A 57,671-nucleotide genomic window follows, 5' to 3' on the forward strand; every position below is an offset into this window, starting at 1 on the left:
GCCCTTCGCGCACCGTGTCACGGACGAAATGCGCCAGGTGACCGGGCGGCACGAACTCATGCAGCGAAGGCGGCAAAAGCCAGCCCTGATCGACATCCCAAGAGCGAAACACTTTGGCCATGAGCCAGTGAATCATCCCGAAGCCACCCGGTCCAGAGGATTACTCGGACGGGCTCCTAGGTTGGTCGGGCCGCGATCAGGTCTGCCATGCGCTCGGCCATCATGATCACCGGCAGGTTCAGGTTCGCGCGTGGCGCGGTGGGCATGATCGAGGCATCGACGACGCTGAGGCCGCCCACGCCATGCACCCGCCCCGTGGCGCCGTCCACGACCGCGTCGGGGTCGACCGCAGCGCCCATGCGGCAGGTTCCGCAGCAGTGCCATTGGCCGAAGGCATGTGCCTTGACGTAGGCCTCGAGGATGTCGGGCTCGTTCAGCAGCGATTGCAAGCTGATGCCGCTTGAGACGGCGCGCTGGAAGAACAGCTTTCGCAGCGGCGGCAGAGCATCGATGGCGAGCGCAATCGGCGCGGTGATCAGGTAGTTGCGCACGGTCTGGCGGCCCAGCGACTTGGCAAAGCCGCTATAGCTCGAGGCGCCCGGCATCTCGACGAGATCGGCAAGGGGCCGCGTGGCAAAGAGCCTTGCAATAAGGTGGACGGCCGCGCCCATGCGCTGGAGATCGCGATGGTCGGAGAGATAATTGAAGTCCGCTGTCGGCTCCTTGCGCGGATCCGACGATGCCAGCCGCACCTCGCCGCGCGAATGAGCCTTATTGATCCAGGAGATGATTGTGCCGATCCGCGGTCCCAGCGGATGCCAGGCGGATTTGGCGGCGACCATCAGGAACATGTCGGACGGCCCGCACTCCTCGACGCCGGAACTGTAGCGCATGCCGACATGGATATGGCGGCGCGTCGAGTTGCCGAGCCGCGCCGCTGGCTTGATGTAGCCCGAGAGCGAGATGCCGGGGTGCTCCTGCAGATTGGCGCCCACGCCCTGCAGATTGGCCCGGACCTCGATGCCGAGCGAGCGCAGATGCCCGCCTGGGCCGATGCCGGAGCGCATCAGCAGGGCCGGCGAGTGCATGCTGCCGGAGGACACCACGACCTCGCGGGCCGCCAGCCTTTCCTGGCCCTTGCCCCTTGCGATGTCGACGCCGACGACCTGATTGCCCTCCATCGCCAGAGTGAGCACCTGAGTGTTGGTCATGATCGTGAGATTGGGCCGTCGCCGGGTCGCGGCGTCGAGATAGGCCATGGCGGTCGACACGCGATGCTGCCCGTTGTTTGACAGCGTTATAGCAAAATGCCCGTCGCCGAAGGCACCGTTCTGGTCCTTGATGTCTGGTAAACCCTGCGCTTCCATGGCGGCCTCGGCGGCAATGGAGAAGGCCGGCCAGCGCTCATGCGGGATGCGGTGGATCGGGATCGGCCCGCTCTTGCCGTGCAGCGGTCCCGAATAGTCCAGATCCGTCTCAGCCTTGATGAAATAGGGTAGCACGGCGTCCCAGTCCCAGCCCTCGGCGCCGGCCTGACCCCATTCGTTGTAGTCGTCGGGCGTGCCGCGATTGGCGATCTGGCCGTTGATGCTGGAGCCACCGCCGATCAGCATCGGTTGCTCGTAGCGCTTTGCGGGCGGACGGTTGGCCACATTGTGAAGATGCGGCTGAGTCTGCACCAGCAGGTCCGGCCAGTGGTTCTGCGGGTCGAACGCGGCCTTGCCGGGATAAGTGTCGAGGATCGCCGCACCTTCCTCCCCGGGCTTGAGGTCGCGCCCGGCCTCGATCAGCAGGACCTTTCTCGATAGGTCGGCGGAGAGGCGATTGGCCAGGACGCAGCCGGCCGAACCGCCGCCCACGATGATGATATCCCACATGGTGAGGCTCACGATGCTTGCAGAGGCAGGGAAAGGCGGATCAGGCGGAGAGGCCGAGGGCAGCGAAGGCAGCCGCCCCGGCCTCGGCCACCTGCTGGTCCTGAGCGGTCGAGCCAGAGCTGACGCCGATCGCGCCGACCACCTGTGTCCCGGCTCGCAGCGGCATGCCGCCGGCGAGCGTGGTAAAGCGGCCGCCATGCATGTTCTGGATGCCGAAGCCGGGTTCACCCGGTAGGGTCTTGGGCCCGATCGCCCGGGTCTCGACCAGGGTGCCGGCCGCAGTGAAGGCCTTTGCCAGCGCGATCTCGATCGAGGTGAATTTCGCCCCGTCCATTCGGCGGAAGGCCACCAGGTGGCCAGCGGCATCGACGATCGCGATGTTCTGCGGCACGCCGATCTGCGCCGCTTCCCTGGCTGCGGCAGTGATGACGGCCTCAGCCTCGTCGCAGCCGATATTGGAGATGGTATGCATGTCTCAGCCCTTGACCGAACCCTTGGTCAGGCCGGACACGATGAGGCGGCTGAGCAGGGCGAATGCGATGAGGATGGGGAGAATGGCGAGCGTCGCGGAGGCTGTCAGAGGGCCCCATTCGCGCCCGAAATAGCCGATGAAATTGTAGATCGCCGGCTGGATCGGCCGCAGGTCCGGCGTGTCGATCATCACCGAGCCGGCTACGAATTCGTTCCAGCAGGCGACGAAGGTCAGCACCCCGGCCGCGCCCAGTGCGGGCCGCGTCAGGGGCAGCATCACGCGCGTCAGGATCTGGAAATGCGTGGCGCCGTCTATGATCGCGGCCTCATCGAGTTCGCGCGGGATGGCTTCCAGCGAGCCCTTGATGATCCAAATCGCCATCGGCAGCTGGTAGGCGGTGTAGATCACCGGCAGCGTGAACCAGGAATTGGTCAGGCCCAGCCGGGTGAAATACAGATAGTTCGGGATCAGCAGCGCGGCCGCGCCGAGCGACAGCGGAATGCTGGCGACGACGAGCATGAACAGCGCCCGGCGCAGTGGGAAATCGAAGCGGTCGAAGGCATAGGCGGCAGGCAGCGCGAGCAGCAGCACGCTCGCCACCGTGACCACGCAATAGAACACGCTCACACGCATATTGCCGAGAAAGCCGCTGTCGACGACGCGCTGGTAGTTCTCGGCCGTCGGTATAAAATCAAACAGCACCGGAGGCGTCCTGAACAGGTCCGGTTGCGACTTGAGCGAGGTGAGCACGCCCCAGAACAGGGGCAGCAAATTGAGGCCGGCCAGCACCAGGAAGAGGGCGGCGATGACGAAGCCGAGCGGGCCGGGCAGGATCGCGCGGGCTCCGACCGGCTGGGCATTCTGCGCTGGGACGGGCCTGGGATGAGCGGCGGAAGAGGCAGCGCTCATCACGTCTTCCACTTCGCGAGCCTGACATAGGCCAGGACGAGCAGGATATTGCCAGCAAACATCACCAGGGCGAGCGCCGTGGCCGAGCCGAGGTCAAAATTCACGAAGGCGCGGTCGAACACCTCGATCGGCAGGATTCGTGTCGCATCGCCCGGTCCGCCGCCGGTCAGGACGAGCGGTGTCTCGACGGTATTGAGGTTGGACAGGGTCAGCACGATCGTGACCAGCAACAGCGGAGTCTTCAAGAGCGGCAGCACGATCAGCCAGAAGATCTGCCAAGGATTGGCGCCATCGATCTTGGCGGCTTCCTCGTAATCGTCGGGAATGCCCTTGAGCCCCGCGAGCAGGATGATCAAGGCATAGCCAACCCGCTTCCACACCGAGACGCCAATCAGCAAGGCCATGGCGCTGCCGGGGCTGTTGAGGAGCTGCACGTCAGGGATGCCCGCCATCCGGATCAGCGATCCCACCAGCCCGATATCGCTGACGAAGACCCAGCGGAACAGCAGCGTCGCCACCACCGTCGAGATGATCCAGGGCAGGATGACGATCATCTGGACGACGAAGCCGAGCCGCTGGCCGAGTCGGTTGATCCAGACGGCGAGAGCAAGCGCGATGACCAGTGTCAGCGCGACGGCGGCGCAGGTGAACAGCGCGCTGCGCTCGAACGTGGCGGCGAGCACTGGATCGTCGAGCAGCCGTGCATAGTTTTCCAGGCCCGCGAAATCCGTCGGCGCGCCATACTGGATGCGGAACAGGCTGAACCAGAAGCCGTAGAGGACCGGCGAGAACAGCACCAGCATGAGCAGGGCCGTCGCAGGCAGCACGTAATTGACGCCGGCGAGGCGCGAATACATCGTCATCGAGAGCGATCCCTGATCGAAGGCGGAGCCGGATTCGACTCCGCCTGGCTCACGTCAGCGATTGTTCTGACGGTTGAAGCGGGTTTCTGCCTCTTCGAGGGCCGCCTTGACGGCGACGCCTTCGACGATGATGCGTTGCGTCGCCTTGTTCAGCGCCTGCCGGTAGCCGCCGACATTGAACTCAATCGGAGTGAGCCAGCCATATTTGCTCGCCCCCTCGGCGGCGACGCGGATATAGCCGTTGCCCGGCTGGTCGACGAAGGGGGCGACCGCCTTCGCCGTTGATGCCATCAGGGGCGACTGCCCGCCGATGGTGACCCAGATCTTCTCGGCTTCCGCGCCCAACAGGTAGTCTACGAACTTGCCGGCCTCCTCCTTCTGCGTGCCCTTTGACCAGACGCCGACGGCCCAACCGGCCATGACAGCCGGCGAATGGGCGGACTTGCCGTTGCCCGGCCAAAGCATCAGGCCGACATTCTCCTTGCCGAGCTTGGCCTGCAACGTCGAGACGCGCACGCTCGGGCCCTGGATCATGGCGACGCGGTCGGAGGAGAACTGTTCGAAGAGGTCGTCGACCGTCCAGGTCGCCGATTGGGGCGGCGAGACATTGTATTTCTTGACCAGGTCGGTCGCGAAGGTCATGGCGGCGACGCCCGCGGGGCTGGCGAAATTGGCTTTTCCGTCCGGCTTGAACAGCGTCTCGCCCTCTCCGAGAAGATAGGGGATCATCATGTGCGGGTCGGCCTGCTGCTCGCTGAAGCCCTGGGCATAGCCATAGCGCGTCACCTGGCCTCCGGCGTTCTTCACCGTCAGCTTCTCGGCGGCGGCGCGGAAGTCATCCCAGGTCTTGATCGAAGCCGGGTCAATGCCGGCAGCCTTCATCAGATCCGCGCGGTAGACGATCGAGATGTAGTTCGGCGAGGCGAACAAGGCATATTGTTTGTCGCCCTTCTTGGTCAGGTCCCAATAGGCGCTGGCATGGTCCTTGACCTGTTCTGCCGGCCATTTTTTGATGAACAGCTCGTTGAGGTCGGCCAGCGATCCGGAGCCGATCGCGTCGCCAAGGAAATCGGTCACCACCCAACTGATGTCGGGCGCGTTGCCGGCGCGATGGGCCGCCAGGAACTTCGGTGTCATCTGATCCCAGACCTGCGTCTCCACGACGATCTTCGTGCCGGGATTGGCGGCCTCGTAATTCTTGATGATCTGCGCCAGGGCCACCTCGCGCGGCGTCGTCCCTGTGGCGCTCAGGAACGTCCACATGCGGATCGTCTTGGTCTGCGCCAAGACCGGGGCCTGTGGAACAAGCGCGCCTGCAGCCACGAAACCGAGCGCCGCCAGGCCATTTAGAACGTGACGTCTCTTCATGTTCATTTCCTCCCCATGAAAAAGCGGCCGATTAGGTTCGGCTCTGTGCGAGTTCTTCGATCAGATTGCGGGCCTTGAGATCAGCCAGCGCGTCCTTGAGCGAGCGGCCCAGATGGGCGCGCACCGCCTTCGCGTAGTCGTTGGGATTGCGGTCGCGCAGCGCTTTGATGATGGCGCGGTGCTCGACGGCTTCCGAGGCATGGCGCGTGCGCCAGGATTCGATGCCGCGCTGGATCCAGGCGTTCAGCACCTGCATCTGGATTCCGCGATAGGTCGAGAGCAGCAGGTCGTTGCCGCTGAACTCGACGATCTTGTGATGGAAGCTCGCGTTCTGCTCATGTCGATTCTTGTGCGAGATCTCCTGCGGATCGACTTCGAGGCGGCGCTGGACCTCCTCGATCGCGTCGACAGCCGTGATGTCGAGGCTGCCTTCGTTCAGGCGTCCGATCATCAGTTCGCCGGCCATCAGCTCGATTGCGAGCCGCACCTGCCAGAGGTCGAGAACCTGCTTCGCGTCGGGGTCGCGGATATGATAGCCGCGCCGCTGGATGACCTCGATGAAGCCCTCCGCCGCCAGTCGCATCAGGGCCTCGCGCACCGGAGTCAGGCTGACGTTGAAATGCTCGGCGAGCTTTTCCGGATAGAGCCGCGTGCCCCGCTCGAAGTAGCCGAAGACGATCATGTCGAGCAGCGTGCGCCGCAAGGTCTCGGCGAGCGTCTCGCCGGGCTTGCCGACGAGTTCGCCCATGTCGCCGGGGCTACGCACTGATATGGATGACATCGCCCCGCTCCGCGTTGGTCTCGAGGCCGTTCACGACGTAACGGGCAAGGCGTGCTAGATCCGGCTCGCCCCCGTGACCCGGGAAATCCTGAGCGACGAGTTGCCCGGCTTCCGTGACGAGTGGGCGCACCGCCATGTTGTCGCGCAGCGGGTTCAGCAGCCGGTTTGCCTCATAGCCATGGACGGCGGGCGCCGCCCGGCAGGTATGCACTGCCGCCGAGACGGCGACGCAGCTGCCGACGCCATGCGGTGCCATCAGGATGCCGGAGCGCGCACAGAGCGCGCCGATCGCCATCAGACCCGACACGCCACCCGCGCGTGAAATATTTGGCTGCAGGAAATCGACCGCATCGGCAGCGACCAGTTTGGCGTGAGCGGCGAGCGTAAAATCGTTCTCGCCCGCTGCTACCGGCACGGGCGAAGCCCTGCGCACCTCGGCGAGGGCCTGGGGATCATCAGGCGGCACCGGCTCCTCGAACCAGCCGATATTGTAGGGAGCGAGCGCCTTGGCGACCGCGATCGCCGTAGGCACGTCATAGGCGCAATTCGCATCGAGATAGAGCGCCTTGTCAGACCCCATTTCGCCGCGCACGGCAGCGATATGATCGATATCGATCGCGAGGCCGCGGCCGACCTTGAGCTTGATGGCGGTGTAGCCCTGATCGAGATAGGCCCGCGCGGCGCGCGCCGACTTGTCGGGATGATCCTGGAAGCCGACGGGGCTGACATAGGTCGCGACCGGGCCCGGCGAGCCGCCCAGCAGCGTCGCGAGCGGCAGGCCGGCGGCCCGCGCCTTGAGATCCCACAAGGCGATGTCGACGCCGCTCAGAGCTTCGATGGCGGGTCCGCGCGTGCTGCCCATCGCCGTGAAATAGCGCTCGAGGTCCCCGAGCATCTCGTTGGGATCGCCGATCTCGGCGCCGATCAGCACCGGCGCGATGACACCGTTGATGATCGCAGTCGCCGCGCCGGCATGGGGCAGGCCAAAAGCCTCGCCATAGCCGATGGCGCCGTCATTGCTCTCGACGATGACCAGCGTCGAAACCTGGCCGGTGCGGGGAATCCGCCGAAAGTGAGCGGCCGGAGCGAGCAGTTCTGCGGGCACCTTCTCGATGCCGCCGAACACATCCGCGAACCGTGCTTCGAGCTGGATCGCCTTGAGTCGAGAAATCTTCAACGTCGCGCCTCCGATATTATAAATTATAATTTATTTTTTTTGGCGCGCCGTCAAGATGGAGTGGCCGACAAGATCGTCGCCTGCGACATGAAACTTGGCCAGGGAGCGTGCCCTCTCGTTTAGTGAGCGGCCGAGCGTAGCGTCCATACGCTTCGCGCCTGGGCACTCCGGCCGATGAAGCGCATTTCGTTGGCGCGGATGAAAAGGGCTGATTTGGAGAGTGACTGGCACTCACGTCTTTTCGACAATCCGGGGAAGCAAGTCCTAAGCGCTCGCGGCATCACGGCCGCTGGGCTGGCGCCCTGCTCGATGCGCCGGATGACGGAATCATTCCAGCGGCGCCTAAGAGAGCATTGCCGACGCAGGGCAGCGGCAAGAGCTAGCCCATGGCCTTCTCCGCCGAAGGTGCGCCGCGCCTCTGCGCATGTCTGGCAACAGGCGATGAGCGGCGGCTTCGCGAGGGCGGCTTAAAATCCAGCCCCAACCGCGGCCACCCGACACGATACGAACTGGAGAGCTCTGCCAACCGGCCTTCGCCGCCTCGATCAAACGCCTGTTGCCGAGCGTCCGGCAATCAGCTATCCACCATCCACGGATTGCGCCCGTAGCTCAGCTGGATAGAGCGTTGCCCTCCGAAGGCAAAGGTCACACGTTCGAATCGTGTCGGGCGCGCCATTTTAAGATAGCCTTTGTTTTCAAGGGCTTATGCTTTGGAATCCCCTCCTCAGAGACCATCAGAATCCCTGTCTGTCGCAGCATTTGTCACAGCTGTCACAGGGTGCTTATGGCTACGATCCGCAAGAGAGGTTCCAGTTGGCAAGCTCAGGTTAGGCGCGAGGGCAGCCCTCCCGTCTCCAAGAGTTTCACCACGAAGGCTGCTGCGTCCGCATGGGCGAGAGGCCTTGAGGCTCAGATAGACACAGCCCACCTATCACCTTCGATCCGTGATCTCCGCACGATAATCGTTGCGCACCTCCTTGAGCGATATGACGAGGAGGTCAGCCCTTCCAAGCGTGGTGCTCGCTACGAGAGGGCGCGTATCAAGTTCATGCTCACGCACAAGGTCGCTGAGGAGCGCCTAGGAGGAGTCTCAGGGGCTTCCGTGGCCCGCACAGTGCAAGCCTGCCACCGTGCGCCGCGAGCTTGTCATTCTGCGGCATGTGTTCGAGTTCGCCATCAAGGAGTGGAGCATTCCGCTCCCTAGCAATCCCGTGCGAGCCATCGAGATACCCAAGGACTCTGCGGCCAGAGACAGAAGGCTTCATGAGGGCGAACTGGCCAAGCTGTTCGGCGCGAGAGGCCCAAGGACCGCATGGTATCTAAAGCCCTTCATCGTCCTCGCCATCGAGACAGGCATGACGCGCGGAGAGCTTGTGTCTCTCCAGGGGGCTCATGTGGACCTCATGAAGCACACATTGGTGTAGCCATGATGCTCTTCATCACAGCGTCGGACTGGTCCGGCTTCATGAGAACGGTGACGATATAGTGAAAGATGAAGGAGCTAGCGAACGACACGCCGCAGATCAAGATAGACTTGCCTATCTTCTGAAGGAGGCCGTCAGGACGGCTGCAATGAACGAATAGACCGGATGCTCAAGTCTCAGCAGATACGCGAGCGCAAAGGCGAGCGTGCCTGCGAGGACGACTCGCAGGGCGAGCAGAATTCCGGCGAGCTCCGTTTGATGTTTCACGTCGCCTGAAACGCCTCATCTGGTCGGCAGACTAGCCGGTAGCACGTCGACACGCCACGAGACCGCGGCCGATCGAGCCGATTGCACCCCCGGAACCGTCACCACAATCGAGGCGCGACCGTACCTGCCGTTTGACGGCTCGTTCCAAGCCAGGGTTTGACTGACCTGCAGGCTTTGACGTCCAGATACAGCAAGGCGTACGGTGATGATCGATGGCCGAGACATGATCGCGGCGCCATACCGTGTCCACATCCGCCGCGCCAACCAGGCTTTACCAGTCGAGTAGCCGGGAGGCCGTCACAGTCCGGCTTGATGCGGTGCCCGTCCCATGGCTCCACTGGACGCGCAGCACAGCGGAGAACCTGAATAGGGTGCCATGACAATTTGAGGGCTCAGCAATGAAGGATGCGATCGGAGACGACGGTGAACGGCATCCCGTTCAGCCGGGTGGACAGGGCGACGATGCGTGCTTTGCTCTTTCCGGAGAGCTGCTTCCCGCGGAGAAGCGCCCAAACCTGTGCATCGTCAGCCCCCACCATATCGAGCCGGCTTGAATGTCCGCGGCCATCAATACGTTCCTGGTTGTGCTCGCAGCCATCTTTCCCGTGGTCAATCCGCCGGGGTCAGCACTTGTTTTCCTGGGATTGACACGCGGCGCAGTGCCCGACACCCGGCGCATCCTCGCGCGGCGTATCGCGGTGAATTCGCTCTTCGTCCTGATGGGAGCGTTCCTTTTGGGCGCGCTCATCCTGCAGTTTTACGGAATTTCGATCCCCATCCTGCGCGTGGCGGGCGGGCTGATCGTAGCGGTATCCGGATGGAAGTTGCTCAACGAAGGCAGCCAGAAGGATTTCGACGCGCATGCGGACGATGTGTCGCGCGCCAACCTCCTGACGCAGGCCTTCTATCCGCTGACCCTGCCACTGACCACCGGTCCTGGCACGATCGCTGTCACGATCAGTATCGGCCTTTCACGCGCAACGTTCACGGCGTCCTCTGGCGCGGTCGTTTTCGTTCTCGCCAGCCTCCTTGCCATCGCCGTAATCGCCCTCAGCATCTGGCTCTGCTTTACCTATGCCGTTCGCGTGCAAAAGCTTCTCGGGCAAGGCGGCACCGAAATTGCGGTTCGCCTTTCGGCGTTCATTCTGTTCTGCCTGGGCGTACAGATCCTGTGGTCAGGAGCGAGCGAATTGCTGAGCTCTCTCCTGCATGGACCGGTCGGCGCAGCCTCAGCCATGGCGACCTGATTCCAGGAGATGCCTGAGGCGAACGAACGGCATCTCCTCGCGCGCCGGTAGCAAACCGTACCGGCGATGAATGGCACTTCCCTGTCACGAGCCTGAGGACCATCACTGGAAGCAGGGGGCCGGAGCGCAGTGTTCTCCCACGCGACCTCGGCGTTCAAGCTCCACGACCGCCGTTCTGACGTGAGATCGCCAACTTGCCGGCCCCGTGTTTTTCTCGGATACTATTATCGCATGAAATGAGTTGAAAGATCGCGCGATGAGAGCTGCTCTGGTTGTTTCCAGCCTTATTCTATTGACCAGTATTGCAGGCTGCACGCCGCGCGAGGAATTTGCCTCACCCGCCGTTGTATCCACCGCAGCGCCCCGTGCCTCGGCCGAGCGCAGCTATCTCGACGTGGGCCCCGCTCCCGGCCGAGGCGGCCCGGCCTATCTCCAGGCGAACACGGCAAGCGGACCACGGCAAACGGACTTCTTTGGCAACGACGTGCTGCCCCGCGCACCATAGGTGCCTTGGTAATTTCAAACCCGGCCCGAGCCTTTGGCAAGGGCAGGTGCCTGGCCCGGCGACATCGATTGCCCGGCCTGATCGCCAGCGTGTGCCGGCGGCCCAAAGTAGCCCCCAATGCCGGATGCGCGCGTCGAGACGCCGATGGGGAGGGCACAGCGGACGGTTGGCTCGGCGTTCCCTGACGAATGCGCGGACGGCATCGGGGCCTCGATCCTGCTGGCCGCTACTGGACGGCTGCAGCAGTGGCCCCCTCTCCGCGGAACACGGCCTCGATGACATCGCCCGGCTCGACCTCGGTGTCCTCGGTGGAGGGCAAGCGCTGCCATTGCTGGCCAGCCTTACGGACGATGACGACCTCCGAGCGAAGGTCGTTGCCTGCAGCTGGCATGGAGCTCACATTGCCGAGGGGGCGGAGCTTTTCGCTGATCGCCTGAATTCTCACGCTGAGATCCGCCAGGCGTAGATTGGAGTCCCTCAACTCGCGCAACAGGGTGATCCGCCGCTGGTTGGCGACGCGCTCGAGTTGGCGACCATATTCTTCGACCTGAAGCCGCGTCCGCATCAACTGAGCGGTGGTTTCCAGGCGGCGCGATGACGATAGGAGCAGCGCACGCCGGCTCTCGCTGATACGCTGGCTGACCAGGGCGCCGCTTCCAAACAGCTTATTGACCCGCTCAAGCTCCTGGGAATCGGCCTGCACTCCCTTTTCCTCTTCCTGCTCGCGCTGGATCAGCACCGTGACCTGTTCGCCTGCCTCCTTTACGGCGCGCTCCAGAAAACTCCGCTCGTCGCGGAAATCGGCCAGCGAGATCTTGAGCGATTCCGCCTCGCTCTGGGCAACGCCCGAGGCCACGATCGTGGGCAGGGGCGAACTCCTCGGCGGGCGCAGATCAAAGGTCTCCTGATCATCCAATTCAGCGCGGACGCGCAGCGCGTGGAAATACTCCTTCAGATACTCGGTCCAGAGCGAGTCGTGATCGCGCCTCATATCAACAGGATCCGGGCCGAGCTGCCCGGCACGAGAGCGAAGAAGGCTGTATCCGCCGGCAACGGTAATGGCTTGCCGGACCGTCATGGTCGGCCGATAGGCCTGCTGGCCGGGGGTGAGCACGTCGCCGGCGACATAGATCGGCCGGTATTCGGCGACCCAGGTGGTCACGTCGCCCGGCCTGACGACCTGGACCTGTTCGCGGCCATCTGGAGCGCGAAATCGGAAGACCTTGGTCGGCATCAGGGCCTCCATCCGGCTCTGGAACTCCGCCGGGGTGAGGCCTGCGACGACGACCGACCCGACAGCCGGCAATGCGATCGTGCCGTCGAGCTGGACCGTCGCGCGCTGACGCTGATCCGGCAGGCCGGCCAGGGCCATTTCGATGGTATCGCCCGGAGCGAGCCGGTACGGAGCGCCGGCATGGGCTCCGCCACCCAGGCAGGCTGCCAGCAGGACACCTGATGCGAGCCTGCCGAGGCTGGAACGCTTGACTGCAAACAGGGTCATTTCACTGGCCTCTCGCGTGCTGTCCGGCAGGGGCGACCTCGTCGGGCCAATCCAGGCGCGAGACGAAATCGAAGACGGGGCCGCCTGCCTGCCCCCAGTTGCTCGACCAGATGATCTGCGACCCATCGGGTGACGGCGAAGCGTGGGTCTCGCTCCAGTAGTCATGGGGCGCGTTTCTGGTCTGTGCGATCCGCCGGAACTCGCCGCTGCCGTCGATCTTGAGTGCCAGGATTTCCTGCGCGAACGGCGCCCACCCCCCGTGGCGACCGACCTCGTCCGGCATTCCGGAATAGCTTAGGAAAACCCAACCGGGCCGTCGCATCGCCAGGGAAGCGTGCTGAGCCTCGCCATAGCGGGTCAAGGCGGTGACGACACCATCATCGAGACGCCGCTTGATAACCCGGAACTGGTCGGGAGGCGCCTTGCTGATGCCGACATAGACCTCGCGGCCGTCCGCATCCACCGTCATGTCACCATGACCGGGCCGGTGGTTTTCGGTCCAGCTCTGCACCAGTGCCCCTTCGAGCGTGAAAATGAAGGTCTGGTTGGTCTCGTCCGGCAAGCTCTGGAGGCAATAGACATGCACGCCCAAGGGAGAGATGGAGCAGGCATTGCTCTGGCCTGGGAGCTTGGCGAGCGCGATGTCGGGAAACTTCGTCCGGGTCGTCAGGTCGTAGGCGAAGGCAACCAGTGCCCCACTCTCCGAAAGTGCCCGCACGACGATACGGCGACCGTCCCAGGACGGGTTTCCCTTGTAGGGGCCGAATTGAAGGTTGCGATGATGGTCTGCGGTGTAGACCACGCGCTCGAGATTGGTCCGCGGCGCCCAGAACGAAACAGTCTGCCCCCCAACGCAGATCATCAGCTCCGGATTGCGTGGGTGCCATTCGCATTCGCCGCTCCGGGTGCGCCGGAAGAGCGGCGCATAGCTGCGACCATCAAGAAAGCACAAGCCGTTGCAGCCATTGACGATGACGAGGAGGCTCTGATCCGCGTTCCAGGCCTGGGCGCTCGAATAACGATGGCTGCAGTGGCCGGGGCCGCACACGATGCCCGAGCCCAGTGGCCCCGGCCGGGTCACCCGCGTGAATGCCACGCCGAAGGCCGGGTCCGATGCAGGCTGCAGATATCCGGGCAGCGGCATGTCCACCGGCGCGACCAGCTGCGCGGCAGAGAGGTCGTCGGCTGCGGCCGCGGGCCAGAATGCCGGCACGAGCGCGGCGGCCAGGAACGCCCCAAGCCATGATCTCGGAAGAACCGACCTCATGTGATGAAGTCCTTCTGGCGGCGAACCTGCCCCGCCGCCACGCGGGTGAGCCACCACGCGATCGTCCGTTCCAGGCCCTCGCGCAGACTCGTGCGCGGTCGCCAGCCGGTTTCGCGCTCGAAGCGGGAGCAGTCGGCCAGCAGTGCCCGCACCTCGGAATTGACCGGCCGCATCCGCGTCTCGTCGCGCAGAACCGGCTTTTGGCACGCGCTCAGTTCGCGGATCAGTTCGATCAGGTCCGCAACGGTCACCGCCCGCTGACTGCCCGCGTTATAAGCGTGTCCGTAATCGACCGCGACCGCGCTGCCTGCGGCCATGAACGCCGCGACGGTGTCCTCGACGAAGGTCAGGTCCCTGATCGGCGTGGTGTCGCCCACCATGATGGCCGTGCAGGCCGGATCGAGCGCCTGGCGAATGATGGTGGGGATGATTGCCCGCTCGCTTTGACGCGGTCCAAACGTGTTGAACGGCCTGAGTGTCACGACCGGAAGCCCGAACGACCGCGCAAAGGCCTCGGCCATCATATCGGCGCCGATCTTGGACGCCGAATAGGGCGACTGGCCCTGGAGTGGATGGGTTTCGCTGATCGGCATCGTCAGCGCCGTGCCATAGACCTCGCTGGTCGAGGTGTGGACGATCCTCTCCGTGCCATGCTGGCGCGCCGCTTCGAGCACGTTCAGCGTCCCCAACACGTTGGTCTCCACATAGGACTGGGCAGCCAAGTAGGAATGGGGAATGGCGATCAGAGCGGCGAGGTGGAAAACGATCTCCTGGCCCTGCACGATTCGCCCGATGAACGCGGCGTCGCGAACGTCCCCCCGCACGAGATTCAGCTGATTGCGGGTGGCCTCTGGAACATCGTCGAGCCAGCCATGGCTGTCGAAGGAGTTGTAGAGGGCAAGGGCCGTGACCTTGGCGCCGTCGCGCACCAGCGCCTCGGTCAGATGGGACCCGATGAAACCATCGGCTCCGGTCACCAGCACGCGCATGCCGCTGTAGCTCATTGAGCTGCTCCCTCGGACTTGGTTGCTTCACGGGTTTCGGCAACACCTGGCCGGCCTGTCCGCTGAGCGGGCACGGCCTGCGACGGGACCCAGCCGAAGACGGCCAGAACGCCCCTCATGAGCCACCCAATGTCGCCGACGACGCTGTGATGGGGGAAATAGGCGAGATCGAGCCGYGCCTTGGTCGGAAACAGCACATCCCGATAGAAGCGCGTCGGGTCCATGTCCGGCGGGTAGAGACTGCCCTCGTTGCGGAACAGGATCTGACTAGGCCCCAACAGACCTGGCTTGTGCTCCAGAACCTGTTCGAAGCCATTCTGGAAGCAATCGGCAAAGGCCAGCGACTCGGGACGCGGCCCGATAATGGCCATGTCGCCCCTCAGGACGTTCCAAAGTTGCGGAAGCTCATCGAGTTTGGTCGCGGCCAGAACGCGGCCGACCGGTGTCATCCGCCCATCCTTGGCCATGGTCAGGGGACATCCCTCGGTGCCGCAGGTGGCTGCGAACTTACGGAACTTGTACATGCGAAAGGGCTGCCCGCCCTTTCCCAGGCGGGCCTGGGAAAACAGGATCGGCCGACCGCCCTCCAGCCAGATGGCGCAGGCAATGACCAGCATGGGCAAGGCCAGGACCAGGGCGGCTGCAGATGCGACGATGATGTCGAAGGCGCGACTCGCAACCGCGTTCATATCGACGCCCGCCGCAGAATGCCCGACACGGATCTGACGGGGCATCATGCGACGGCCTTGACGACGGTTTCGGCCTGCACGGCACGCGCCAATGTGTCCACGACCAGTTCGACCGTTTCGGCTTCCATCCGCGGGTGGAGCGGCAAGGTCAGCTCGCGCAGCGCGAAGTCTTCGGTCCGCGGCAGTTGCACACCGGGGCAGAGCTCACGGTAAAGCGTCATGAGATGGACCGGAGGGTAGTGTATCGTCGTCTGAATGCCGTTCTCCCGCAGGTGATCGATGACCTCCTGCCGCACCACACCGGCCGGCAAGACAACCGGCATGATGTGGAACGTGGATAGCCGCGGCTGCTGGAAAGGTACCGTAACGGACGGGCAGCGTTCGGCGATGAGCTGCCGGTAATCGGCCACCAGGCGGCTCCTGACCTCGTTCCAGCCCGGCAGCTTCCGCAGCTGGACAAGACCGATGGCGGCCCGCATCTCGTCCATGCGGTAGTTGAAGCCAAGCATGGTGACATCATAGGTCGGCGTGCGCGCGTTCAGGCGCTGGCGCGTTCCGCTGGTCATGCCGTGCCCCCGCGCCTGCCGGATCGTCTCGAGCAGGGCGGAATCGCGGGCGATGATCGCGCCGCCCTCGGCGGTGGTCATGTTCTTGTTGCCGTAGAAGCTGAACGCGGCAGCTTCGCCGAAGGTCCCGACCTGCCTCAACCCGGGCGCATGTGCAGCATCCTCGATCACCAGCAGCCCTTTCCGGCGAGCGAAGTCCCGCCAGGCCTCGCGATCGGCGAGATAGCCGGCGAAATGAACGAGAATGACGGCCTTGGTCCGCGCGGTGCAGCGGGCCTCGGCGTCGGCCAGCGACATCAGCGGAACATCCGCCGACTCGATATCGACGAAGATGGGCGTCGCGCCGACATAGACCACGCAATTGGCGGTGGCGACGAAGGTCAGGGCGGGAACCAGGACCTCGTCGCCTGGCCCCAGTCCCAGGGCATGCAGAATGAGGTGGAGGGCCGCCGTACAGGAATTGACCGCGACGGAATCCTCGACGCCATGGACTTCGGCGAAGGCCTGCTCGAAAGCTCTGACCCGGTCCCCCATGGTCAGCCAGCCACTGTCGATGACCTCTGCAAGGGCAGTCTTCTCTTCGGGGCCCAGGATGGGCTCGGCAACCAGCAACATGGAAGGCTCCATCACGCGTGGCGGACAAGTCGCCGGCGCCGAGCGGCGCCGGCCAGACCGGCGTCGTCAGGCCGCGACAGGGTGCTCGATCACAACCGACTGCTCGTCCCAGGCGACGTCCTGCGCCTTGTGGAAGTCGTCGACGCGACCGATGTCGAGCCACACACCCTCGTGCTTGAAGACGTGCACGGGCGTGCCAGTTTCCAGCATCTGGAACATCAGGTCGTCGAACCCGAAGGGCACTCCCGACGGAATGAACTCGAACACTGAGGGATCCATGCAGTACAGGCCCATGCTCACCAGATGCGGCAGCGCCGGCTTTTCCCGGAAGGTCTTGACCTCGCCATCAACCTCGTCGATCACGCCGAAATCCATCTTGATCGTGCGAGTGGTCGTCGCGATGGTCACCGGGCCCGGATGGTGCCGATGGAAGCTGGCAAACTGGCTGAGGCTGATATCGGTAAGCACGTCGCCGTTGAGCACGAGGAACGTGCTGTCGAGCTGGTCCCGCAGCAGCGAAAGTGGGCCGATCGTACCGAGCGGCTCGACTTCCTGGGTATAGGTGATCTTCATGTTCCACTGCGCGCCGTCTCCGCAGAAACTGCGAATGAGATGGCCGAGATATCCGGTCGTGACGAAAACCTCCTGGATTCCGTTCCGGCGGAGCCATTTGAGCAGCAGCTCCAGGACCGGCCTCGATCCGATCGGCATTAGCGGCTTCGGCAGGACCGAAGTATAGGGGCGCAGACGGGTGCCCTTGCCGCCGCATTGGATCACAGCCTTCATCCGAGCCTCCTATAAGTGGTCTGCGGCCACGTGCCGCTCCGGCTTGCTACGTGTGGCGCCGGGCATGACAGCGGTGGAGCGGTGTCGGAGTGCCTGACACGTCACGGCACAAGGCACCGGTTGGATCACCACGCACATAGTTCACCCGGTCATCTGGGAGAGGATGCTATGAGCGCCGTAACCCACTGTCTTCGTTCGTTTGCATGATGGAGGCGGGGCATGCCGCCATCGGCTCTTCTGCCTCCGGGCCCGGCGTCGCGTATTTCCCGCGATAGCCTTCACTCCCGGCCGGCGCGCCCCCCCGATCCCGCCTCTCCTGGAGAAGCCGGCTGGCCGGGTCCGGTGCAGGGTCCAGACGGCCCCTTCGACGAGAGGATTCCCGATGCCGCGTGTCTCTGGTCCCTCTTCAGCGACCAGGCTGCGCGACACGGGCTGCGGGAGCCCGCTGACCGCGGCCTGCACAGCGGCTGCCCTCGCCCTGCACAATCCACCTGGCGCTGAGTGATATCCTGGCTCTCACGGGCGACAGCCCCTGCCGCAGGGCCGATGATCGCGGTCGCCTCCGCCGTTGGCGGCAACTCGAGTCACCCCAGCCAATGCCTGCCCCCCGCCCCGACGCCGGATCAAAAGAATCGGCCGGTGAAATGGATTCCGGCTCTCGGGAAAGCTGGGTCATCGGACCGGAAACGGGGTCCGGTCCGATGCTCTAATGGGAGAGCGCCGCATAGCCGCGTGCTGCGGGCTCCTCCGCAACGGCTCGCGATGGGCGCATCCTGGCGAGAACTGCGGCGCTGATCCGATCGATCGACAGATTGCGGCTCGGGGCATCAATGCTGCTGACTCGGATCATGGGGAGCCCGCGCGCACCGACCAGGCCGGAGATCAGGTCGACATGGTCCACGTGGTCCAGGCTGCCTTGCAGGTCGATCTCGAGGTAGCGCTGAAGCGGGCCGATCCTCTGTCGACGATCCCGAAGGCGCGCCTCCAGGAGGGGGCGTGGCGCTTCGAAGCGGATGAGCAGGTCCGGCTTCGGCACGCAGTCGAGCGCGCGTCCGACAGGGTCGCGCTCGACTATGCCGCTGAGCAGAACGAGCGAGGCCACCGCCTGGACCATGCCCTGATCGAAGATCGTGATCGCATCCGAGGATTGCGCCGCAGTCCATTCGCGATGGAGCAGTGCCAGGTGCCAATGCAGGCGAACGCCCCATAGCCGATCCTTCGGTGGCAGTATCCTGAAGAGATCCGCGACGCCGCCGGCCGAACCGGCGGAGTTGAGCAACCGGGCGCTGGCCAGGCATTTGAGGATAATGCGTCTCAGCGGGTGAGCCCTCACGCCGATCAGGGGGGTCACGACATAGCCGAGACCGCGCAGATGGGCGGTCAGGGCGGACGCCATCGTCGTCTTTCCCGCCCCGGACGGCCCGAACATCTCGAGGATCATTACAAGCCTCTTCCTCTTGCCTTGACGCTCAGAGCCGCGTCCTGACCTCGGAAAATTAGGCCGAACAGAGAGATGTTGATCTCCATGTCCAGAAAACCGCCATGGGAGTCTGGTCTATCCAAATCGAAGAGGCCTTATATCCACTCCCTAAACAATATCCCATCGCTCTCTATCGTCTTTCGGATATTGGATTCCGCCACTACTTTGATTTCTCTCTCGAGACGTTTCATGTAAATGGAATGGAACTCTATATATGCCGCGTATAATTCTCTATGAGCTCCTGTATTTATCATATCGAATAGTATTTCGTATTCCGCACCTTCGACATCGAGCTTGAGAACGACGACGTCATACAGCATTTTCTTTGCCATGATGAGGTTCGACAGCGAGAATGTCTCTACGACGTCAGAATCTGCATCCCCCGCGGCATACAGGCTGCTATTGTGCTCGGGAACGATCGATCGCCCTTCATAGGTAGGTTGGCGTCGATCCGACGGAGGCCCAAACAACTTGGTGAAGCCCTCCCGGACGCTCGCCGCCTTACCGATGATCTCGATATTCGCACTCGAACTCGCCTGGAGCGCCTGAAGATATGGCAGACAACTCTTGTTGGGCTCTATCATGATGAAATCAAAATATTCTTCGGTATAGTACCGACTGAATACGCTATATCCCTGCCCAACGTTTGATCCGCAATCGATGAAAAGCCCTCGCCCGCAAGAGCTGCTCTTTATCTTGGCGATAGCGCGCTTGGCGTCCGCTGACACGGCGATCCGCACGCGCATTGATCGAACTGGCGCGCTCAGCGATAGAGCGGACAACTCCAGAAAGCGGAGTGCACCCTCGTCCTGCAAGACGTCGGCTGACTGCTGAAGCTTGGCCGAGAGTCTGGCACTGAGACGTCCGGCTGCCCCCATTGCGGCGTTAGTCATTCCTACCTCCATGACCGCAATACGCCTTGAGCGATGTGCGGCCTCACCTGCCACGCGCCCGGCCCATTCCTATCCAAGCATCCCAACCACCCTGATCGACGGAACGTCGCTCCATGCGTCTCGTCGAGCCCCGGCGCCAATCGACTTCTGCCTGTGGCCCGAGCACATCATGGCTGCACAGTCTCGCGAAGCAGCGGGTCAGGCCGTCAGAGGACACTATGGAGACGCCTTGTGAGCGTCATCGTCCATTCGAAGGATACTGCGGACGCCCCCCGCGAAGGACCGTCAGAAATGCCATCGGATCGCTGGCGAGATCACGCCTTCGCCAGCTATCCGCCTGGAACGCCATCGCCCCCGTCAGACCACTCCGGCGTCGGAGCAAGACAGGCAACAGGCTGGCGCGCGCGTGAAAGCCTGCGGTTGCGACAGACGTCCCTGTTTGCCGCATCAGACCGGCGCATCCGCAAGGGCGTAGCGGACGGTTTCTCACCTGTCCTTGCGATGTGAGGAGAAGCGATGCAGAGCTTCCGTTCGCCGAGCTGCCCGCATCGCCGCAATGTCTTGGCTCCGCCACAGCAACCGATGTCACCAGCCCAAGTCAAATCACCAATCCGCCTCGCCGAACGTGCTACTTCGAAACCCGATATCGCTTCGACCACGCTCGGCGCAGGACGAGACCAGCCGCCAGCCCGATCATGCTGCCGACAATACTGCACGCCGCATCGACGACTCGTGGCGTGCGGCCCGGAATCCAAAATTGGGCCAGTTCGAACCCGACGGCGCCAATGATCAGCAAGGCGGCAGACAAGGGGGCGCCCTTGCGCCCGTAGACCACCGCGAAAATTCCGCCCGTGATCGCATAGGCGAACACGTGCTCCAGCTCGGGTGGCGCCCGGGTTCTGAACTCGATGCTTCCGGGCAGGATCGAGGCAATGCCGACGAGGGAGAAGGCGCACCAGGCGACAGCCCGCCAGTGCTTCCAGCGGACAAGCCTGTCGATACCGGCGCTGCGTTGCTCCGGGTCGAGGCGGCGCGCCGAAGCAAGCCCGCTCCTCACGGCAGGACCGCGACACGGGCAAGCAGCGTGACCAGCTCCGCCTGGCGCCTGGTCTGCGTCTTGGCGAAGACCGAGGCCAGCTGGGAGCGAATGGTGGTTCGGCTGAGACGCCGACTGCGGGCGACATCCGCCGGCACATCGCCGCGCGCCATTTGAATCGCCAGGCGCGTCTCGGCCATGGTCAGGCCAAACATGCGCTGAAGCATGAAGGGATTGGGCTCCAGATGAGCATCAAGATCGAGAAGCATCACTACGCTGGTGCCGTCCGGCATGTCGTCCGCGACCTGATTGAGAACGAGAGGCGCATCGTCCTTGTCCGAAATGACGATCCAGGTCAGCGGGCCGAGTGACGGGCGGTTCGGCGCGCGCGCGATCAATCGCTTGAAGGCGCTCGTCAGTTGGTCGAGGCCTTGAACCGAGCCCGCCTCACGGCCAAGGATCAGCCGGGCCGTGGCGTTGGCTTCGACGATCTTCCGGCGGTCCTCGAGGACAAGATAGCCGCAGCCGATGCGGTCGAGCATGCTCAGAGCCACGGTGCCGCGATAATTGCTTGGGGGCGCTACGCCCGCCCCGCCCTCTTCCTGGTCGAGAACTGGGGACGCGCAAAGAGGCCCGACGAGGCCGGCATTCAAGGGCATCGCATGACGGACGGACGCACCCAGGGGCGCCGGCGCTTCGACAGATCCGCTGACCAAAGACATATCGGCACTCTCCTCGATGTTCCGCATTCCGGACCAGAGACCATCCGCTTAACCTCGCCCCGCAAACCATGTCGGTTGAGATGACGCAGCTACTCACAGCGCACGTAAACTTAATCGCTGCAAGATATCGCGCACAAGGAGCGGAAGTTACTACATATTATACTCAAATTACCTTTGATTATATCGTCAGTATGGAAAATTATCTTATATATTCATACGCTCCGGATACATTACTATAGAACAATATCGGAACCATGAGGGAACAATATCAGAAAACCCCCGAGCGAAAACGCATTCAAAGGAGCCAGTCTGCCTACACCCAAAGGTTAAGGTCCCGCCCCCCCGAAAGGCCATACCGGCCGGCCTGCATACACCGGCCGCTGTCCCCGGCAAGGAAGGGCTACCCAAATTGGACGAACGGGCCGCGGCGGGGCAGCAGGCGGGCTCATGCCAGCGTGACACGGAATGCTCACGGTCCCCCGTGGGTAGAAGTAATCGTCGCCATGCGCGCATGGAGATAGAGCCCCTGGAAGTGGCCGCCCTCGACAGACTCGAGCCCCGGGGGCTCGCCCTCCATTCGGACAGGCTCGCTCCGAGGCCGTTTCGAGATCAAACACGGCGGCTGCACGCACAAATTCGTGACGACCTGAAGATGCGTCGGGAGACTACATGTTCTCTCCGGTCCCTGCACAGTTGGCCGGCTGTCTGGTTTTCGCGCCACGGCCGCTACCGCGACGCCTCTTCCGGCGGCCCCGCCCCAATGCTGGCATCCTACGCCTGCCAGCACGTGAATCCGCTGTCAGCCGGGCCGAGCCGGCCTCTTCCACGCAAACCATAGCGTGAGGCAGAAGCTGTCGGCTTCAAGGCGAACACCCTGCCGCCTCTGAAGCGATGAGGCCGGCGATCGCCGGATTCTTCCCCCGACCATGCGGAAACGCACCGATGCCGGCGCCCTACGCCATTTACGTCCGGTTCCGATCCGTCATCCAAATGAATGAGGACAGTGCAGAGCCTGCTCCATACCGTGATTTCCTACCGGATACGGTCCTGTGGGGCAGGAACGCGCCGGAAAAGGTCATCAGGCCGAGCGCTTGCACTCAGGGGTCAGGCCCCCCGCAGTCCCAGCTCCTGGCAGGAGGAGTCAAAATGGTTCCGCATGTGCTTTGCGTGGGAGGGGAGGACCATTCGCTGCGCATCCCGTTCCTCGCAGCCTTGCAGGACCGCGGCTTTCGGATAACGGCAGCCTCGACCACAGACGGGGCCGCCTTCTTGCAAGCCGGCCTGGCTCATCGGCGTTATCAATTCGACCGGTTCGACAGTCGCGGCGCCGATCTCGCTGCCATCCGCCAGCTCGCGAAGATGATCGCGGATATCGGCCCAGACATTGTCCAAAGCTTCGATACGAAGCCCAATCTGCTGGCACCCCTCGCGGTCCGGGGCAAGGTCGCCGTGGTGCGAACCATCAATGGGATGGGTTGGGTATTCTCGTCCGAGACGGCCCGCGCGCTCGCCCTCCGGTCGGTCTACTGCGCCTTGCAATGGCTCGCCTCCCGCTGGACCGCGGCTACGGTTTTCCAGAACCGCGACGACAAGGCCTATTTCGAGAGTCACAGGCTGGTTCGGGGGGACCGCGCTCATCTGATCCGCGGATCGGGCATCGACATTGCCGCCTTCGATCGATCGCACGCCCGTGGCCCCGTCACTGCGGCGCTAAGGGAACAGCTCGGCCTCGGGACGGACGAGATCGTCATCACGGTCAGCAGGCTGACGCAACAGAAGGGAATTCCGACGCTACTGGAGGCTGCTTCGCTGGTCAGGAAGGTGCGCCCGGGTGTGCGCTTCCTGCTCGTCGGTCCACGAGAAAGTGAAGGGCCCTTCGCAGTCGCTCAGGACGAGATCGACCGGCAGGCGCCCCATGTGATGGCGCTGGGCGCGAGGAAAGACGTGCCGGCCCTGCTCGGCCTTGCAGATCTGTTCGTCCTGCCGACGGAATATCGGGAGGGGATCCCGCGCGTGCTGCTGGAGGCCGGCCTTGCGGGCTTGCCGATCGTCACGACCGACATGCCCGGCTGCAGCGATGTGGTCACGCATCACTGGAACGGCCTCCTCGTGCCACCGCGCGACCCGGGCGCTCTCGCCAGCAGCATCCTCGAGCTCCTCGAAGACCGGCGCAGAGCGCTTGAAATGGGTGGTCGATCCGTAGCGCTGGTTCGACGCGAATTCGGGCTCTCGACGATCGTCGGACATTACACGGAGCTTTATCGGCAGGTTCTGTCGGAACAGGGTGGTACGGACAAGGCTGCGGGCAGGTCGCGATCGCCGATTCTGGAGGGCGCCGGCGCGCTCCGCGGTGTCGGAGAAGGGGAATGATCCGAAATGCGCTCCTCGGAGCGGGGCTCGTGCTGTCTTCCGCATCGCAGCTCCGCCTGCCCGGCCTGCCGATCGGCCTAGGCGAGCTCTGCCTTGCGCTCTGGATCGCCCTGTCGGCGACCCGATTTCTGGCCGGGTACCCGATGGCGGCCAGTTCAGCCTTGACCCGACTGAGCGCATTCTGGGCCGTGTTCGCGCTCACCTTGAGCATAGGCGCGTGCATCGGACTTCTCTTCGATCCGCTGACCGACGTCGGCGCCATGGTGCATGACTCCACCGCCTATCTGCTCATGGCCTGTGTGACGATATTGTCCATGGCCGAACCAGACAGTGACAACCGCCTGCGGCAGACCGCCTGGTTCGTCATCGTCTTCGGCAATATCGGCCTCGCGCTGCAGATTGCCATCGGCTGGGGGCTGCTCCCTCAGGGTTCGCTCGATCCATGGTACTGGGACCGCTTTCGCGGCTGGTCCGAGAACCCCAACCAGGCTGCGCTCTATTGCGCCGTGTTTGGTCCGCTCGCGCTCCATCTGGCGATGAGCGCGGAGACGGGCTTCGGCCGCGTCTCCGGCTTTGCTTTGGCGGTCCTGCCCGTGGTCTTCGGGCGATTGACGAAGAGCGACGCCTTCTTGGGCGCCACGGTCATCTCGAGCACGTTCCTGATCGGGTTGCGGCTGCGGACCTGGCTGGCCATGCCAGGATACAGCATGCGTTACATCGCAGCCGTCCTCTTCATCCTGGCGGCCCCGCCCACCACGATCGCGCTGTTGCCCTACGGCATCGCCGCTGCCGATGAGGCGGAGGATTTCGCCAAAAGCCTGGCCAAGGACAAAGGCGGGGACGGGACCGTAGCCACAGCCAATCTGCGGTTTCTGCTTTGGCAGCAAGCACTGCTGAAAGGGTTGGGGTCGGCCTCCCTGGGCCTCGGTCCGGGGCCGCATTCCGAACGCCCCACGGGTCCTAACCCGCAGAACCTGCCCGGCCCGTTCGAGGCGCACAGCACGCCCCTGGACCTGTACACCCAAGGAGGCGTGCTTGGCCTCGCCACTCTGGCGTGGCTCGTCGGCAGTACCCTCTTGCTCACGCTGCACGCCCGGTTCGATGCCCTCTCGGCACTGATCTGCTCTGTGGCGGTGTTCAGCATCAGCCACTTCATTCTTCGCCACCCGATCTTCTGGTTCGCCCTCGCCCTGTGCTTGGCCGAGGGCTGCACGCGAAGGCCGACGGTGTCCGCTCACTACGGGAGATGACAGGATGTGCGGGATTGCGGGTATCATTCTGCCCCCCGACGCTGCGGACCCCGGGTTACTGGGTGCGATCAAGCCGATGACGGCTTCCATTCGCCATCGTGGGCCGGACAGCGACGGGTTTTGGAGTGACCGTGAGGCAGGCGTCGCACTGGGTCATCGACGCCTCGCAATCGTCGACCTGACCGAGGGCGGTCACCAGCCGATGCTTTCCCACAGCGGACGGCTGGTCATGACCTTCAACGGCGAGGTCTACAATTTCCATACCCTGCGCCGCGAACTCGAAGATCTCGGGCATAGCTTCCGTGGTGGCAGCGACACCGAGGTGATGCTCGGCGCGATCGAAAGCTGGGGTCTGGAGAGGGCGCTCCAGCGCTTCACCGGCATGTTCGCACTCGGCCTCTGGGACCGAAGGGCGCGTGTTCTCCATCTGGTCCGAGATCGGATGGGGAAGAAGCCACTCTACATCGCGCGCATCGGACGTGCCCTTGTGTTTGCCTCCGAGCTGAAGGCAATTCGCACCTTTCCGGGCTTTCAAGCCCGGATCGATCGAGAGGCTGTGGCCGCCATGCTGGCGCGCGGCACGATGCCGGATCGGTGCTGCATCTGGCACGATGTGTTCAAGCTGCCCCCTGGAGCCATGCTGTCGGTGAGCGCCGACGAGATCGCCCACGCTCCCGACACAGCAACTCTCAAGTCGAGGATCCACCAATGGTGGTCCCTGGCTGCCGTGGCCGAAGAGGGGCGGAAGAATCCGTTCGTTTCCAACGATGTCGCACTGGTCGCGGAGCTTGACGAACTGCTTCGTCTCGCCGTGCGCGAGCGGATGGTCGCCGACGTTCCGCTCGGCGCATTCCTCTCCGGAGGAATCGACAGCTCGACCGTCGTCGCGCTGATGCAGGCCCAGTCCGACAGGCCGGTGCGCACGTTCACGATTGCATTTCGCGAACGAGGCTATGACGAGTCGGTCGAGGCCGGGCGTATCGCCCGGCACCTCGGGACAGATCATACGGAGCTGCATCTGACGCCAGCGGAGGCTCGCGAGGTCATCCCCGAATTGCCACGCATCTGGGACGAGCCATTCGCCGACTGGTCGCAAATCCCGACCCTGCTCGTCTCCCGTCTCGCTCGCACTGATGTGACCGTGGCTCTGTCGGGCGATGGTGGCGATGAATGCTTTGCCGGCTACTCCAGGCATTTTCTTGCGGTGCGGCTGGCTTCCCTGCTTGGCCTGCCCCCCATTCTCCGCCGCACCGCTGCAGATTTCCTGGTTCACCTGGCGAATGGCGCCAGCGAGGAATTCGTCAATCGGCTGCCGGTGCCGGACCGGCTGAGGCGTTCGCTGCGCGGCGACCGCCTGAGGCGTCTTTCCGATCTCTTCGCCGCGAACGGAGACCAGGAAATCTACCGGCGGCTGACACGTGTCTCGGAGCTAACCCTGGCGCGCGACGCCGAAGCTGCCGAGCCCGATGCTCCCGTCCTCGACGATCTGGTGTCGCAACTGATCTTTCGGGACATGACTGGATATCTGACGAGCGACATTCTGGTGAAGCTCGACCGGGCAAGCATGGCGACGAGCCTGGAAGCCCGCTGTCCGCTTTTGGATCATCGCGTTGTCGAATTCGCCTGGCGCCTGCCGACAGCGGTCAAGGTCCGCCACGGCCAGGGCAAGTGGATCTTGCGACAGGTTCTTGCGCGCTACTTGCCCCGGCACCTGTTCGAACGCCCCAAGCAGGGCTTCGACGTGCCTGTCGGTGCCTGGCTGAAGGGGCCGCTACGGGCCTGGGCGGCCGACCTGCTGACCGAATCGCGGCTGCGGCGCCACGATCTTCTCGACGTGGCGGCGGTCCAGGCGTGCTGGGCGGAGCATCTGAGCGGCCGCCGCGACCATTCGCTTGCGCTTTGGGCTGTGCTGATGCTCCAGGCCTGGCTCGACGAGGGCGCAGGTCCGCCGGCCACCACACCGGTCGGTGAATTCGACCTCGCATTGCAGGGGAGCTGACGATGGAAGCGTTGACCGGCAAGGGCCAGCGGTTCATCGCGACGGCACGACCTTCGGATCTGCCGCCACTCGAACCGACGACGCGGATAACCAGACCGATCATTGGATCGGCGCCAGGGCCGCTGCCATTCCAGCGGATCGTCCACGCGCTGTCGAGGCGGCGGGGTTTGATCCTTGCAATGATGCTCCTCGGCGGCGGAGGGGTCGCGATCGTTGGCCTGATCATGTCGCCCACCTATACGGCAACGACGCAAATCGTGGTCGATCGAGCCTCGGAAGGGTCGAGTGGCACATCCCAGGCCTCCCAAGCCATCGACGATGCGGCGATCGACACGCACTTGGCCGTGCTTTCGTCCGATGCGCATCTGCGACGGGTCGCTTCCGCGCTCCTTCTTGCCCATGAGGAAGTGGTGGCGGCAGGGAAGCAACCGGACTCCTGGCTGCACCGTGTCCAGGATGGGCTCGGTGCCGCTTGGTCGTTTCTCACGCAGCCGTTTCGGCGTAGCGCTGACAGCCACTCCCCTGACAGTAACGAAAGCGCGCTGGCCCAGCAGTTGAAGCGCTCCGTAAAGATCGGCCAAGAGCGACGTTCGAGAGTCTTGTCAGTTGTTGCAACGGATTCCGATCCGGGACGTGCAGCCGAGATCGCGAACACCGTCGCGAATGTCTACATCGAGGATATTGCGCAACGAAAGCGCACCGACGCGGAGCAGCTTGTGGTCTGGCTCGCCAAGCGCGTTCCCGAAATGAGGCTGGAGGTGGCGCGTGCCGAAGAGGAGCTGCAGGCCTACCGCTTGCTCCATGGCGCAGCGGTCGATGGCACCCCTGATGTAACCGGCCAGCAGATCGCACAGCTGGCCCGGCAATTGGCCCTGGCCAAGTCCGATTTCGCCGCGACGCAACAACGGCTGAACCGGTTCAACGACTTGCGCCAGCGCGGCGCACCCACCTCCGCCCTTGCGGATGCACTGGGATCAGCGAGCCTGGCCGAGTTCGCCCATAACGAAGCAGCACCAGCGACAGTCGGTCAGGAGCCTCAGCCGGAGCCGCGCCGGAAAGCGGACCGTGCGACAGAGCAGGCGATCGATCAGGCGTTCAGCCAGGTAGAGACCGACGGTCGCATTCTCCAGGCTCAGGCCAGATCAATCGAGGAGCGGCTGCAGTCCCTGAAGGCGGCGGCGACCGAAACCGCGGCCAGCATGTCCGGTTTGCGGGCTCTCGAGCGTCAGGCGGCCGCAGTGGCCCAGCTCTATGATGCCCTTCTGAGCCGTCAGCAGCAGGCAAACGAACAGGTCCAGCTCATTCAGCCGGACGTCCGGGTCATGGCGTCGGCGTGGCCGCCGGAAAGGCCAAGTTCGATTCACCCGGCCTTCCTCATTCCGCCTGGCGTGATGGTCTTCGGCATCATGGGCGTGCTGCTTGCGCTCGGCATCGACAGACTTGATCACACTCTTCGCAGCACGGATGAAGCCGCCGAAGCTCTGGCCGTTCCTTGCCTCGGGCAGGTCCCGCGGGTCACGCTCCGGCACGCAAAGCGGATCGAGGATCTGCTGCGGCAGCAGCCTCAATCAGTCTATGCGCGGTCAATCCGCTCATTGCTGATCTCCGTGTTGCCAAGGGGCTCCGGCAGCTTCGCGTCGAAGATCATCCTTGTCAGCTCCGCCCTTCCGGGCGAAGGCAAGACCACGGTCGCGCGGAGCCTTGTCCTCTCGGCGGCGCGCCTTCGACTGCGCGTGCTCCTGATCGACCTCGGCGAGCCAAGCGGGCTCCCTGAACGGGACATCGTGACGATGGCGCGCGCGGCCGCCCCCGGCGTCGATCTCGTCGACGTCCTGAGCCGCGGCCGACCGATCGCCGATGCGGTGGAGCACCTTCCTGAGCTTGGGGTCGACTACATTCCGCCGCCTCGACTCGATGGCAACCTGCTTCATTTCCTCGCAAACCCGCAAGTTCCGCACTGGCTTGATCAGTTCCGCGAGACCTACGACTTCATCGTGATCGATGGGCCCGCAGCGGTCGATCGGCTGGAAGCGAGTTTTCTGGCGGGCTGGGCCGACCAGATACTGCTCGTGGTGCGCTGGGCACAGACCGGCCGGGAAATGGCGCAGAGTGCGCTACGGCTGGTCGGCGGCGCTCCGGGGCCCGACGCCGATGGCGCTCCCCGAGTGGCGTCGGTGCTGACCTGGGTCGATACCGAGCACGATGCCGGCTTCCATTTCAAAGACATCCGCAGCTTCATGAGCTGGCGTCGGTCATGATCGATTACAGTCACAACGCTGGGTATTGATCTGATGTTGACAGGTTACGCCACCGCCACCCGGCTGGCCCGCAGCGATAATGCGCCGACAGCGACCGCTCTATCTGAGCCCGCGGCCGCGCCCTCAAGCGGCGAAACCGGTTCGAAGGGCAGCAGTGACCTCGCTCACCGGCTCTCATCCGGGAGCGTTTGGGCTCTGGTCGTCTATGTCGGCGGCGCAGGGCTTACGAGCGTTGCTCAGTTCGAGATCGCCCGGCTGGTCGGCCTTTCCAGCTATGGCACATATTCCTACGCCTTTGCCTGGGTCAGCCTCCTGGCCTACAGCGCGACCCTCGGCTTCAATGTTGCCCTGCTTCGGTTCGTGCCGGCCTATGGTGCGAAGGGGGAGTGGTCTCTGGCGCGTGGTGTGATTCAGTTTGCCGTGGGCTGGACCCTCGTGGCAGCCATCGTTCTCGCCGGAATCGGCACCGGAATCGTGGCCGTTTCCTCCGCTCGCCCGCACTCGGAGCTCAGCATCAGCCTGCTGATCGGAATGGCCACAGTCCCGCTGGTCACGATGTATCTGATCGGTGCGACGCTGCTACGCGCTTTCGGCGGAATCGTTTCGGCTCTTTTGCCGGAACGCATCGTCCGTGACGGCCTCTTGCTCGTGCTTGTCGTCCTGGCCGCCACCGCAGCTTCATGGCGGCTGGACGCAGCGGTCGTCATGGCTGCACTGTTGATCAGCTCGGCGGTCACGGTGGGCGTTGTCTGCGTGATCATGCGCCAGCTCTGGCCCCTTGCTCTGCGAGGCGTGAGCTCGGCCTACGCTCCGCGCTATTGGTTGACCGCCGTCTTTCCCATCATGATCATGACGGCCGTCGACACCCTGATGAACCGCACGGGGGTGATGCTGCTCGGCTGGACCGGCAACATCCGGGATGCTGGTACGTTTGCGGTCGGTTTCAATGTGGCGATGCTGCTCCTGTTGCCGCGCGTCGCCGTGAGCACCGTATTTGCCCCCACGATCGCGGACCTTCACGCGCGCGGGGACCGGCTGGGCCTGCAGGCGCTGTTCGCGCGCGCCAGCGTGTTGTCCTTCGTCGGGGCGGTCATGCTGGCTGTGCCGCTTCTGGTGGTGCTCGAGCCGGGGCTACGATGGTTTGGCAAGGATTTCGTCGCCGCAGTTCATGTTGCTCAGATCCTGATGATCGGTCAGGTCTTTGCCGCGGCGGCCGGCCCGCATCAGAACCTCCTGACCATGACCGGTCATGAGCGCGCCGCCGCGGTCATCATGGTTGCGAGCGCCGCCGCGAACGTCGCAGCCTGCGCCATAGGAATCGCGCTCTACGGCGCAATCGGCGCGGCAGTGGCCACCACGGCGACCATGGTGCTCTGGAATGTCGCGACCGGCATTTGTGTCTATAGGCGTCTCGATCTCATTCCAGGGCTCGCCGTTGCAATGCGCGCGAGGCGAAACAAGCCGGTACACCCGCTGAAGCTGACCCACGAATAGCAGGCGCACCGTGGTGGCGCGTGAGAGACAGCGCCAGAAACCTCCGAGCTGGCGCGCGCGATACACCCCCAATGATCCAGCCGGATCTCCTTCGCAAGCGACACCCGATCGAGTCCGCCCGTATCAATCATCAGAAATCCATGCCGCCCGGCATCGCCTGCGGCGCTTCCTTCTTCGGCTGCTCGGCAATGATCGCCTCGGTCATGATCAGCAGCGAGGCGATCGACGCCGCATCCTGAAGGGCGGTCCGCACCACCTTGGCCGGATCGATCACCCCATTCGCCACAAGATCCTGATACTCCCCTGTCGCGGCATTGTAGCCCTGGTTGTAGTCATCCTTCTCGATCAGCTTGCCGACGATGACCGCACCGTCGGCGCCGGCGTTTTCGACGATCTGTCGGGCCGGAGCCTGCAGCGCGCGGCGCACGATCTCGACGCCGGTTCTCTGGTCGGCATTGGCGGGCTTGACGGCGGCAAGGGCCTTCATCGCCCTCAGCAGCGCCACGCCGCCCCCCGGCAGGATGCCTTCCTCGACCGCCGCGCGGGTCGCGTGCATGGCATCGTCGACACGATCCTTCTTCTCCTTGACCTCGATCTCGGTCGCGCCGCCGACGCGGATGACCGCAACGCCACCGGCGAGCTTGGCCAGACGCTCCTGGAGCTTCTCACGATCGTAGTCCGAGCTGGTCTCCTCGATCTGCGCCTTGATCTGTGCCACGCGAGCGCCGATCTCCTTCTTCCTGCCGGCACCGTCAACGATTGTGGTGCTTTCCTTCTCGATCATGACTTTCTTGGCGCTGCCGAGCATTTGGAGCGTGACGGTCTCGAGCTTGATGCCGAGATCATCGGAAATGGCGGTTCCGCCAGTGAGGATCGCAATATCCTCCAGCATGGCCTTGCGGCGATCGCCGAAGCCCGGAGCCTTGACGGCCGCGACCTTGAGGCCACCCCGCAGCTTGTTGACCACGAGCGTGGCGAGAGCCTCCCCTTCCACGTCCTCGGCGATGATCAGCAGCGGCCTGCCGGTTTGCACCACCGCCTCGAGCAGCGGCAACATGGCCTGGAGCGAGGAGAGTTTCTTCTCGTGGATCAGGATATAGGTGTCTTCGAGCTCGGCCCGCATCTTCTCCGCATCTGTGATGAAATAGGGTGAAATATAGCCACGATCGAACCGCATGCCCTCGACCACATCGAGCTCGATCTCGAGCGATTTTGCCTCCTCGACCGTGATGACACCCTCGTTGCCGACCTTCTTCATCGCCGCGGCGATCATCGCCCCGATCTTGGTGTCGCCATTGGCCGAGATGGTGCCGATCTGAGCGATCTCGCTATTGGCCGTGACCGTCTTGGCCCTCTTCTTGAAATCTGCCACCGCAGCCTCGACCGCCATGTCGATGCCGCGCTTCAGATCCATCGGGTTCATGCCAGCGGCGACGGCCTTGGCTCCCTCACGGACGATGGCGTGGGCCAATACAGTTGCCGTCGTGGTGCCGTCGCCGGCGGCGTCATGCTGCTTTGAAGCGACCTCGCGCACCATCCTTGCGCCCATGTTCTCGAACTTGTCGGCAAGTTCGATCTCCCTGGCGACGGCGACGCCATCCTTGGTGATGCGGGGCGCACCGAATGACTTCTCGATCACGACGTTGCGCCCCTTGGGACCAAGCGTGACCTTGACGGCGTTGGCCAGGATTTCGACACCGCGCAGCATCCTCTCGCGGGCATCGGACGAGAACTTCAACTCCTTGGCGGCCATGATCCGGGTCCTCCTCCAGGGGATTTCAACGGTCAGCAGCAGATATGGTCAGGCGGGTTCCTCTCGATCGGGCTGATTATATCGCTCTCCGCGGGGATCAGCAGCACTTCTCGCTCGAACGCGATGCGGGGCGCATCGTGAGAGCGAGCTCGCGAAGCAGCAACGGGTTACGCCGCCCTGCGAGCGGCCGCCTGCCGTGCAATGATCCATGCGCCGCGGATCAATTCGCAGGGTCGCGCTCGGCGATGGTTCGTGGGCCGGGGTCTGGCTCGAACTTGCGACCGCCCGCCGCCGCCTCGACCCTCTGCTGGGTGGACCTGGATACAAGGCGAGACTTCCCGAGGGCAGTAAAATCGCTGGCACTGTGGTTTTGACTGGCGCGCCCCTCAAAGACCAGAACGTCCGAACGCGTAACGACGATATCGCCGCGGCGCAGGGTCGGGTCGTCCAGGTACCAATAGTGATCGGTGGCCGGATCGAGCTTTACGACTGGAGGCGTCGGCCTGGATACGACGGCTTTCCGCTGATGCGAACGACGCGTCGGCCGAACGGTCACATCGAGCGGTTCAGGCCCAGTCGGGTAAACCTGCGGAGGCGGTCTCCCGAACACGGCTCGGGCCAGTTCATCGAAGAACCCGGCAGAGTGAGCGGGTGTCACAAGAACAAAGGTGCTCAGGCCAATGCTGAGCAGCCCGCCAATTCGAGTGCTGTTCATGGGGCAAATCCTCGCGACCCGTCTTGCTGGCTAACGCCGCCGACGGCCGGCGGTTCCAACGCGGTGTGGCCCGAAGTCGTCCAAAGCGCAGGCGGGCCGACGGCCACAGCGGCCCGCAGCGACATGATGGGCGGTATCCGGGGGCCCAAGCTTCACGCGGCCGGCGGGATTCTCCTACACCCCTGATGACCGGGAAAAGTGGATTTGCGCGGATAGGATGTAGAATGACGAATGCCCCCATTGCCGTCGTCAATGGCCATTGACCTCAGCTCCGGGATTGCGAGCATCACAAAGCAGGATTTCTTGCTGCGACGCAGCTTGACAGGCGCATTGCTGACGTCGGAGCTTGCCTCCGCACGAAACGGGAAGGCTCTGATTATGCGTCTGTTCGCCGCGTCGCTTGCTACCGAGACGAATACGTTTTCGCCTATCCCGACATCCCGCGCGAATTTCGAGGCATCGGCCTATTTTCCCGCAGGTCAGCATCCCGACCGGGCGACGCATTGCACCGCGCCACTTTACGTGGCGCGCCAGCGGGCAGAGCGAGACGGTTTCACGCTGATCGAAGGTTCCTGCTTCTGGGCCGAGCCCTCGGGAACCTGTGCCCAGGCCGATTACGAGGAGATGCGGGACGAGATCCTCGGCCAACTCAACGCCGCAATGCCGGTCGACGGCGTCCTGCTCGGGCTGCACGGGGCCATGGTCGCGCATGGCTATGACGATTGCGAGGGCGACATTCTAGAACATGTCCGCGCCATCGTCGGCCCGAAGGTGCCGATCGGTGTCGAGCTCGATCCGCATTGCCACCTGACCGAAAAGCGCGTGCGGCTGGCGGACGCCATCATCCTCTACAAGGAATACCCGCATATCGACTTCGTCGAGCGGGCCGAGGAATTGGTCGACATCATCCTTGCGACGATCCGTGGCACGATCAAGCCGGTGATGTCGCTCTATGACTGCCGGATGATCGAGCTGGTGCCGACCACGCGTGAGCCCGGGCGCTCCTTCGTCGACCGGATGAGCGCACTCGAGGGCAAGGACGCCGTGCTTTCGGTCTCGCTCGCTCACGGTTTCCAGCAAGGCGACGTGCCGGAGATCGGCACGCGGGTCCTGGTCGTCACCGACAATGCCAAGGCCGCCGGAGATGCGCTCGCCGCGCGGCTCGGCGAGGAGTTCCGCTCCCTGAAGGGGCAATTCGCTCCGCCGGTGGTCCCGCTCGACGAAGCGCTTGACCGGGCTCTCGGCAGTTCTGCCAACGGCCCGAGCGTGATTGCAGATTCGACCGACAATGCCGGAGGGGGTGCGGCGTCCGACAATACCAACATCATCCACCGCCTGCGCGAACGGGGTATTCGCGATGCGGCGATCGGTCCGGTCTGGGACCCTGTCGCCGTCGAATTCTGCCTGACCGCCGGTGTCGGCGCCACCATCCCGCTGCGCTTCGGCGGCAAGGCCGCCTCGACCTCGGGCAAGCCGGTCGACGGCGACGTCACCGTGCTCGGAGCCATCCGCAACGGCACCCAGAGCTTCGGCACAGCCAAGGTCCCGATCGGCAATGCCGTCGGCATCCGCATCGACGGCATCGACGTCGCGCTCTTATCGCATCGCACGCAGGCGCTGGGGCTCGAGATTTTTACCAGCGTCGGCATCGACCCGACGCAGAAGCGCATCGTCAGCGTCAAGTCGACCAACCATTTCCATGCCGCCTATGGGCCGATCGCCAGTGCGGTGATCTACACCGACGGCGGCGGCCCTTCGCATCTCGACGTGCGCAAATACCCCTATCGCAAGATCGCCCGGCCGCTCTGGCCTCACGACCCGCTGCCGCCCGGCCGCATCGTCGTCTGAGCCTGGCCACGTGGATGGAGACTTGACCGTGATTTGATCACCGAGGGTGGCCAGACGAAGCGAATGCTCGCGGTCATTCAGCATCTCTTGGAGGGAGAGAGACATGACGACCACACGCCGCAGATTCGTCCAGGGCAGTCTCGCCGCTGGAGCACTGACCGCCGCGCCCGCCCGCCTGAGGGCCCAGACCACCCCACCCGTCTCACGCACCGTCCGCGCCGTGCTGCATGGCGATCTTCGCGTCTTCGACCCGGTCTGGACGACCGCGAACATGACCTCCTACCATGCTGCCATGGTCTACGACACGCTGTTCGGGGTCGACGACAAATTCGACGCCAAGCCGCAGATGGTCTCGAAATGGAGCCTTTCGGACGATCGCAAGACCTATAATTTCGAACTCCGTGACGGATTGCGCTTCACCGACGGCACGCCGGTGACGGCGCGCGACTGCGTCGCCTCGATCCGGCGCTGGGGCGCGCGCGACGGCGGCGGCCAGCACATGATGGCTCGCCTCGCCGATACGCCGATCAAGGACGACAAGACCTTCCAGATCGTGATGAAGGAACCCTACAGCCTGGCTGTCGATTGGCTCGCCAAGGCGGCGACCAATGCCTGCTACATCATGCGCGAGAAGGAAGCGCAGACCGACCCGATGCAGCAGATCCAGACGATCATCGGCTCAGGCCCGTTCGTCATGAACCAGGACGCCGTCGTCCAGGGCCAGCGCTACGTCTACGACAAGAACCCGAACTATGTGCCGCGTTCGGAGCCGGCCGTCTTCACCTCCGGCGGCAAGGTCGTGAATGTCGACCGCGTCGTCTACGAGAACATCGCGGACGAGGCGACGGCGATCGCTGCCATCCGCGCCGGCGAGATCGACATGATCGAGTACCCGAATGTCGATCTGCTGTCCTCGCTGGAGGGCGAGAAAGAGATCAAGCTCGAGGTCCTGAACAAACAGGGCCAGCTCGGCTGGGCTCGCGTCAACTGGCTCCACCCGCCGTTCAACAACGTCAAGGCCCGCCAGGCGATGCTCTACCTGATTCACCCGACCGAGGTGATGAAGGCGACCTTCGGCGACGAGAAATACTTCAAGGGCTGCTCTTCGCTGTTCGGCATGGGCACGCCGATGGAGAATGACGCCAATATCGACTGGTTCAAGGGCGGCCAGAACATCGAGAAGGCCAAGCAGCTCGTCAAGGAATCCGGCTATGACGGCCGCCCCGTCGTCGTGCTGCACGCTACCAACATCGCCTATATGAACAATGCCGCGAACCTGATCGCGCAGTGGATGCGCCAGGCTGGCTTCAACGTGTCGCTGCAGGCCTCGGACTGGGGCGCGGTCATCACGCGGCGTGCCGTCAAGAGCCCCCCGGACCAGGGCGGCTGGAACGTCTTCTTCACCTCGGGTTCGGTCAATGCCTTCGGCAATCCCGTGGCGCTCAGCGGCCATGCCGCCAATGGCGAGAAGGGCTGGTTCGGCTGGCCGACCGACGAGAAGCACGAAGCCTTCCGCGACAAATGGGCGGCCGCCTCGAATGATGCCGAACGCCGGCAGATCGCGCGCGACATGCAGCAGAACGCGTGGGATTTCGTGCCGCACATGTATTACGGGCAATGGTTCCAGCCCGCGGCCCTGCGCAATCTCACCGGGCTGATCGGCATGCCGGAGCTGATCCCGTTCTGGAATGTCAAGAAGGGGTAGCCGCCTCCGCCGGCCGGGCTCCGCCCCGGCCGGCGTCGGACCATTCCGGCGGGCTGGTGGACGGCGCAGCCGGCGCGCGGCGCGACCGGCCTGCTTAGGCTGAAGGAGGACGATCGACCCCATGCTCAGTTACATCGCCCAACGGCTGGCCCAAACCCTGCTGGTGATGACGCTCGTCGGTATCTTCGTCTTCCTGTTGCTGCATTTCTCGGCCGGCGATCCAGCCGCGATCATCGCCGGCGATTACGCGACGCCCCAGCAGATCGTCGCCATCCGTCAGCGGCTCGGGCTCGACGATCCGCTGCTGGTACAATTCTGGCGTTGGGCCGCACGCGTGCTGAGCGGAGATCTCGGGGTTTCGATCTTTTCGAACACGCCAGTCAGCAGGCTGATCCTCCAACGACTGGAGCCGACGCTTTCGCTCGCGCTGCTGACCATGCTCTTCGCCGTCAGCATCGCGGTCAGCCTCGGTGTGATCGCGGCCTGGAGGGTCGGAAGCCTGGTTGACCGTGCCCTGATGGGCTTCTCCGTGCTCGGATTCTCAATGCCGGCCTTCGTCGTGGGCTACGGCCTGATCTACATCTTCGCTATCGAGCTGCGCTGGCTTCCCGTCCAGGGCTACAAGCCGCTCGCCGATGGCGTGGGGCCGTGGCTGCTCCACCTAATCCTGCCGACCGTCACGCTCGGCCTCGCCTATATCGCGCTGATCGCGCGCATGACGCGCGCTTCGATGCTGGAGGTGCTCGAGGAAGACTATATCCGGACGGCAAAGGCCAAAGGTGTCACGACGAAGACGATGCTGATGAAGCATGCGCTCAAGAACGCCGGCGTACCGATCATCACGGTGATCGGCATAGGCGTCGCGCTTCTCATCGGCGGCGTCGTCATCACGGAGACTGTGTTCAACATACCCGGCATCGGACGGCTCGTTGTCGATGCCATCTCGAAGCGCGACTATCCGATCATCCAGGGCGTGATCCTGCTGTTCTCCGGCATCTATGTCCTGGTCAATCTGCTCGTCGATCTCTCCTATTCGCTGATCGATCCCCGGATCCGGTACTGAGAGAGCGAAGCGATGAGCGTGATCACGGCCCATACCGCCCCTTCCACCCTCAGCCCTGCGCCGCGCAGTCTCGGCGCCCGGTTCAGGCGCTTCGCCCGGCGCAACCCGACGATGCTGCTGGGCGGCGCCATCCTGATCTTCTTCGTCGCGATCGCGATCTTCGCGCCACTGCTCGCCGGCGACCCGATGCTGAAGGCGCCAACACGCCGGCTGCTGCCGCCATCCGCGCAGTTCTGGTTCGGCACCGACCATCTCGGCCAGGATGTCTTCGCCCGCACCGTCTACGGAGCACGCGTCTCACTGATCGTCGGCCTCACCGTCGCGACGATCTCGATCAGCGCCGGGCTTCTTATCGGCCTGATGGCCGGCTATTACCGCTGGATCGAGACCCCGGTCATGCGCCTGATGGACGGGCTGATGGCGATTCCAGCGATCCTGCTTGCGATCGCGCTGGTCGCCCTCAACCAGGGCAGCATCGGAATCGTCATTGCCGCCATCGCCATTCCGGAACTGCCTCGCGTGGTCAGGCTCGTGCGCTCGATCGTGCTCAGTGTCCGCGAGCTGCCTTTCGTTGAGGCGGTGATCGCCTGTGGGGCGCGGACGCCGCGGATTCTGGTGCTTCACATCATGCCGAGCACCATCGCGCCCCTGATCGTGCAGGCGACCTATATCTGCGCATCGGCAATCCTGGTGGAAGCGTCGCTGTCATTCCTCGGCGCCGGCGTGCCGCCGGAAACGCCGAGCTGGGGCAACATGATCGCCTCCAGCAGACTCTACCTGGCGCGCGCGCCCTGGACGATCTTTTGTCCGGCGATCGCGCTGGCGCTGGTGGTGCTCGCGGTCAACCTGCTCGGCGACGGGCTGCGCGACAAGCTCGATCCGCGAATTTCGAGGAGGATGTGACAGCCAGGCGCATGGCTGTCCCGCCCTGGCGCGGCTGCCTTTTTCCAACCCGCCGCTATGGTGGGCCGCAGCGCCACTGCGCCGGTCTCGGTGAGGAACAATCGACATGAACAAGCCCTGGTCATTGGCTGAGCGGAGCCGGGCTCCGCTTTCGATCCTGCCGACCCCCTTCGAGGAACTGCCCCGGCTGTCGCGGGAACTCGGGCGCCATGGCCCCGCTCCCTCGATCTGGATCAAGCGGGACGACTGCACGGGCCTTGCCGGCGGCGGCAACAAGGCGCGCAAGCTCGAATATCTCGTCGGCGAAGCGCTGCAGCAGGGGGCCGATACGCTGGTCACGCTCGGGGCCATCCAGTCCAATCATGCGCGGCAGACGGCTGCGGCCGCCGCCAGGAACGGCCTCGGCTGCGTTCTGCTCCTGACCGACAAGATCAGCGGACGCAGCGCGAGCTACCGGGCCAACGGCAATATCCTGCTCGACCGATTGCTCGGCGCCGATATTCGCATCCTGACCGCCGAGCAGGACGCCATGGAGGCGCTCGAACAGAACCTGGCTGCGCTGCGTGCGCAGGGCCGACGGCCCTATTTCATCCCGATCGGCGGCTCCAATGCACTGGGCGGCCTCGCCTATCATGATGCGCTGGTCGAACTCGCCGGGCAGGCCAAGGCCGCAGGCCGACAGATCGACCATATCGTGCTGGCGACCGGCAGCGGTGGCACTCATGCCGGCATCGTTGCAGGTGTGCAGACGTTGGGCCTCGCTTGCGCCGTCCACGGCATCAGCGTCTCGCGGCAGGCCGAAGAGGCCCGCGGTATCGTCGCCGGCCTTGCGCGCGACACGCTCGCGCTTGCTGGGAGCCAGAGCGTCGCCGATGTCTCGATCACGATCGACGCAACGCAGATCGGGCCCGGCTACGGCCAGCCGACGACGGCGATGCTCGAAGCCGTGACCAGTGTCGCGCGCCTCGAGGGCATCCTTCTGGATCCCGTCTATACCGGCAAGGCTATGGCCGGGCTGTTTTCGCTGGTGCGGCGTGGCGCGTTCAGGCCCGACGAGACAGTGGTGTTCTGGCACACCGGCGGCCATCAGGGACTGTTCGCCTACGAAGAGCTGTTTCAGGGATAACCGACGACACGCGCGAGGAGGCGTGCCCCGTCACGCCTCCCGGGGTTTCGCCACCGTGGGAGCGCTGGCCGGCACAGTCTGCTGAGCGCGCTGGCTCAGCCAGACGCTGCCGAGGACGATCGCCATGCCGGCGATCTGGGCAGGGCTGAGCGATTGGCCGAGCACCGACCAGCCGAGCATGACAGCCGTCACCGGGCTGAGAAAGCCGAGCGGCGAGACCGTCGAGGGACCCAGCCGGGCAATGCCGCGAAACCAGAGGATATAGGTCAGGGCAGCGCCCATCAGCCCGAGATAGGCAAGGCCGAGGATGTTCGTGCCGGTCAGCGTCGGCGGTGCGGGTTCGAGCCAGAGGACCACTGGCAGCAGCAGGGCTCCTCCCGCGGTCAGCTGCCAGGCGGTGAAGGTCAGTGGCGAGACCGGCGGCTGCCAGCGCCGGCTCAGGACCGTGCCCGCCGCCATCGACAGCGCACTGGCGAGACCAGCGGCGATGCCGAGCGGATCGAGCGCAGCCTGCGGCGTCAGAATCAGCAGCGCGACACCTGCCATGCCGGCGATGGCCGCGACGATGGCGAGCGGGCGGATGGCGAAACCGAGCAGCAGACGCGCGAGGAGCAGGACGACGAGCGGCTGGATCGCCCCTACGGTCGCCGCGACACCGCCCGGCAGCCGATAGGCTGCGATGAACAGCATCCACCAGAACAGCGAGAAATTGAGCGCGCCGAGGAGGAGAACCCGTCCCCACCAGATTCCCTGCGGCAATTGCCGGACGGCGAGCAGCAGCAGGAGGCCAGCCGGGAGCGCACGCAGCATCGACACGGTCAGTGGGTAGCCCTGCGGCAGGAACTCCGTCGTCACCAGATAGGTGCTGCCCCAGATAGCTGGGGCGATCGCGGTCAGCAGCAAGTCGGCATTGCGGGCCATGATGGCGGTCTCGCTCATTATCTTGACGTCAAGATAATGACAAATATCTTGACGTCAAGATATTTGGTCGCAACGATGGCGGCATGGACCATGTMGACGGAATTCTCGCGCAGTGGAACCGGGAAAGACCGGACCTCGATGTCACGCCGATGGGGTTGTTCGGCCGCATGAAGCGGCTCTCGCAGCATCTCGGCCGTGAGATGGAGAAGACCTTCACCGAGCATGGCCTCAACAGCGCAAGTTTCGACGTGCTGGCGACACTGCGGCGCTCCGGCCCTCCCTATAGACTGTCGCCGGGAGATCTGCTGGCGACGATGATGATCACCTCGGGCACGCTGACGAACCGCATCGACCAGCTCGAGAAGACGGGCCTCGTCGAGCGCACCCATAACCCCGAAGATCGCCGCAGTTTCATCATTTCACTGACCGAGCGTGGATTTGCGACAATCGAGGCTGCTGTCACAGCACATGTCGCAACCCAGGCGCAGCTGAGTTCCATTCTCTCCGCGGATGAGAACGCGGCCCTCAACGCACTGCTGGGCAAGTACCTGGCGGGTTTCGAAGGCAGCCGGTGAGGCCTTGCGTCGGGGGGCTGCCTCCGCAGTAAACTCGGCTTGTGGGCCAGGAATGAGCACAGCGCGCCCCCCGCAGGCAAGAATGGCGCTTGCCGCTCCACGCAAGTTGATAATTCTCTGGCCATACGAAGCCGGCATCAGGTCTGGTTCAGCCGGCGCTCAGGGGATAGCGGAATGTTTCTCACCAACTCCGACATGGTCGAGCTTGTCGCCTGGCGGCAGCAGTTGCACCGCTCTCCCGAGATATCGGGCGAGGAGCAGGAGACGGCGAAGGCAGTGGTTGCCTTCCTTGCCCCGAGCGAGCCGGACCGTATCGTGACCGGGCTCGGCGGCCACGGCGTCGCGGCTATTTATGAAGGGCGCGAGCCGGGGCCGACAGTGATGGTTCGCTGCGAACTCGACGCCCTGCCGATCGAGGAAATCTCCGAGAGCCCCCATCGCTCCCAGGTGCCGGGCAAATCCCATGCCTGCGGCCATGACGGGCACATGACCATGGTCGCTGCGCTCTCACGCGGGCTCGGCCGCCAACGGCCGCAGCGCGGCCGCGCGGTGCTGCTGTTCCAGCCGGCAGAGGAGAACGGCGCAGGTGCCGCCGCCGTCATCGCCGATCCGAAATTCGCAGAAATCGCGCCGGATTACGCATTCTCGCTGCACAATAAACCCGGCCTGCCATTGGGCTACATCACCCTCTCCGAAGGTCCGGCAAACTGCGCCTCGCGCGGACTGCAGATCGTGCTGACTGGCAAGACCTCGCATGCCTCCATGCCGGAACACGGCATCTCCCCGGTTGCGGCGGTAGCCCGGCTGATGCCGGCATTGACGGCGCTCGGCCCCGGCGGTCCACTCGACGCGGCCTATGCGCTCGTCACCGTGACCCACGCTGCAATCGGCGAAGCTGCCTTTGGCATCGCACCCGGCCGGGCCGAAATTTGGGCGACGCTGCGCACGCTGAACGATGCGCAAATGGGCGCGCTTTGCACACGGGCCGAAGCGCTGGTGCGCGAAGCGGCTGAAGCATCGGGTCTTGGCATCGAGCTGAGCTATCACGACGTCTTCCATCACTGCGAAAACGATGCCGAGGCGGTGGCGCTCCTGCGCAAGGCCTTCGATGACGAGAAGCTGCGGCACGGTGAGGGCTCGCCCTCGCGCGGCTCCGAGGATTTCGGCCTGTTCGGCCGCCAGGCGAAATCGGCGATGTTCATCCTAGGCTCGGGCAAAAACTCGCCGCAGCTGCACAACCCGGATTTCGATTTTCCCGATGCCCTGATCGAGCCCGGTTCGCGCGCCTTCATGCGCACGCTGCGCAATTTGCTCGGCTAGATCCTCGGACCCGATATCGTATCCGATCCGAGGATCCAGCCTCTGCATTTGCATCGGCTTTCCCGAAAACCGCAATCCACTTTTCGGGCCGATGCCTTAGCCCATTGCACCTGACCAAGTGGGCGATGTTCTTGTTGCCAAACCGCAAAGACGCCCTGATCGGCTGCATGATGCCGATCAGGGATTTGCCAAGCATGAGAGGCCGTATTCCATGACCACGCATCAGCCGAATATCCTGGCATCGATCGATCCGGCCAAGCTCGACAGGCTCGCCGAAGTCGCCGTCAAGGTCGGCCTGAATCTCGAGGCCGGGCAGGATCTGTTCCTGACCGCGCCGGTCGCCGCCCTGCCACTGGTCCGGCGGATCGCCGAGCACGCCTACAAGGCCGGTGCCGGGCTCGTGACGCCGATGCTGGCGGATGAGGAGGTAACGCTCTCACGCTATCGCCATGCCCCGGATGCAAGCTTCGACCGGGCGCCGGGCTGGCTCTATGAAGGCGTCGGCAAAGCCTTTGCCGCCAACACCGCGCGCCTCGCCATCGTTGGCGATAACCCGATGCTGCTCTCAGGGCAGGATCCAGCCAAGGTCGCGCGCGCCAACAAGGCCAATTCGATCGCCTATCAGCCCGCTCTCGAGAAAATCGCCGGCTTCGAGATCAACTGGAATATCCTGGCCTATCCGACCGCGTCCTGGGCCCGCCAGGTCTTCCCGGACGAGGCAGAGGACATCGCTGTCGCCAAGCTGGCCGAGGCGATATTCGCTGCCTCACGGGTTGACCGTGCCGACCCCATTTCGGCCTGGGCTGCGCATAATGCGACGCTCCGCAGCCGGACGCAGTGGCTGAACGGGCAGAACTTCCATTCGCTGCACTTTTCCGGGCCGGGCACGAACCTGACGATCGGGCTTGCCGACGGCCATGAGTGGCAGGGCGGCGCCTCGACTGCCAAAAACGGCGTGACCTGCAATGCCAACATCCCGACCGAAGAGGTCTTCACCACGCCGCATGCAAGGCGGGTCTCCGGCCATGTCGTCAGTACCAAGCCGCTCTCGCATCAGGGCACGCTAATCGATGGCATCTCGGTGCGCTTTGAAGAAGGGCGTATCGTCGAGGCCAGGGCCACGCGTGGTGAGGAGGTGCTGAACAAGGTTCTCGACACCGATGAGGGTGCGCGTCGCCTCGGCGAAGTGGCGTTGGTGCCGCATTCCTCGCCGATCTCGCAGAGTGGCGTCCTGTTCTACAATACGCTCTTCGACGAGAACGCCTCCTGCCATATCGCGCTCGGCCAGTGCTATTCGAAATGTTTCGTCGATGGCGCCAGGCTCACGCCCGAGCAGATCGCGGCGCAAGGCGGCAACAAGAGCTTCATCCATATCGACTGGATGATCGGCTCGAACCAGGTCGATATCGACGGTGTGCATGCCGATGGCAGCCGCGTCGCAGTCTTCCGCCAGGGCGAATGGGCCTGAGCAGCCTCGCACAGGCCACGTCTCTCCGCTGATACGAAAAGGCCACCGGGCGAACCCGGTGGCCTCTTCATTTGACGTGTATCGTGCCCCTAGGCGGCAGGCTTAGAACTCTTCCCAGCCCGCATCGGACGCGCGGCCGTTGACGACCTTCTTGGCCGGCATGACGGGGCGCTTCGGCGCAGCCTTGGTCTGTGCGAAGGCCGCCTCGGCAAGCTGGCGCAGGCGCTCGGGCTCAGGGCCTCCTGCATCGATCGCCTCGACATCGGAGGCGCGCAACGCGGGCGGCGCGTAGGACGCTGCCCTGGTCGCAAGGCGCGCGGGGCGGGGCGCCATCTGGGTGACGGCAGCGGCCGCGATCGGGGCGGCCATCGGCCGTCCCTGCTCCGGCCCAGTCCGGAAGGCCGCAACGAGGTCGTTGAGCTGGCCGATCCGCGACGTCAGCGACGCAGCGGAGGCAGCACTCTGCTCGGCCAAAGCCGCGTTCTGCTGGGTCATTTCGTCGAGATGCGCGACAGCCTGGCTCATCTCGTCGATGCCATTGGCCTGTTCGCCGGACGCGGTCGAGATCTCGGCGATGGTGGCAGCGACCTTCTGCGACGCATCGAGGATTTCGGTCAGGGCCGCACCGGCCTGACGCACGAGTTCGACGCCCTCGGTGACCTCTGCATTCGAGGAGGAGATCAGCCCCGAGATGTCCTTGGCGGCGGCGCCTGAGCGCTGCGCCAGGGTACGCACTTCCGACGCAACGACCGCAAACCCCTTGCCGGCATCTCCGGCTCGCGCCGCCTCGACCGCCGCGTTGAGCGCGAGCAGATTGGTCTGGAAGGCAATATCGTCGATCACGCGGATAATGTCGGAGATCTTCTTCGAAGCGCTTTCGATGCGCGCCATGGCCTCGACGGCCCTGCCGGCAATCTCGCCGCCCGACTGCGCAGCTCGCATCGCGTCCTCGGCGATCGTCGCGGCCTGTTTCGAAGACTGGGCCGAAGCCTTGACCGAAGCAGCAAGCTCCTCGGTCGTCGCGGCGGTCTCCTCGAGCGAAGACGCCTGCTCCTCGGTGCGCTTCGACAGGTCGTCGGCGCCCGTGTTGATCTCGCGGGACGCCAGACCGACATCGCCGGCGGTCACCTGGATTGTGCGCACGGTCGAGGACAGGCGATCGACGGTCTCGTTGATCGCGCCCTTCAGATCGGCGAAGCGACCGCGATAAGTGGTATCGACTCGGTTCGTCAGGTCACCGGAGGCAACAGCCTGCAACACCTTCGCGAACTCGGTCGTGGCAGAATCAACCACCGCGTTGATCTCGTTGATGCCGCTGATCAGCTTCTGCATTTGTTCGTCAGCGCCATCGATGGCGAGCCGCGCCGAGAAGTCACCGGACGCAGCAGCCGCAACGACCTCGCCGACATCCGACACGACCGAGGCCATCGACTCGGCCTGACGCAGGCGACGCTCCGCACTTGCGCGCTCCTCCGCCTGCAGTGCGGCGACTTGCTCGGTGCTTTCACGCAACACCGAGACGGCGCGGGCCATGGTGCCGATCTCGTCCTGACGGGCGACATGCGGCACATCGACCTTGGTATCGCCGGCGGTCAGGCGCTCCATGACAGCACTGAGGGCGAGGATCGGCGAGGTGACCGAGCGCTGCGCGAAGATCAATGCCGCACCGAGCGCACCCACCAGGGTCACGAGCAGCACCAGCGGCAGAACCAGCCTGGCCTGCTTCGTGAAGGCTGCCGCCTCGTCGCCGAGCACGTTTCCGGCATCCTCGTTGCGCTTACCGAATGCGACCAGGAGATCGTTCACGGCCTTCCGGTTCGCCCGGTTCAGATCGGTATTGCCCTGCGCATTGGCCGCAGCGGCCGAAACCTGCCGCCCGATACGAACGGTTTCAGTCCGATAGGTGATAAAATCCGCGACCGCCTTCTCGATCTGAGAAACACGTTCCTGTTCGCTCGCCGGGGAAAGCGCCTTCAGCCGTTCGACGAGCTGCCGCATCTGCGGGAAGCGATCTTCCATCCCCTTGCCGTATTGCTCGATCTCCTGCGCGTTCTTGGCCATGTAGATGCCGCGCGACTCCATCACGACACCCGTTACGTGCCCGTTGAGCCGCTCCGTCAGCAAGGCGATGTCGCCCTGGTTGCTTGCGCGTTCGTTCAGACTATCCGCCTTCGAGAGTGCATAGAAACTCAGCACTGCCGAAATGAGCGCGGCCGCTGCAACAATGAGCAGCATGGTCAGGATCTTGATACGGATGGACTTCATCGAACTGCGCCCCGACGCATTATATTTTTTGTTATCAACGCGACACGCTCGCGCGTGGTTGCGGCCAAGAAGAAGGAGCCCTTGCAGGCAAGGGCTGGCGGACAGGCTGCACGGCAGAGCCGTGCATTTCCCATCAAATCACCAAAATCTGTAAAGAACGCTTTAAGCAGAGTGCGCGGGATCATTTCCCGGGGAGCATTTCGGCGCGACTGCGGCCTCATCGACTAGTCCAGCGCGGGGCCTGGATACTTCAGCATCCTTGCAAGTAGTTCAACAATGATTGAACTGCGTAGAGCGAGCGCGGCCACGGATTTCGGGCAGGACGCTGTTCCCGTCACATTCCGCTTCGGCGTTAACGTCTTACTGACCCTGCGGAACGAAACTGACGGCACGATTCGCCGTCAGTTAGAGTTCCCAATGGGCCAGATCCTCCAGTTCCGCTTACCCGTACAGCCGCTCACCATGCCGGAACCGCTGGACATCGACCTTCTGACGGCCGTCGACGTCGCGCTGCGCGACCTTGCCGAGATCACCCAGTACATCACCCTCCCCTCGGCACGGGACCAGGCGGAAGCCTGCCGCTTGATGCTGCAGGATGCCTATGACGCGGCGACGGCCACCGGCTGAAACGCCGGCGGGGGGCTCTCTCAGGCCCGAACCTCGAAGACCATGTTGAACGGGGTCTCGGTCGCACGTCGGAAATGCGAGAATCCGGCATCGAGCACAACCTTGCGAAGGCGCATCTCGCCGGCCTGGGCGCCAAGCCCGAGGCCCACCTCCTGAGACAGGGAGGCCGGCGTGCAGATCAACGTCGAGGCGCCATAATAGATCCGGCCTACCGGGTTGAGATTGTCCTTCAGGCTATCATGCGCAAAGGGCTCGACGATCATCCAGGTGCCGTTCGGGCCCAAGGTCTCCTTGACGTGCCTGCCTGCACCGACGGGATCGCCCATGTCGTGCAGGCAGTCGAACATGGCGACGAGATCCCAGGACCGACCTGGAAAGTCCTTCGCGCTGGCCTGTGCGAAGAACACGCGTTCGGCGACACCGGCTTCCTCCGCCGCGACGCGCGCGCGTTCTATCGAGGGCCCGTGATAGTCGAAGCCCGTAAAGGTGGACTTGGGATAGGCCAAGGCCATCAGAATGGTCGAAGCGCCATGGCCGCAGCCGACATCGGCAACGACGGCGCCCTCCTCCAGGCGCTCCTGCACGCCGTCCAGTGCCGGGAGCCAGTCTGCCACAAGGTGGCTGTTGTACCCGGGCCGGAAGAAGCGCTCGGTGCCGCGAAACAGGCAGTTGCTGTGCTCATGCCAGCCTAAGCCCTTGCCGGTCCGGAACGCTTCCGCAACCTTGGGTTCATCGATCCACATCGACTGGACGATTTCGAAGGCGCCCGCGAAAAAGGCGGGACTGTCGTCCTCGGCGAAGACCATCGCCTGTTCCGCGGTCAGGCTGAAGCGGTCTTCGCCCTCGTCATAGGCCACATAGCCGGCGGCCGCCTGCGCTGACAGCCACTCCCGCAAATAGCGTTCCTTCAAGCCGGTCCTTTGCGCGAGCATCTGCGGGCTGACGGGCTCTCCATCCGCCATCGCCTTGAAGAGCCCAAGTCTGTCCCCGAGCACAACAAGCGCGCCCGAAACGGAGGCGCCGACATCGCCCACGAGATTGCCGATCAGGGCGTCAAGTTTTTGCATATCGGGTTCACGCATCACGTCCTCCCGGTCGAGCGAACTCATCCGGCATCGACGGACGAGTCCCGTTCCAAGTTGGGTTGAGCAGAAGAAGGCCCGAGAGCGCAGATTCTGCGCTATCCGTGGCAATTTCAGGACTGGCCCAGCCTTCGAACTGCGCCGGCGCCCGGCTCGAACCCGATCTGGAACAGTGAGTTGCCCCACCGAGAAACCTGCGATGGAGCCATGCCGCACGGCAACAAATCCGCCTGCACCGACAAGCAAAGGCGCGAGGCCAGGCGCACGAATGAGAGCGGCGGCGGCAACAAGACCTGTTCGGGCCGGAGCATACCGATTGCGAGCGGCCGCACCAAAGGCCGGACCCCGAACGCTCGGCCCCGGCCAGGAGGACGGCCGAGACCCGCAGGAAGAAGGCGTCCCGAACTCCTGGCCGTCATCGCCAAGAGGCCGCGACGCAATCCAGCACCGGGGGCGCTGGATTGCCGAGCGCGCTTAGCCGCCGATATTGAAGGCTGCCAGCGCCGCCATGTTAACGATGTCGGAATCCTTGGCGCCGAGCGGCACGATCTGCACCGGCTTGTCGAGACCGACGATCAGCGGACCGATCACGGTCGAGCCTCCGAGTTCCTGCAGCATCTTGGTCGAGATCGACGCCGAGTGGAACGCCGGCATGACAAGCACATTGGCCGGCGCGGTCAGGCGACAGAACGGGTACTGGCTCATCACGTCGCGATTGAGCGCGACATCGGCCGCCATCTCGCCGTCATATTCGAAATCGACGCGCTKCCCATCGAGGATCTTGACCGCCTCGCGCACCTTCTCGGAGCGCTCGCCCGCCGGATGGCCGAAGGTCGAAAAAGCGAGCATTGCAACCTTCGGCTCATAGCCGAGACGCCGCGCCACACCTGCTGCCTCGATGGCGATTTCAGACAGTTCCCGCGCCGAAGGCATCTCCGTGATCGCCGTGTCGGCGACAAGCACCGTGCGGCCGCGAGAGATCACGACGGAGACGCCGATCAGCCGGTGCCCCGGCTTGTCGTCGATGACACGCCGGACCTCCTCCAGGGCGATCGAGTAGTTGCGGGTGACGCCCGTCACCATCGCGTCGGCATCGCCGAGCGCCACCATCGCAGCAGCGAAATGGTTGCGATCCTGGTTGATCAGGCGCTGGCAGTCGCGGAACAGGTAGCCATGCCGCTGCAGGCGCTCATAGACATACTGGGCATAGGCGGTGTTTCGATGCGAGAGCCGCGCGTTCTGGATCTCGATGCCCTTGGCTTCAAGGTCGACACCGAGGAAGGTCGCGGTTTCGCTGATCCGGTCCTCGCGGCCGACCAGAATGGCGTGGCCCAGTCCTTGATTGACGAAGGAGGTCGCGGCGCGAATGACCTGCTCCTCCTCGCCCTCGGCGAAGACGACGCGCTTGGGGTAGCGGCGAACCCGCTCAAAGATGCGGTTCAGCGTGCCCGCGACCGGATCGCGCCGCGCCGAGAGCTGCGCCTTGTAGGCGCCGGTATCGACAATCGGTTTGCCGGCAACGCCTGTTTCCATCGCGGCCTTGGCGACAGCCATCGGCACGACATGGATCAGACGCGGATCGAACGGGACCGGGATGATATAGTCCTTGCCGTAGCGCGGGCGCGCACCCTGGTAGGCGGCTGCCACCTCGTCCGGCACATCCTCGCGTGCGAGCGAGGCAAGAGCCTCGGCAGCGGCGATCTTCATCTCCATGTTGATCGTGGTGGCGCGGACATCGAGYGCGCCACGGAAGATGAAGGGAAAGCCGAGGACGTTGTTGACCTGGTTCGGATAATCCGAGCGACCCGTCGCCATGATGGCGTCGTCACGCACTGCTGCGACCTCTTCCGGCGTGATCTCCGGGTCGGGATTGGCCATGGCGAAGATGATCGGGTTCGGAGCCATGGAGCGAACCATGTCCGACGTCACCGCACCCTTCTGGCTGAGGCCGAAGAAGGCGTCGGCGCCCTCCATCGCCTGGGCGAGCGTGCGCCGGTCGGTGATGGCTGCATGCGCCGACTTCCACTGGTTCATGCCCTCCGTGCGGCCCTGATAGATCACGCCCTTGGTGTCGCAGAGGATGACGTTGTCGGGCTTGAAGCCCATCGCCTTGAGCAACTCGGTGCAGGCGATGGCGGCAGCGCCCGCGCCATTGACGACGAGCCTGGTCGTCTTGACGTCKCGGCCAGTCAGATCGAGCGCATTGATCAGGCCGGCGGCGGCGATGATCGCAGTGCCGTGCTGGTCGTCATGAAAGACCGGAATATCCATCAATTCGCGCAGGCGCTCTTCGATGATGAAGCATTCCGGCGCCTTGATGTCCTCGAGATTGATGCCGCCGAAAGACGGTCCGAGATAGCGCACCGCATTGATGAAGGCGTCGGCGTCTTCGGTGTCGACCTCGAGATCGATCGAGTCGACATCGGCGAAGCGCTTGAACAGCACCGCCTTGCCTTCCATCACCGGCTTGGAGGCAAGCGCGCCAAGATTGCCGAGACCGAGGATCGCCGTTCCGTTGGTGATCACCGCCACGAGATTCGAACGGGTGGTGTAGTCATAGGCCCGCGACGGATCTTCCGCGATCGCCAGCACCGGCACCGCAACGCCCGGCGAATAGGCCAGCGAGAGGTCTCGCTGGGTCGCCATCGGCTTGGTCGGCACGATCTCGAGCTTGCCCGGCCGCCCCTGCGAGTGGAACAGCAACGCCTCCTGATCGGTGAAGGTCGGGCGGGCGCGTTTGGTCGGCGGGCTATCGTTCATGCGACTGTTCTTTTTGTGAGCGTTTCCTGAAGGGTACCGACATTAGGTCAGCCGGCAGCCGCTCCACAAGGCGCGATTGCGGATCAGGGCTGATGACGATGACGCAAGAATGAAGGGCGGTCGCCGACTTCAGAGCCTGCCCCGAACGCTGCGGACGAAATCACCGACATAGCGATCGAGCGCAACCGTCTGCTCGCTGACCTGGCGCGCAGCCTCCACCACCTGAATGGCGCTCTCGCCGGTCATCCGGGCCTCGCCGCCGACGCTGCCGACACTCTCACTGACCGCATTGGTGCTGCCGGCGACAAGCACCGCGTCCGAGGCGATGCCGGAGACGATCCCGGCCTGCCGACCGACGACCTCGGCAATGGCGCTGGAGGTCTGCTCGATCGCGCTCATCGTGCCTTCGATCCGCGCGATCGCATCTGAAGCGGTGGAGGCGGCAGAGCGGATATCCTGCAGCGTGTCGGCGATGTCGCGCGTCGCCTTCTGCGTCTGCTCCGCAAGGTTCTTCACCTCCCCGGCAACGACGGCAAACCCGCGCCCTGCCGCCCCGGCACGCGCCGCCTCGATCGTGGCATTGAGCGCGAGCAGATTGGTMCGGGAGGCGATGTCCTCGATGAAGGCGAGCACGGAGCTGACCTTGTCGGCAGCCTCGGTGAGACCGGAAACATCGCGGCGCGTGGAGCGGACATAGCTTGCCGCCTCGCGCGCGGTGTCGTCGGCGTGCAAGGTCTGGCGCGTCAGCTCGCGGATCGAGGCATCGATCTCCTCGGCGGCGACCGCGACGCTGCCGACGCGCTGGGAGGCATTCTCGGCCTGGTGCGTCACATCGACGGCGCGCAGTGCCGTGCTATTGGCGTTCTCAGCCATCTGGCTCGCAGCCTGGTGCATATCGCGCACCGAAGCGCCAACCTGCCGCAAGGCCTGCCCCACGGTGACCTCGAGGTCACCGGCAAGTTCGGTCAAGGCTGCCTTGCGTTGTTCCTCCAGGGTCTGCTGGCGCGCTTCCAGAGTCTTCTCGTCGGTAATGTCGAGCAGGATGCCGTCCCAGACCACAGAGCCATCCGCCATCTTGCGCCGCGTCGATTCGCTGCGCAGCCAGACGATCGATCCGCCCGCGCCGCGGTAGCGCGCCTCAAAACGCCAGAGCGTGGCGGCCCCTTCCGGCGCCGCCCGCAGCTGCTCGAACCGCTCCCGGTCCTCGGGCAGCATCCTGCCGAGCCAGATCTCCGGGTCGCGCTCGACCTCTTCCCTGGCAATGCCAAGCGACTTGTCTATGGAGAAGGAGGCGAACCGATAGCTCGTCCCACCCGCGGGATGAAGGATGCGTTGATAGAGCGTGCCCGGCGCCCGCTGGATCAATGTCCGTAGCCTGTAGGAATTCTCGCGCCGCTCACGATCATTATTGATGACGAGGCCAACGAGCATCGTGCCCGCAGCACTGACGGCAATCATGGCCGGCACGGCCTCGCGGAGAAACCGCTCGGCGACAACCCAGCTCGGCATGAAGACCGCCGAGGCGAGCAGGCAACCGGCCCCGACCAGGCTCAGCGCCGCAAGATCGCGGAACGCCAGCGGGCGCCTGCGCCGACCCAGCCAGGCGGCGTAGGCGACACCGGCAAGGGCGTGCAGCACGATTCCCGCAACCCCGGTCGGCATACCGGCCCCGCCATTGGCGTAACGCATGGCGGCAAGCGAAACAGCAGTGACAGCGGCGGCCAGGGGCCCTCCAACCGGCCCGGCCAGAATGGCGAAGACATTGCGGGAATCAATGGCGATGCCGGGCTGGAGCACAAAGGGATGCGCCATGCTGAGTAGGCCGCCGATCGAAAACAGGACTCCGACACAGCATTGGCGCAGCCAGGGCCGCCCCTCGATCAACGGGGCCGCAATGGTCAGGATCAACGCCGCAAGCAGCAGGAACGAAAGGCTTTCGACGAGACTGATCAGAAGCAGCATGAACGGGCCTTGGGCCGGAATGATGAAATGACCGTGCTTTCAATTGTTGAAAGTCTCGCTAACGGATGGCGGCGCGCGTGGTTTTTGATAGCGTCCGCCAGCCATGCGCCGCGACATTCCAGAATCCCCGAGCCTTACCGAAGCAGCGAGTTCAGTCCCGAAGGCTGCGGCCGCGGTCGACGCCGGCCGCGTCACGCCGATGATGGCGCAATATGTCGAGATCAAAGCGGCCAATCCCGATTGCCTGCTGTTCTACCGGATGGGCGATTTCTACGAGCTGTTCTTCCGGGACGCCGAGATCGCCTCGCGCACGCTCGGCATCGTGCTGACCAAGCGCGGCAAGCATCTCGGTGAGGACATCCCGATGTGCGGTGTGCCGGTCGACCGCGCCGATGACTATCTCCAGCGCCTGATCGCCGCCGGACACCGTGTCGCCGTCTGCGAGCAGACCGAAGACCCCGCTGAAGCCAAGAAGCGCGGCGGCAAATCCGTGGTCCAGCGTGACGTCGTGCGACTGGTGACGCCCGGCACCATCACCGAAGAGCGATTGCTGGAACCCGGCCGCGCCAGCCTTCTGGTCGCGGTTGCACGCCGCAAGCTCAGCGATTCGAGCGCGCTCTACGGCCTCGCGTCGGTCGACATCTCGACAGGACGTTTCTCGGTCATGGAGGCCCCGCCGGAGCGGCTCGCCGTCGAGTTCGCCCGGCTTGAGCCGCGCGAGATCGTTTGCCCGGAGGCGATCCACGACGACCCCGAGCTGAAGGAATTCTGGCGCGAACTCACAGTGCCGGTGACCCCACTGGCTCGCGAGGGCCTCGATGCGGCTTCGGCCGAGCGCCGACTCAAGGAGTTCTTCGGCGTAGCCACTCTGGATGCCTTCGGCGCCTTCAGCCGCGCCGAGATTGCAGCCGCAGGCGCAGCGCTGGCCTATGTCGAGCGGACCCAGTTCGGCGCGCGCCCACCCCTGTCGCCACCCGTACGCGATTCCGGCAGCGCGACCATGCTGATCGACGCTGCGACACGCGCCAATCTCGAGCTGACGCGCACGCTTTCGGGCGAGCGAACCGGCAGCCTTCTCTCCAGCATCGACCGGACGGTGACCCCCGGCGGAGCGCGGCTGCTGGCGGAGCGGCTTGCCGGGCCGTTGACCGAGCCGGCGGCGATCGCCATGCGGCACGACGCCGTCGAGGCGCTGCTGAACGATGCGCCCCTGCGCGAGACCCTGCGCGGAGAGCTCGACCACGTGCCGGATATCGCCCGCGCCCTCGCCCGGCTCTCGCTCGATCGCGGCGGTCCGCGCGACCTGGCGGCGCTGGGCGCAGGCCTGAGTGCGGCACGGGTGATCGCGCAGTCGCTCGCCGACCAAGACACTCTGCCGGAAGCCCTGACCCAGGCCGCCCGAACGCTGGCCGCAACCGACCCGGCCCTGCCCGCCCGGTTGACCGAGGCGCTGGCCGACGATCTGCCGCTCAACCGCCGCGACGGACGCTTCGTGCGCGACGGCTATGACCCGGCCCTCGACGAACTCAGGCTGCTCCAGGTCGATTCGCGAAAGGTCATTGCCCAGCTCCAGGCGCGCTATGCGGCCGAAACCGGCTGCCGCACCCTGCGGATCAAGCATAATTCCATGCTCGGCTATTTCGTCGAGGTGCCGCAGGCCGCCGGCGAGGACTTCCTGAGGGAGCCCTGGCGCGCCACCTTCGTCCACCGTCAGACCATGTCGGACGCGATGCGCTTCTCCTCGGTCGAGCTCGGCGAGCTCGAATCGAAGATCGCCTCAGCCGCCGACCGCGCGCTGAAGCTCGAACTCTCAGTCTTCGCCTCGCTCAATGCCGCCGTTCTCGACGAAGCCGAGCCCGTGAAGGCGGCGGCGCTCGCTCTCGCCGAGATCGATGTTGCCGCAGCCCTTGCGGCACTCGCGGCCAACGAAAACTGGACGAGGCCCCTCGTCGATGACGGCGCCGATTTCACCATCAAGGGGGGGCGCCACCCGGTTGTCGAAGCCGCACTGAAGCGCGACGGAAAACCCTTCGTCGCCAATGACAGCGAGCTCTCGGCTCTTGGCGGAGCCGGCACCGGCGGACGCATCTGCCTCATCACCGGCCCGAACATGGCGGGTAAATCGACTTTCCTGCGGCAGAACGCACTGATCGCCGTGCTGGCGCAGATGGGCTCCTATGTGCCCGCCGCCAGCGCCCATATCGGCATTGTCGACCGGCTGTTCTCACGCGTCGGCGCCGCCGACGATCTCGCCAGGGGGCGCTCGACCTTCATGGTCGAAATGGTCGAGACCGCCGCGATCCTGAATCAGGCCGGGCCGCGCGCGCTCGTCATTCTCGACGAGATCGGCCGCGGCACGGCGACCTTCGACGGCCTGTCGATCGCCTGGGCCGCCATCGAGAACCTGCACGAGATCAATCGCTGCCGGTCGTTGTTCGCGACTCATTATCACGAGCTGACAGCGCTTGGAGACCGGCTGGCCCGCGTCACCAATGCCACTGTGCGCGTGACAGAGTGGAATGGCGAGGTCGTCTTTCTGCATGAGGTCGTGCCCGGTGCCGCCGACCGCTCCTATGGCATCCAGGTCGCCAAGCTTGCCGGCCTGCCGCCGGCCGTGGTCGAGCGGGCCCGCGCCATTCTCGGAGAGCTGGAGAAGACGGAGCGCGAGAAGCCTGTCGCCTCGCTCGTCGATGATCTGCCGCTCTTTGCGGCGCCGGCCCGGCCTCCTGCACCAGTTGCGGCGGCCGAACCTGGCCCGGACGTATTGCGCGAAGCGCTCGCCGCGCTCGATCTCGACGAGATGACGCCACGCGCTGCGCTTGACGCACTCTATCGGCTGAAAGCGCTGGATTAAAGCATCAGCCCGAAAAGTGGATTGCGATTTTCGGTAAAACCGATGCGAACACAAAGACTTAGATCATCGGACCGGATACGATTTCCGCTCCGATGATCTAAGCGCCAGCAATCCGCCGGATGCTGGTGATGGCGCCGAAGCTCTTGTCTAGGATCCGGTCGCGAGCGGTGCGCAACGGCTCGCGATGGACCGTCATCGTATAGCCATTGGCGTGCAGCAGCGTCTCGGCATCGGTCATGATGCCGACATGCCCCTTCCAGAAAACGAGGTCCCCGCGCTTCAGGCCGAGGAGGCTCTCGTCGAAGGCGATTGGCTCGCCTATCGCCGCTTCCAGCATGTCGGAATCACGCGGCGAGGCGATCCTGGCCGCAGCCAGAGCCAACTGAGTAAGGCCGGAGCAATCGAGACCGAGGCTTGTCTTGCCGCCCCAGAGATAGGGGACATGCTCGAAGCGCTCGGCAACGGCGACGAAATCGGTCTCGCCCTCGCTGAATTCCGCGAGATGCGTGCGCCAGACATGGCCGCCATCCGCGAGTACGAGAAAATTGCCGCTCTCGCCAGCAACGGCCAGGCCGGCACCCAGAGACAGCGCGGCAAGCGGCGGCAGTTTGATCGAGGCTCCGGGATAGACGAAGGTCCGCAATGCACGAACGCAGTGCGTCGGCGCGGGCACATCGGCACGCAGCGCATCGTCCGGCAAATAGCCGACATAGCCATCAGCGCCGAGCTGGCCCCAGGCCCAGCCCTCATGCTGCTCGTAAACCTGCACGACCTCGCCCGCGAGTGCCTCGGTATCGAGCGGGGCATCGGGACGCGGCTCACGCCGAACCGGTGCGGAAGGGGCAACGACGCGCATGGTGACGGGATCGGCAAAGGCGCGCGCCTCGACCTGGCCGATCAGATGCCGGGCGGCGAGGTCAGGGCGGGCCGGGGTCAGGCGACGGTCGAGAATCGTGTTCATGCGGGCACCATAGCCGGAGCCTGCTCATGAGCGAAGACGCCTTTGCTCAGCCCGGCCCGAGATCACGCGCCCGTTGCACCACCAGGTCGGCAAGCCGTTCGACAGCGAGGGCCCCCGCCACGGTCCGCTGGATCACGACATTGCGCCGGTCGAACTCGTCGCGCCTGCGCGTGACGAGGCCGAGCTTGCCCATCGTGTCGAGCGCGCGGGTAATCACGGGCTTGGTGACGCCGAGCTGCTGAGCAAGGCCGCGCACGGTATGCGGTGGCAACTCGAGATAGATCGTCAGCAGGATCGCGGTCTGGCGGGCCGAGAGGTCCGCCTGACCGTCATGCACCAGATCGAGATGCACCTGCCGCCAGAGCCTGAGCGCCTGCGAAGGCCTGATCTCCAACGCCATGACTGATACGAACCCCGATCGTTACGGGTCCGTATCATTATCGCGCCAAGCTGCGGCTGCAATCGCTCTCGTCGAACAGACTTAACCGCCGACTATCGATGGCATGCCGCGCGGAGATCGCCGGGCTTCATCCCTGGACCTTCGGATAGAGCTGCTTGACCAATGCATAGGTCAAACGCGCGGCTTGGCATTCGCCGCCCTCGGGGCGGCCGGGCTTCGACGATGGGTTCCAGGCATAGATATCGAAATGCGCGTAGGACTGTGTCTTCTCGACGAAACGATTGAGGAAGAGCGCAGCCGTGACGGAGCCGGCAAACGAGCCCCCGGAGACGTGGTTGACGTCGGCGATCTTGGAATCGAGCAGCCCGTCATAGGGCGGCCAGAGCGGCATGCGCCAGACCGGGTCGTTTACCGCCTGCCCCAACCGGGAGATTTCGACCGCGAGCCCTTCATCATGGGTGTAGAAGGGTGGCAGCTCGGGACCGAGCGCAACGCGGGCGGCACCGGTCAGCGTCGCATAGTCGATCAGCAGCTCCGGGGCTT

The 57,671-nt window shown here is 64.4% G+C and carries 44 protein-coding genes and 1 tRNA gene (1 of these 45 running past the window's edge); 17 read left to right on the plus strand and 28 right to left on the minus strand.

The window, feature by feature from the left end; translation table 11 throughout:
• Nucleotides 1-176: 176 nt before the first annotated feature.
• Genes AC1DGP_RS06390 through AC1DGP_RS06420 form a run of 7 tightly spaced genes read right to left on the minus strand, consistent with a single transcriptional unit; the run spans nucleotide 177 to nucleotide 7,447 of the window.
• A complete protein-coding gene (locus AC1DGP_RS06390) occupies nucleotides 177-1,877 on the minus strand; it encodes a GMC family oxidoreductase (protein WP_441504884.1) in 1,701 nt (566 codons plus the stop codon).
• Nucleotides 1,878-1,917: 40 nt separating this feature from the next.
• Complete coding sequence (locus tag AC1DGP_RS06395) at nucleotides 1,918-2,349, minus strand: GlcG/HbpS family heme-binding protein (protein WP_441490679.1); 432 nt, start codon at nucleotides 2,347-2,349, stop codon at nucleotides 1,918-1,920.
• 3 nt (nucleotides 2,350-2,352) lie between these two features.
• Entirely contained in the window at nucleotides 2,353-3,258 is a 906-nt protein-coding gene (locus AC1DGP_RS06400; RefSeq protein ID WP_441490678.1) for a carbohydrate ABC transporter permease, read from the minus strand.
• Complete coding sequence (locus tag AC1DGP_RS06405) at nucleotides 3,258-4,121, minus strand: carbohydrate ABC transporter permease (RefSeq protein WP_476831866.1); 864 nt, start codon at nucleotides 4,119-4,121, stop codon at nucleotides 3,258-3,260. Before AC1DGP_RS06405 ends, AC1DGP_RS06400 begins: the two co-directional genes overlap by 1 nt.
• 54 nt (nucleotides 4,122-4,175) lie before the next feature.
• Complete coding sequence (locus AC1DGP_RS06410) at nucleotides 4,176-5,489, minus strand: ABC transporter substrate-binding protein (RefSeq protein ID WP_441504886.1); 1,314 nt, start codon at nucleotides 5,487-5,489, stop codon at nucleotides 4,176-4,178.
• Between the two features lie 31 nt (nucleotides 5,490-5,520).
• Complete coding sequence (locus AC1DGP_RS06415; RefSeq protein WP_441504887.1) at nucleotides 5,521-6,270, minus strand: GntR family transcriptional regulator; 750 nt, start codon at nucleotides 6,268-6,270, stop codon at nucleotides 5,521-5,523.
• A complete protein-coding gene (locus AC1DGP_RS06420) occupies nucleotides 6,248-7,447 on the minus strand; it encodes a mandelate racemase/muconate lactonizing enzyme family protein (protein WP_441504888.1) in 1,200 nt (399 codons plus the stop codon). The genes AC1DGP_RS06415 and AC1DGP_RS06420 overlap by 23 nt, the downstream gene beginning before the upstream one ends.
• 598 nt (nucleotides 7,448-8,045) lie before the next feature.
• On the opposite strand from AC1DGP_RS06420, the gene AC1DGP_RS06425 reads away from it, so the two are divergent.
• Nucleotides 8,046-8,122, plus strand: a tRNA-Arg gene (locus tag AC1DGP_RS06425).
• 863 nt (nucleotides 8,123-8,985) lie between these two features.
• Here AC1DGP_RS06425 and AC1DGP_RS06430 read toward each other — a convergent pair.
• Nucleotides 8,986-9,138 carry a hypothetical protein gene (locus AC1DGP_RS06430; RefSeq protein ID WP_441504889.1) on the minus strand — a complete coding sequence of 51 codons (153 nt, stop codon included), beginning with the start codon at nucleotides 9,136-9,138 and terminating at the stop codon, nucleotides 8,986-8,988.
• A gap of 554 nt (nucleotides 9,139-9,692) precedes the next feature.
• Between AC1DGP_RS06430 and AC1DGP_RS06435 the strand changes: the two genes are divergently transcribed.
• On the plus strand, nucleotides 9,693-10,385 hold the full coding sequence (locus AC1DGP_RS06435; protein WP_441504890.1) for a MarC family protein: 693 nt from the start codon (nucleotides 9,693-9,695) through the stop codon (nucleotides 10,383-10,385).
• Nucleotides 10,386-11,116: 731 nt separating this feature from the next.
• Here the strand turns inward: AC1DGP_RS06435 and AC1DGP_RS06440 are convergent.
• The 10 genes from AC1DGP_RS06440 to AC1DGP_RS06485 all read right to left on the minus strand — a co-directional run bounded on the left by AC1DGP_RS06440 (nucleotide 11,117) and on the right by AC1DGP_RS06485 (nucleotide 21,269).
• Entirely contained in the window at nucleotides 11,117-12,391 is a 1,275-nt protein-coding gene (locus AC1DGP_RS06440) for a polysaccharide biosynthesis/export family protein (RefSeq protein WP_441504891.1), read from the minus strand.
• Between the two features lies 1 nt (nucleotide 12,392).
• Nucleotides 12,393-13,658: a hypothetical protein gene (locus AC1DGP_RS06445; protein WP_476831867.1), complete on the minus strand. Its 1,266-nt coding sequence runs from the start codon at nucleotides 13,656-13,658 to the stop codon at nucleotides 12,393-12,395.
• The gene (locus AC1DGP_RS06450; RefSeq protein ID WP_441490654.1) at nucleotides 13,655-14,662 is read right to left on the minus strand and encodes an SDR family NAD(P)-dependent oxidoreductase; all 1,008 of its coding nucleotides are present in this window, start codon (nucleotides 14,660-14,662) and stop codon (nucleotides 13,655-13,657) included. The genes AC1DGP_RS06445 and AC1DGP_RS06450 overlap by 4 nt, the downstream gene beginning before the upstream one ends.
• Nucleotides 14,659-15,351, minus strand: coding sequence for a sugar transferase (locus AC1DGP_RS06455; RefSeq protein WP_441504893.1), 693 nt, complete (start codon nucleotides 15,349-15,351; stop codon nucleotides 14,659-14,661). The genes AC1DGP_RS06450 and AC1DGP_RS06455 overlap by 4 nt, the downstream gene beginning before the upstream one ends.
• A gap of 44 nt (nucleotides 15,352-15,395) precedes the next feature.
• Complete coding sequence (locus AC1DGP_RS06460) at nucleotides 15,396-16,532, minus strand: DegT/DnrJ/EryC1/StrS family aminotransferase (protein ID WP_441504894.1); 1,137 nt, start codon at nucleotides 16,530-16,532, stop codon at nucleotides 15,396-15,398.
• Nucleotides 16,533-16,598: 66 nt separating this feature from the next.
• Nucleotides 16,599-17,318, minus strand: coding sequence for a nucleotidyltransferase family protein (locus tag AC1DGP_RS06465; protein ID WP_441490651.1), 720 nt, complete (start codon nucleotides 17,316-17,318; stop codon nucleotides 16,599-16,601).
• Between the two features lie 706 nt (nucleotides 17,319-18,024).
• On the minus strand, nucleotides 18,025-18,759 hold the full coding sequence (locus tag AC1DGP_RS06470) for a hypothetical protein (protein WP_441504895.1): 735 nt from the start codon (nucleotides 18,757-18,759) through the stop codon (nucleotides 18,025-18,027).
• A gap of 134 nt (nucleotides 18,760-18,893) precedes the next feature.
• Complete coding sequence (locus AC1DGP_RS06475; RefSeq protein ID WP_441504896.1) at nucleotides 18,894-19,691, minus strand: FkbM family methyltransferase; 798 nt, start codon at nucleotides 19,689-19,691, stop codon at nucleotides 18,894-18,896.
• 628 nt (nucleotides 19,692-20,319) lie between these two features.
• The gene (locus AC1DGP_RS06480) at nucleotides 20,320-20,748 is read right to left on the minus strand and encodes a VanZ family protein (protein ID WP_441504897.1); all 429 of its coding nucleotides are present in this window, start codon (nucleotides 20,746-20,748) and stop codon (nucleotides 20,320-20,322) included.
• Nucleotides 20,745-21,269 (minus strand): helix-turn-helix transcriptional regulator, encoded by a 525-nt coding sequence (locus AC1DGP_RS06485; RefSeq protein ID WP_069882281.1) that lies wholly within the window; start codon nucleotides 21,267-21,269, stop codon nucleotides 20,745-20,747. The genes AC1DGP_RS06480 and AC1DGP_RS06485 overlap by 4 nt, the downstream gene beginning before the upstream one ends.
• Before the next feature lie 1,326 nt (nucleotides 21,270-22,595).
• Here AC1DGP_RS06485 and AC1DGP_RS06490 point away from each other — a divergent pair.
• The 5 genes from AC1DGP_RS06490 to AC1DGP_RS06510 are packed head-to-tail and all read left to right on the plus strand — an operon-like array spanning nucleotide 22,596 to nucleotide 30,820.
• Nucleotides 22,596-23,819, plus strand: coding sequence for a glycosyltransferase family 4 protein (locus AC1DGP_RS06490; RefSeq protein WP_441504899.1), 1,224 nt, complete (start codon nucleotides 22,596-22,598; stop codon nucleotides 23,817-23,819).
• Nucleotides 23,816-25,069, plus strand: a complete 1,254-nt coding sequence (locus AC1DGP_RS06495) for an O-antigen ligase family protein (protein ID WP_441504900.1) — start codon at nucleotides 23,816-23,818, stop codon at nucleotides 25,067-25,069. Before AC1DGP_RS06490 ends, AC1DGP_RS06495 begins: the two co-directional genes overlap by 4 nt.
• Before the next feature lie 4 nt (nucleotides 25,070-25,073).
• The gene (gene asnB, locus AC1DGP_RS06500; protein ID WP_476831868.1) at nucleotides 25,074-27,068 is read left to right on the plus strand and encodes an asparagine synthase (glutamine-hydrolyzing); all 1,995 of its coding nucleotides are present in this window, start codon (nucleotides 25,074-25,076) and stop codon (nucleotides 27,066-27,068) included.
• A 2-nt stretch (nucleotides 27,069-27,070) separates the two neighbouring features.
• Nucleotides 27,071-29,326: a GumC family protein gene (locus AC1DGP_RS06505; RefSeq protein WP_441504902.1), complete on the plus strand. Its 2,256-nt coding sequence runs from the start codon at nucleotides 27,071-27,073 to the stop codon at nucleotides 29,324-29,326.
• A gap of 33 nt (nucleotides 29,327-29,359) precedes the next feature.
• On the plus strand, nucleotides 29,360-30,820 hold the full coding sequence (locus AC1DGP_RS06510; protein ID WP_476831869.1) for a lipopolysaccharide biosynthesis protein: 1,461 nt from the start codon (nucleotides 29,360-29,362) through the stop codon (nucleotides 30,818-30,820).
• Between the two features lie 130 nt (nucleotides 30,821-30,950).
• On the opposite strand, the gene groL is transcribed toward AC1DGP_RS06510, so the two are convergent.
• The gene (gene groL, locus AC1DGP_RS06515) at nucleotides 30,951-32,573 is read right to left on the minus strand and encodes a chaperonin GroEL (protein WP_441504904.1); all 1,623 of its coding nucleotides are present in this window, start codon (nucleotides 32,571-32,573) and stop codon (nucleotides 30,951-30,953) included.
• A gap of 220 nt (nucleotides 32,574-32,793) precedes the next feature.
• Nucleotides 32,794-33,288 (minus strand): hypothetical protein, encoded by a 495-nt coding sequence (locus AC1DGP_RS06520; RefSeq protein WP_441490641.1) that lies wholly within the window; start codon nucleotides 33,286-33,288, stop codon nucleotides 32,794-32,796.
• A 378-nt stretch (nucleotides 33,289-33,666) separates the two neighbouring features.
• Here AC1DGP_RS06520 and AC1DGP_RS06525 point away from each other — a divergent pair, with 378 nt between their 5' ends.
• The 5 genes from AC1DGP_RS06525 to AC1DGP_RS06545 all read left to right on the plus strand — a co-directional run bounded on the left by AC1DGP_RS06525 (nucleotide 33,667) and on the right by AC1DGP_RS06545 (nucleotide 39,933).
• Nucleotides 33,667-35,136 (plus strand): M81 family metallopeptidase, encoded by a 1,470-nt coding sequence (locus AC1DGP_RS06525; protein ID WP_441490640.1) that lies wholly within the window; start codon nucleotides 33,667-33,669, stop codon nucleotides 35,134-35,136.
• A gap of 103 nt (nucleotides 35,137-35,239) precedes the next feature.
• Entirely contained in the window at nucleotides 35,240-36,841 is a 1,602-nt protein-coding gene (locus AC1DGP_RS06530) for an ABC transporter substrate-binding protein (protein ID WP_441490639.1), read from the plus strand.
• A 121-nt stretch (nucleotides 36,842-36,962) separates the two neighbouring features.
• The gene (locus AC1DGP_RS06535) at nucleotides 36,963-37,904 is read left to right on the plus strand and encodes an ABC transporter permease (RefSeq protein ID WP_441490638.1); all 942 of its coding nucleotides are present in this window, start codon (nucleotides 36,963-36,965) and stop codon (nucleotides 37,902-37,904) included.
• 12 nt (nucleotides 37,905-37,916) lie between these two features.
• Nucleotides 37,917-38,807, plus strand: coding sequence for an ABC transporter permease (locus AC1DGP_RS06540; RefSeq protein ID WP_441490637.1), 891 nt, complete (start codon nucleotides 37,917-37,919; stop codon nucleotides 38,805-38,807).
• Nucleotides 38,808-38,913: 106 nt separating this feature from the next.
• Complete coding sequence (locus AC1DGP_RS06545; RefSeq protein WP_441504905.1) at nucleotides 38,914-39,933, plus strand: D-cysteine desulfhydrase family protein; 1,020 nt, start codon at nucleotides 38,914-38,916, stop codon at nucleotides 39,931-39,933.
• Between the two features lie 30 nt (nucleotides 39,934-39,963).
• Here the strand turns inward: AC1DGP_RS06545 and AC1DGP_RS06550 are convergent, their stop codons facing one another.
• Nucleotides 39,964-40,854, minus strand: coding sequence for an EamA family transporter (locus tag AC1DGP_RS06550; protein ID WP_441505116.1), 891 nt, complete (start codon nucleotides 40,852-40,854; stop codon nucleotides 39,964-39,966).
• Between the two features lie 83 nt (nucleotides 40,855-40,937).
• Between AC1DGP_RS06550 and AC1DGP_RS06555 the strand changes: the two genes are divergently transcribed.
• The 3 genes from AC1DGP_RS06555 to AC1DGP_RS06565 all read left to right on the plus strand — a co-directional run bounded on the left by AC1DGP_RS06555 (nucleotide 40,938) and on the right by AC1DGP_RS06565 (nucleotide 44,217).
• Entirely contained in the window at nucleotides 40,938-41,429 is a 492-nt protein-coding gene (locus AC1DGP_RS06555; protein WP_441504906.1) for a MarR family winged helix-turn-helix transcriptional regulator, read from the plus strand.
• Between the two features lie 174 nt (nucleotides 41,430-41,603).
• On the plus strand, nucleotides 41,604-42,749 hold the full coding sequence (locus AC1DGP_RS06560; protein ID WP_441504907.1) for an amidohydrolase: 1,146 nt from the start codon (nucleotides 41,604-41,606) through the stop codon (nucleotides 42,747-42,749).
• A gap of 211 nt (nucleotides 42,750-42,960) precedes the next feature.
• Nucleotides 42,961-44,217 (plus strand): aminopeptidase, encoded by a 1,257-nt coding sequence (locus AC1DGP_RS06565; protein WP_441504908.1) that lies wholly within the window; start codon nucleotides 42,961-42,963, stop codon nucleotides 44,215-44,217.
• 102 nt (nucleotides 44,218-44,319) lie between these two features.
• Here the strand turns inward: AC1DGP_RS06565 and AC1DGP_RS06570 are convergent, their stop codons facing one another.
• Nucleotides 44,320-46,482, minus strand: coding sequence for a methyl-accepting chemotaxis protein (locus AC1DGP_RS06570; RefSeq protein ID WP_441504909.1), 2,163 nt, complete (start codon nucleotides 46,480-46,482; stop codon nucleotides 44,320-44,322).
• 276 nt (nucleotides 46,483-46,758) lie between these two features.
• Here AC1DGP_RS06570 and AC1DGP_RS06575 point away from each other — a divergent pair, with 276 nt between their 5' ends.
• The gene (locus tag AC1DGP_RS06575) at nucleotides 46,759-47,109 is read left to right on the plus strand and encodes a hypothetical protein (protein WP_441490631.1); all 351 of its coding nucleotides are present in this window, start codon (nucleotides 46,759-46,761) and stop codon (nucleotides 47,107-47,109) included.
• Nucleotides 47,110-47,129: 20 nt separating this feature from the next.
• On the opposite strand, the gene AC1DGP_RS06580 is transcribed toward AC1DGP_RS06575, so the two are convergent.
• From AC1DGP_RS06580 to AC1DGP_RS06590, 3 genes are all read right to left on the minus strand, one after another.
• Complete coding sequence (locus AC1DGP_RS06580; RefSeq protein WP_441504910.1) at nucleotides 47,130-48,191, minus strand: class I SAM-dependent methyltransferase; 1,062 nt, start codon at nucleotides 48,189-48,191, stop codon at nucleotides 47,130-47,132.
• 474 nt (nucleotides 48,192-48,665) lie between these two features.
• On the minus strand, nucleotides 48,666-50,951 hold the full coding sequence (locus AC1DGP_RS06585) for an NADP-dependent malic enzyme (protein ID WP_476831870.1): 2,286 nt from the start codon (nucleotides 50,949-50,951) through the stop codon (nucleotides 48,666-48,668).
• A gap of 129 nt (nucleotides 50,952-51,080) precedes the next feature.
• Nucleotides 51,081-52,913 carry a methyl-accepting chemotaxis protein gene (locus AC1DGP_RS06590; protein ID WP_441504912.1) on the minus strand — a complete coding sequence of 611 codons (1,833 nt, stop codon included), beginning with the start codon at nucleotides 52,911-52,913 and terminating at the stop codon, nucleotides 51,081-51,083.
• A gap of 103 nt (nucleotides 52,914-53,016) precedes the next feature.
• Here AC1DGP_RS06590 and mutS point away from each other — a divergent pair, with 103 nt between their 5' ends.
• Complete coding sequence (mutS, locus tag AC1DGP_RS06595; RefSeq protein ID WP_441504913.1) at nucleotides 53,017-55,767, plus strand: DNA mismatch repair protein MutS; 2,751 nt, start codon at nucleotides 53,017-53,019, stop codon at nucleotides 55,765-55,767.
• Between the two features lie 97 nt (nucleotides 55,768-55,864).
• On the opposite strand, the gene AC1DGP_RS06600 is transcribed toward mutS, so the two are convergent.
• The 3 genes from AC1DGP_RS06600 to AC1DGP_RS06610 all read right to left on the minus strand — a co-directional run.
• Nucleotides 55,865-56,728 carry a C40 family peptidase gene (locus tag AC1DGP_RS06600; RefSeq protein ID WP_441504914.1) on the minus strand — a complete coding sequence of 288 codons (864 nt, stop codon included), beginning with the start codon at nucleotides 56,726-56,728 and terminating at the stop codon, nucleotides 55,865-55,867.
• A gap of 46 nt (nucleotides 56,729-56,774) precedes the next feature.
• A complete protein-coding gene (locus tag AC1DGP_RS06605) occupies nucleotides 56,775-57,128 on the minus strand; it encodes a MarR family transcriptional regulator (protein WP_069878324.1) in 354 nt (117 codons plus the stop codon).
• A 127-nt stretch (nucleotides 57,129-57,255) separates the two neighbouring features.
• Nucleotides 57,256-57,671: the 3' portion of a leucyl aminopeptidase family protein gene (locus tag AC1DGP_RS06610; protein WP_476831871.1), read on the minus strand. Its footprint extends 976 nt past the window's final position; the window shows 416 of its 1,392 coding nt (coding positions 977-1,392); its start codon lies beyond the right edge, outside the window; the stop codon is at nucleotides 57,256-57,258.

The organism is Allobosea sp. 05T433 (assembly GCF_056396065.1).

Bases quoted from the DNA above. Each gene is read 5' to 3' on its own strand.
- AC1DGP_RS06390 (WP_441504884.1), bottom strand. From the start codon at position 1,877: ATGTGGGATATCATCATCGTGGGCGGCGGTTCGGCCGGCTGCGTCCTG.
- AC1DGP_RS06395 (WP_441490679.1), bottom strand. From the start codon at position 2,349: ATGCATACCATCTCCAATATCGGCTGCGACGAGGCTGAGGCCGTCATC.
- AC1DGP_RS06400 (WP_441490678.1), bottom strand. From the start codon at position 3,258: ATGAGCGCTGCCTCTTCCGCCGCTCATCCCAGGCCCGTCCCAGCGCAG.
- AC1DGP_RS06405 (WP_476831866.1), bottom strand. From the start codon at position 4,121: ATGACGATGTATTCGCGCCTCGCCGGCGTCAATTACGTGCTGCCTGCG.
- AC1DGP_RS06410 (WP_441504886.1), bottom strand. From the start codon at position 5,489: ATGAAGAGACGTCACGTTCTAAATGGCCTGGCGGCGCTCGGTTTCGTG.
- AC1DGP_RS06415 (WP_441504887.1), bottom strand. From the start codon at position 6,270: ATGTCATCCATATCAGTGCGTAGCCCCGGCGACATGGGCGAACTCGTC.
- AC1DGP_RS06435 (WP_441504890.1), top strand. From the start codon at position 9,693: ATGTCCGCGGCCATCAATACGTTCCTGGTTGTGCTCGCAGCCATCTTT.
- AC1DGP_RS06440 (WP_441504891.1), bottom strand. From the start codon at position 12,391: ATGACCCTGTTTGCAGTCAAGCGTTCCAGCCTCGGCAGGCTCGCATCA.
- AC1DGP_RS06445 (WP_476831867.1), bottom strand. From the start codon at position 13,658: ATGAGGTCGGTTCTTCCGAGATCATGGCTTGGGGCGTTCCTGGCCGCC.
- AC1DGP_RS06450 (WP_441490654.1), bottom strand. From the start codon at position 14,662: ATGAGCTACAGCGGCATGCGCGTGCTGGTGACCGGAGCCGATGGTTTC.
- AC1DGP_RS06460 (WP_441504894.1), bottom strand. From the start codon at position 16,532: ATGTTGCTGGTTGCCGAGCCCATCCTGGGCCCCGAAGAGAAGACTGCC.
- AC1DGP_RS06465 (WP_441490651.1), bottom strand. From the start codon at position 17,318: ATGAAGGCTGTGATCCAATGCGGCGGCAAGGGCACCCGTCTGCGCCCC.
- AC1DGP_RS06470 (WP_441504895.1), bottom strand. From the start codon at position 18,759: ATGATCCTCGAGATGTTCGGGCCGTCCGGGGCGGGAAAGACGACGATG.
- AC1DGP_RS06475 (WP_441504896.1), bottom strand. From the start codon at position 19,691: ATGACTAACGCCGCAATGGGGGCAGCCGGACGTCTCAGTGCCAGACTC.
- AC1DGP_RS06485 (WP_069882281.1), bottom strand. From the start codon at position 21,269: ATGCTCGACCGCATCGGCTGCGGCTATCTTGTCCTCGAGGACCGCCGG.
- AC1DGP_RS06490 (WP_441504899.1), top strand. From the start codon at position 22,596: ATGGTTCCGCATGTGCTTTGCGTGGGAGGGGAGGACCATTCGCTGCGC.
- AC1DGP_RS06495 (WP_441504900.1), top strand. From the start codon at position 23,816: ATGATCCGAAATGCGCTCCTCGGAGCGGGGCTCGTGCTGTCTTCCGCA.
- asnB (WP_476831868.1), top strand. From the start codon at position 25,074: ATGTGCGGGATTGCGGGTATCATTCTGCCCCCCGACGCTGCGGACCCC.
- AC1DGP_RS06505 (WP_441504902.1), top strand. From the start codon at position 27,071: ATGGAAGCGTTGACCGGCAAGGGCCAGCGGTTCATCGCGACGGCACGA.
- AC1DGP_RS06510 (WP_476831869.1), top strand. From the start codon at position 29,360: ATGTTGACAGGTTACGCCACCGCCACCCGGCTGGCCCGCAGCGATAAT.
- groL (WP_441504904.1), bottom strand. From the start codon at position 32,573: ATGGCCGCCAAGGAGTTGAAGTTCTCGTCCGATGCCCGCGAGAGGATG.
- AC1DGP_RS06520 (WP_441490641.1), bottom strand. From the start codon at position 33,288: ATGAACAGCACTCGAATTGGCGGGCTGCTCAGCATTGGCCTGAGCACC.
- AC1DGP_RS06525 (WP_441490640.1), top strand. From the start codon at position 33,667: ATGCGTCTGTTCGCCGCGTCGCTTGCTACCGAGACGAATACGTTTTCG.
- AC1DGP_RS06530 (WP_441490639.1), top strand. From the start codon at position 35,240: ATGACGACCACACGCCGCAGATTCGTCCAGGGCAGTCTCGCCGCTGGA.
- AC1DGP_RS06535 (WP_441490638.1), top strand. From the start codon at position 36,963: ATGCTCAGTTACATCGCCCAACGGCTGGCCCAAACCCTGCTGGTGATG.
- AC1DGP_RS06540 (WP_441490637.1), top strand. From the start codon at position 37,917: ATGAGCGTGATCACGGCCCATACCGCCCCTTCCACCCTCAGCCCTGCG.
- AC1DGP_RS06545 (WP_441504905.1), top strand. From the start codon at position 38,914: ATGAACAAGCCCTGGTCATTGGCTGAGCGGAGCCGGGCTCCGCTTTCG.
- AC1DGP_RS06550 (WP_441505116.1), bottom strand. From the start codon at position 40,854: ATGGCCCGCAATGCCGACTTGCTGCTGACCGCGATCGCCCCAGCTATC.
- AC1DGP_RS06560 (WP_441504907.1), top strand. From the start codon at position 41,604: ATGTTTCTCACCAACTCCGACATGGTCGAGCTTGTCGCCTGGCGGCAG.
- AC1DGP_RS06565 (WP_441504908.1), top strand. From the start codon at position 42,961: ATGACCACGCATCAGCCGAATATCCTGGCATCGATCGATCCGGCCAAG.
- AC1DGP_RS06570 (WP_441504909.1), bottom strand. From the start codon at position 46,482: ATGAAGTCCATCCGTATCAAGATCCTGACCATGCTGCTCATTGTTGCA.
- AC1DGP_RS06575 (WP_441490631.1), top strand. From the start codon at position 46,759: ATGATTGAACTGCGTAGAGCGAGCGCGGCCACGGATTTCGGGCAGGAC.
- AC1DGP_RS06580 (WP_441504910.1), bottom strand. From the start codon at position 48,191: ATGCGTGAACCCGATATGCAAAAACTTGACGCCCTGATCGGCAATCTC.
- mutS (WP_441504913.1), top strand. From the start codon at position 53,017: ATGCGCCGCGACATTCCAGAATCCCCGAGCCTTACCGAAGCAGCGAGT.
- AC1DGP_RS06600 (WP_441504914.1), bottom strand. From the start codon at position 56,728: ATGAACACGATTCTCGACCGTCGCCTGACCCCGGCCCGCCCTGACCTC.
- AC1DGP_RS06605 (WP_069878324.1), bottom strand. From the start codon at position 57,128: ATGGCGTTGGAGATCAGGCCTTCGCAGGCGCTCAGGCTCTGGCGGCAG.